The following is a 57,671-nucleotide window of genomic DNA, read 5'->3' as shown; positions in this document are numbered from 1 at the left end:
CATCTTACTATCATTGCTGTGGAGCTGGGGTGTTGACCGGAAAATGCCCGACACATACGACTGGATCGGCACCATCATCTGCCTTGTGGGAGTGGGGGTTATTCTGTTTGCCCCTCGCGCATAAGGAAGTTGATCAACCGTTGAATAAAGGTCTATATCGCCTCTACAGCGAATGGAATACCTATAAATGTAAACGGAGGTGCTGAATGATGTATGGATTGTATGGAAAGCTGACAGCGTATGAAGGAAAGCGGGATGAGCTGGCGGCTGTATTATTAGAAGCCGCTCAATCAATGGAAGCTGTGGATCATTGTTTTCTGTACGTCGTGAACGTCTCAGAAACAGAACCGGATGCTGTCTTCATTTATGAAGTCTGGCGCGACCAAAGCGCTCACCAAGCATCGCTTCAGTTGGATTCCGTGAAGACGCTCATCCAGAACGGCAAGCCGCTAATCGCCGGGATGGAGCGAATGAGCATCTTGAATCCGATTGGCGGCAAAGGGCTAAGCAAATAAAAACCGGGGTCCGGTACACTTTTTCCAAAAACAGCGAAGTGGTGCATGCTGATGGAAAAAGGTACCGGACCCCGACTATGTTTACTGCGTTGCAGCCGTAGGAATTCCTGTTTCAACAGCTTCGATTGCATCGTTTAGTATGCTGATCAATTCGTTCATCTCTTCGCTGTTAATGACGAGCGGCGGTGCGAAGACGAGTGTGTCTTGCCCGTCAAACACGACAGAACGGCAGATAAGACCTCGTTTCGCCGCTTCTGCTACCACTTTTGGCGCGAACGGCTCTGCAAAGCGCTCTTTCGTCTCTTTATTTTTCACGATTTCCACTGCACCCATTAGTCCGAGGCCTCTAACATCTCCAACAATGCTGCGCAGTGACTGAATCTTTTGGAAGCCTTTGAGCATTTCCTCGCCCATCACACGCGCGTTATTGATCAAATTTTCACGTTCGAGGATCTCGAGGTTTTTCAGCGCGACTGCACACGCCGTCGGATGGCCGCTGTACGTGTAGCCATGCAGCAGCGTGCCTTCAGACAGCTGCTTAAAATCGTTGTGCATGTTCTCTGAAATCATCACTCCGCCAAGCTGCGCGTACCCGCTCGATACGCCTTTGGCAAAGCACATCATATCAGGCGCCACACCATAATGGTCCACGCCGAAATATGTGCCCGTTCTGCCAAAACCGGTGATTACTTCGTCCGTGATAAAAAGGATGCCATACTCATCACAGATGCTGCGGATTTCTTTAAAATAGCCATCTGGCGCGATGTGAAGCCCGCCTGCACCTTGAACCGGTTCTGCGATATACGCCGCAACCGTCTCCGGTCCTTCCCGCTCGATCATTTGGCGAAGCGCCTCGGGTGAGAAATGATCCACATAACAAAAGTCTGGCGCGAGTGAGTTCGTGAAATCGCGGAAGGGCTTCAACCCCGTCGCGCTCGTTGCTCCGACAGCTACGCCATGATACGACTGCGACCGCGAAATGATTTTCTTGCGCTTTGGCTGCCCTTTTAACATCCAATAATGCCGTGCTAGCTTATATGCCGTATCGTTCGATTCGGATCCTCCAGACGTGAAGAACGTCGCGCTCAGATTGCCTGGTGCGATTTCAGCGAGCTTCGCGGCAAGCTGAATTGCCGGTTCATTGCTGAATGTGGCAAAACACGAGCTGTAGCCTAGGGTCTTCATTTGTTCGTATGCGGTCTGTGCGATCTCCTCGCGGCCGTGTCCAATGTTCACGTTCCACAGTGAGCTCATACCATCGATTACGGTTCTCCCTTTTATGTCAGTAAGACGGACACCTTTCCCTTTTGTGAAAATAAAATCCGGTCCTGTTGCTTGCTGCTGTTTTATTGAAGTGGTCGGATGCAGAAAATGCTTCTGATCCAAACTTGCTAGCTGTTCATGTTGATTTTCCATTATCATCACCCTTTATCTATGAATAAGAACTCACTATGTATCTATGCAAGTATCGTGCCACTTCATAACGTATCGTTTTAAGCTGTTTTAATTCATAAATGACTCAAAACAAGATAGTTTGAGTCATTTTTGAATAATTAAATCGTTTTTGAATTAATACGGTATTTTTTAAGCCGACGCACGACAGTCGGCTGGCTCATGCCAAGATATTCAGCCATCTCATAGGTGGATCGACAATCGCGAAACGCACGGATGAGCCAGCTTTTTTCAACCGTCTCTAACGATTCTTGGAGGGTCGACATTGCCACGGTCTCATCGGTACGCTGCTTTGCTTTTTGTGTTTTTTGCATAGCAGGCAGGTCCTTCCCTTTAATCAAGGTTTCATCAACCGTTACGACCATTCGTTCAATGAGGTTTTCCAGTTCTCTGACGTTGCCTGGCCAACTGTATGCGATTAGTTCATCTACAGCGCTCACATGAAAAGATTTCCTCGTCCCATACTTGACGTTGAATTTCTCCAAAAAGTACGCAATGAAGTGCAAAATGTCTTCTTTACGCTCCCGAAGAGGGGGGAGGGTAATCGGCACAACATTTAGACGGTAATAAAGATCATCCCGAAACATCCGTTGCTTGACCATCGATTCCAAGTCTCGATTTGTTGCAGCAACTACTCGGAAATCGACTGTACGGCTCTTGCTGCCGCCCATTCTTGTCACTTTCTTCTCTTGCAGCACTTTAAGCAATTTCACCTGTATCGCCATAGGCAGTTCGCCTACTTCATCAAGAAATAAGGTTCCTTTGTCAGCCAGTTCGATCAGCCCCGGTTTTCCCTTCGTGCTTGCTCCTGTAAAGGCACCCGGCTCATACCCGAACATTTCCGATTCGAAAAGTGTTGGTGGAATTGCACCGCAATTCACTTCGATAAGCGGCCCTGTCCTTCTGCTGCCTCCGTGATGAAGTGCTCTTGCTGCTACATTTTTTCCTGTACCCGATTCTCCTTCAAGCACGACAGCAGCATCGCTGTTTGCCACCCTTTTCACCATATCCCAAACATTCTGCATGTGCTTGCTCTTGATCACGACGCCATCCTTCAACGTTTGCTGATTCCGAAGCTGCTGCATTTCTGCCTCATAACGCTTCATCTTATGCTGCAGCACTTCATACTGCATTTTCAGTTCCTCGATCTCGGTCATGTCATGAGAAAAGCTGATGACTCTTATAATTTTCCTATCTTGATCAAAAAGAGGGATGCCTTGAGTCATGATTACCTTTCCGGTGCCGGTTTGCTGCATAAACCTCACAGGCTCTTTTTTCTCCAGCACTTCTAAGGTAACAGAAGGATTAAAGATTTTCTGCTTCTCCAGCTCTTTGACGGATTTACCAACCAGGTCGGCTGATGGAATACCGTACATTTCCTCGCTGTTTTTTACAGCGCGGAGAATCACTCCACTTCCATCCGTAACGATAATGTTTTCGCTCGAAGCATTGATAATGGCTTCAATCTCGAGCTCTAATACCTCTATAGGGTTCATCCTGTTTCCCACCTCCTTACGCAATAGTCTAAATAGTATCATTATTATAACAAATCCCTGTCGGGGTCCGGTACCTTTTCCCGTCGCCCTCCGTCATTGCTGATGTTAACGAAAACGGTACCGGACCCCGGTTATGTAAACAAATAAAGGCGCCGGATCTATGTGTACTGTACATAGCCGACGCCTTATTTTAGTTCTTCATTATTCACTTATACATTTTCCCTTTCTTACTGTTGCACATGCACTTGCATTTAATTAACTGACTAGCATTTAATCATTTGCCTTGCACTCTACAGTTTATTATCCTTTTTCCAGTCCCCGCATGCACACATGCTGCGAAAATAGTTTTCACCAGCTATTTTCCTCTGCAACACGATCATTAGCATGCTTCGCTTACACAAGTCATTGGAATCATCTCCCTTATAAAATATAAGTTTAATGACACTATCGCGTGTTTCCCCGCATACCCACACATCTCGTAATCGGCTGTCACGGACCGTCTACTAACTGGATGTGATGTTAGTATGCTTCGCTTGCCTGTTTCACTGGAATCACGCCTTTCTTGTTAAGAATGGGTGGTAGTTTCGTTAACGTTATATTAACTGAAAGTAAATATTATTAAAATATTCAGAATAATCAATTTATAGCCGCATGAGGTGATTTGGGCAGGATATCTCTATCATTCTTTCTTTTTCCTACAATTTCATGCTTTTTCTTCTTATTTCAACATTTTAATTATTTATCATTAAGTGTTTTTTAGAATTCTAAGAAGTAGTCGATTTCCGTTTCAGGCGCACGCTTTCCGCGGGGGGATGGCGAAAAGCGCGGGTGGGCTCGTCCAGCCCCGACAAGCAAATGAGAAAGGGACCGAGAAGATCGCTTTTTGACTTATTGGGAACTGGCTCATTTGACTTCGAGGGGCTAGCCACCGCAGCTGGACAAACCGAAAAGCGGAGGCGGCTCGTTTAGTCCCGACCAGCAGAAGGTGAAGGGGCAAGTAAGGCGCTCTTTGCCTTCCTGGACCATTCATCCTTCTGACTCGAGGGACTAGCCGCCGTAGCTGGACAAACCGAAATGTGGAGGCGGCTCGTTCAGTCCCGACCAGCAGAAGGTGAAGGGGCAAGTAAGGCGCTCTTTGCCTTACTGGACCATTCATCCTTCTGACTCGAGGGACTAGCCGCCGCAGCTGGACAAGGTGAGCCCCTACGCTTTCCAAGCGCCTTTGGAAGGTCTCACCTGTCTCACTCCCACTCGCTGGAGTCGGCGCCTTACACTACACTCAACTTAGTCTAAGAAGTATTCACAGTGTTAAAGAGTTAAAGAATTAAGATGGCATAGTTGTTGAGGTACTTTTTGATAATACATTTGGGGTCCGGTACGTTTTCTTGTATTTCCTAAAGTGGTGCATGGTTGCGTAAACCGGTACCGGACCCCGGTTTATAGGTTTTTTATTCCCGCCGGCAAAAAGTAGGAGAGGTTGTCGGTGATGCGGCTGCCGACTCGGAAGCCGAATGCGCTGGCTTTTCCGTTGATCAGGAATATACCGGACATGAGGTGTCCTTCTTTTTCGCCTTGTTCTGTCATAAATGTGGTTTTGGGCAGCTCGGCATATTTTTGGTACACATATAAATAGTCTTTGTAGCTTTTATTTTTATCTTCTTCTACTAGCGTACCGGACCCGTCAAATATTTCCACTGTATCTCCTTCGCGGCCGAAGACGGGCTTCTTCACGTAGCTTTCGCCGTTTGCTATCAAAATGTCGGGTTCGAGGTAGGTCGGCAGGAAGCATTGGCCAATCCATTCGTGCTCTTCTTCTGTAAAGAACGGCGAGTGTTCTTCGTGCAGTCCCCAGATGACGGCCATGACGGCTTTACTTTGCAAAAGAAAGGCCGATGGCGGGTTGATGACAGCGAGCTTTCCGTCAATGACGAGCTGCATGAGCTGCAAGCCGACGTTCTCCCCTGTGTCCGGGTCGACATCTTTTATGAGTGACTCGACCGGAAACGTTTGGCGGTACAGAACATCGATTTTACGGCCAGCACTGTCGAACAGCCCGACGCCGGCAACAATCCGAAGATCCTTTAATGCCACGTATTCAGACGGCATTCCAGCAAGAGATTTCAAGTACAGCACGGTGTTGCGGTCTTCTTCATTATCTTCATGCGACGTAAATACAATGTACGGTGCATGACTCGTCCCGAGGCTGCGGTAGGCGTTCAAGACAGCGGAACGAACGGCTTTTTTCAACACCGCCTCTTCCCCTTCATTCGGATCCGACACACCAAATTCATCACACATTTTTCCAGTTACAGAAAAGCATTCATAAATGAACGTCGGGGTGTCGCTGTTGAGCTCCATCACTTTAGGCGCACCATCTACTTCTACGGCATCCAGTCTGCCGATGACTGTTTTCGGCAACAGACTTTTACAGCGTATGTATGGCAGTGTTTCGCTTGGAAATCCGAGCTGCAGCAGTGTTTCATCTGCCACAAGATCGGATGACAGCAACTCATGCGTTTTGAAAAAAATGGCACCGGCACGATCGCCGAACTCTTGCAAGCTTGCAGCATATTCCTCTGTTATCTGGTGCACGCCGTAAAGCGAATACTCCTGGCCGTACATGTTCGCCCAATAATTGGGCAGCTGATTAAAAAAGGCTTCACGTTTTACTTTATATTCCACATTGGACCCTCCGCACTGGTATGATAGATACAGTATACCTCAGGGAGGACAGGACATTGAAATTAACGTATTACATTCAGCGCGGTGAAAATTTTGAAGGCTTCTTAACGTACTCCGTTCCGGAAAACCTGCACGAGGACGAAATGTACGCGCGGCAGCTGTGCCATTATTTTGTCGTGAAAGGCAAAGAATATATGCTGAAGGCGAATGAAATGGCGGGCAATGAAGAGGTGCTCGTGCTTGAGGAAAAAGGAGAAGCGCGCCGTTTCTCTGATGAAAAGAATTACAAAGGAAAAGGCGTGCACATCGAGTTTCGTGAATACCGCGAAAACGGTGATATGCGGCTTATCCGCACACTCCCGCTCGCCACGCATTGGGAAGCGATCCGCTACCTTTTAAAAGATGTGATCGACATCCCGAGCATTGGACAGTTTTTGCGGGACTCAACAGAAATTGATGAAGACCGCGGCGTTTATGTGATTTATCTTGGAAAGATGGTGCTGTAAACAACCTGTTGAAAAGGAGCAGTGGCTATGAACTTTAATCTGAAAGAAGCCATAGAAGTTTTAAAACGCACACCGCAAACGCTTGATTATTTCCTTTCCGGTTTGTCAGACAGCTGGCTGCAGGCGGACGAAGGCGAGGGAACGTGGAACGCGGCTGAGGTAATCGACCATTTAATTGAATGCGAGAAAACGAACTTTATTCCTAGAATAGAAGCTATCTTGCAGGAAGGCGGACCGCACCGCTTTCCGCCATTCGACCGATTTGCTCATATCACGAACAAAACAGATGAACCTTTTCATATCAGGGTCTTGGAATTCAAAAACCTGCGCGCCGCCAACCTTGAAAAGCTTCAAAGTCTGGTAGATTCCGAGGATCATTTTGAACGGACCGGTATTCACCCTGAATTTGGTGAAGTGAAACTTAGAGAGCTGCTTTCCACATGGGTCGTTCACGATTTGACGCACATTTCACAGATTACGAGGATCATGGCGAAGCATTACGAACAGGACATCGGGCATTGGCGACAGTACATCCGTTTTTTTAACAACTAACACATGAGAAAAGCTGTGTAAGGGAGCTCGTTCCCCATACGCAGCTTTTATTCCGGATACGTCGCGCGCAAGAAGGCAATAGATTCATTAATGAGTGTTTTCAAAACATCTGCATCAATATCCGCCACTTTGTTGATATACACACACGCTTTTCCTGTCGTATGCTTGCCGAAGCTTTTCAGCAGATCCTCACGCTTCGTTTCACCCGGCGCAAAATATAAGCTAATCTTCGCTTTGCGCGGAGAGAAGCCGACGAGCGGCGCATCGCCCTCGTGGCCTGAATCGTACTTGTAATGATACGACCCGAAGCCAATAATGCTTGGTCCCCACATTTTCGCCTCAAATCCAGTGGTCTCGGTAAAAATATCGAGCAGCTTGTAGGCGTCCTCACGTTTCTTTTCGCTGTCCACCTGTTCAATGAACTCAATGACGCTTGCATCGGTTTGTTTTGTTTTTAATTCATATGCCATTATGAAACTCCTAACTTTTCGGAAGAACTCCGTTAGTCACTTTTTTTAATAGATAAGGCAAAATATATCCGTAGAAAATCAAAGTAAAACCTATTGCAACAAATTGAACGATTGCCTTTAGAAGTTCATGAGAAATAAACCTTGAAATCCAATTCCCGGCGTCATAGAGGCAAAAAACTCCCAGCAGGAACGCACTAAGATAACAAGCACATGTGCCTAACAGCTGAGCTACCGTCAGTTGTTTCAAAAGGTCTCTGTTTTTCACGATATGGTAGATGACAACGAGGACAAGCAGTGTTAAGAAGACAAGATCATCCGCCACCGTCACTCACTCCTTAATTTGCTGCTTCAGCTTCCCTAAATGCTTTCTGTGTGCCCATGAACGCGAGCACCGTCGTAACTTCCTTTTCCTCCTGGTCTTTGCAGCTTTCTAAATACACCGCGCCACCTCTGATCATCATATACTCACACGTAAACGTACCTTTAGCAGAACCTCTGTATCCATCATAGTTATTGTTGAATGTAATCACTTTACCATCATAATTCAAGGTGTTTTTAGCTAACTCCTCTTTTTTATTGTTTAAAATGGTGATGGTTACAGGTTCCGTCTGTTCTTTGGCTTCCACCTTCTTTTCCAGCTGGACAAGTTTGTCCAGATTATGCAACTGGACTCTTCCTTTCGCCACTTCTTCAAACGTATTACCTAGATGCACAGCCACTACATGACCGTCTTTAATCGCCTTCGTTTCAACAGCCTTTTCGCTTCCTTTTCCCACTTCCTCTGAGCAAGCTGCGGTACTCATTAAAGCGAAAGCCAGCAAACCGATTTTGAAAAGTCTCTTCATTTTTCTTGTCCCCCTTCTCTTTTTATTTAATTTCCGTATTCTTTTTAAATTTCCTTTTTTTAACAAATAAAACTCACAGACATTTCGTCTATGAGTTCGTTTGGCTGTTTAGTACGTCAAGCACTGCGCGATGACCCAGCCGACTGAAAGGCTGAGAAGAAGCAGGATGACGCCGACTGCCGTGTTGTTTTCTTCGACCGCGCGAGAGATCTTAATGCGGAGGATGAGCACTTCGGCAATGTAGAATGCGATAACCTGTGCCACGATGCCGATTGCGCCCCAGATGAGCATGTCGACGATGTTCACCGAGTTTGCGATCGATGATCCGATTACGAAAGCAAGACCGAACAAGCGGCCGCCGATGGAAAGTGCTGCGGCTGTGTTGCCTTGGCTGATCAGCTTCAGCTCTTTTACTTTGGTCGTCATTTCAAACATGACGAATCCGACCATCAAGAGTCCGAGACCTGTTGCAGCATATAATAAGAAATTAAGAATGAGTTCCATTTTTTATACCACCCTTTTTAAAAGATTATCCGCCAAAACTGCCGCTGCTGCTGCCAAGGCCTTTTCCGCCCAGGAAGCTGGAACTGCTTTTGTATTTCTTGTACTTCGAGCTTTTGTGAAGGCTGTTTGTATCTTGATAATATTGTCCGCCATAAAAGAACCAGCCAAAATACCGTGAGTTCGTATCGTCGCACTCGTAAACACCTTCACTGTCATCCCAGTCCCAGTCGCTGCATTCGCTGTCTGTCGGCTCAGGCGGAAGTTCTTCATCCGAGCAACCGGCAAGACCCGCCGCAAGCGAGATCGAGGACAGCCCAGCAATAAGCTTTTTCGTCTTATTCATGTTTTCACCCCTCAGCTATTTATTATATAGTAAATCGAAAAGCATAGAACCATTTTTTTACACAACCGATGACCACTTTCTACATACGGACCATAGGTGAAAAAAGATTCAGCCGGACATTATTTTAACTCCAGCTTTTCCAGCCGCTCTCTTACCGTTTTCTTCAGCAGGTTGTAGGACTGCCACGTTTCCTGCTCACCCGCAACCATTGCCTTTTTCTCCATCAGCAGCTGTTTGATCTGATTATTTTTCGGATCTTTTTCATAGAGCGTGATGAGGGCGTTCGTTCCTGTATACGAAAGCGCGCCGATATGCTGAATGTCAATCTTGCCAGTCTCTTCATAACGCTTCATGTTCTGATCGACAACAAACTGCTCCACGTTCACACTGTTCAATGCCGTGTAATACGCGAGACACGATATGAAATAAAAGCGGACGAGCGACAGCCTTTCGATCCACACTTTTATCAGGGTGAAAATAAAGATAACGGCGAGCAGCAGCATAAAGGAATGCGGCAGCACACGGTCCATCGTGAAACCATAGACACTTTCGTACAACGACAGCCGAGTAAACGCAGACGTGAGCATCACGCCGCTCGCGGTAATCAGCACGGTCAGCAGTATCTGTACTCCTCTTTTGAAGGCGTTGTTTATTGTATCTGTAAAAGTGATCACGCCATTCAGCAGGGAAAGGTTAATCAAGCTCACGGCGATCAGCTCAAAAAATCCTCTGCGCGCATATTCGGCGAACGTGAAGCCGCCCTGCAGCGTACCGCTGAACAAATAGTGAAACTGCAAATAGGCAAACAGCACATATACAGCGTTAACCATGAATAGTATGGTGCAGATGATGACTGGGTCTAAAAATCGACTGATGTGGATGATTGGTGCATCGATTTCTTTTCTTGCGTACAGCACTTGCATATATCCGAACAAAATTGCGGAAAAAAACACGACCACGAGTAGGCGGAATATATACTCTCCCACACTGACATCTGATAACAGATGCGGCAGATTTCCAACGATTCGGCTAAATTGTTCGTCTGCAGAAGACAGCAGCATGATGACAATAAAAAGCAGCGGAATGGACAACAGCAGGCCAATGGCCACTTTTGCCGCCGTCTGCATGGAGCGGTTCGCTGTGAGCGGCTTACGTTCATTTTGCAACAACTGAAGGATCGTCTTCACATAGGGAATGGTGCTGAAGAGACGGTGCAATGTGTAAAAGATAAAGGCAATCCGGTTCCATTTCACGGCTTTGTGTCCGGTGATGAGGCTCAAGTGCAAGACGACCAATGCGGGGATCACCAGCTGATTTAACACATAGAACAGCATATTGTCGTAAAGAAAAAAGTTCGCCGACAGCATCCAGATCGAGAACAAAACGAAGAAGCCAATACGCCTGTTGGTAAAGGGAAAGTGCTTAAAACGATAGAAAAACACCCAGTATAGTGCGGCGATAAACACTAAATACGAGATCCCAATCGTTCCGTGAAAAAACGACTGCTCTGCTAATATACCTAGAAGCGTGCATAAGATTAAGAAAATGACATCATTACGTTTCCATTCCATGTTCATTTTACCATCTCCCTTTATATCGTTATTCTATATACTTAGTAATTCTATATAGTAAGGCAAAAAAAATTAGACAGACTGCTTCTTTCCCCACTTGTAGCCTGCATAGCAGACGGGATACAGCAGGAATGACGCACCGACGCAGAGCGCGATAAACGTTTCCGAAAGCAGCGGCGCGAACCATTCGTGCGGCACAATATTAAAGAGCACGAGCAGCATAAGGCCAAAGTTCGGAATGATGGAGAACGCGAACGTCTTTTTCATAAGCACCCTGCCACGAGCACCAAAGCTTTTTCCGATTTCGTATCCGAGCAGCGCCCAAAAGCCGAGGTAAACTAGCATGATGATGATCGGAATGGACGTGAGCGCAGCCCACACATGCCGTACCCATGCTGTCTCGCTTTGAAAGTGAACAGCGGTCAGTAGTGCGCCTGCCGCAAAGAACGCGGCGTTCAGCAGCAAAAACAGGTAGAACGTTTTGTTCGGCGTAACCGATAATTCCTCCTGCCAGGCGAGCGCTACCTCTTTCGGATGACCGATCCGCTCATGCATCATCTGCTCCCACTCGTCGAACGTGCTGATTTTCTCTCTCTGTTCCTCGACGAGCTCACTTAAATGCAGCTCATAATCGCGAAGAATATCGCGTTTTTTCGGATGTTTCTTCAACTCTTTGCTGAGCTTCTTCAAATAGGAAGATGTTACTTCAAGATGGATCATGCTCCGGACTCCCCATCACTTTGTTGATGACCTGCACGAACTGCTGCCACTCTTCTGTCTTTTCCTTCAGCATCTCAATGCCTTCCGCTGTGATGCGGTAATACTTACGCGCCGGGCCCTTCGTCTGCTCCTGCCAATAGCAATCAATATACTCCTGCTTCTCAAGCTTATGAAGCGCCGGATAAAGCGTGCCCTCTTTCACTTGAAGATGCTGATCGCTTCGCTTTTCCAGCTCCTTCACCAGCTCATAGCCGTACATATCCCGCTCCGCTAACAGCTGCAGCACGACAAGCGACGTGCTTCCTTTCAACAATTCACGATTAAACAACGTTAACTTCACCTACCTAGAATAAAAAGGTACCTGCATTTAATGTATCATGATTGGGAAAATTTATGCAAGATTTTTTGACCGCTGTATATAGATAAATGGTAATATTTAGCTGAACGGAGGTTTGGACAATGATCGTTCTCATCCTTGCACTGTTATGCTCTATTATTCTATTTAATACGCAGATAAAATGGTATGTTAAAGCCAGTGCGGCTGCTTATTACGCTGTGCTGACGTATTTCTTTACAACTGGGTCAAACGAGATCGAAAGAAAGTACCATCATAATGGCCCCATTGAAGTATTTTGGGACAAAAATTCGGATTATGTAGATATGTATTTCGGTTTTTTCGCCCTTCCATTCCTCGTGCTGCTCATCTACTCGTATTATTTGTGGCTGAAGCAATGTAAGACCAAATTAAGAAAGCTGCCGGTTGTACTGAGCATCATTCCAGTCGGTCTTCTGTATATTTGGCTTACGATTATGTTCAGTATGCTGGGGTATCAGCCTTGATAAGAAGACACTAACGCGCGTTTATTTGCAAATTTCGGGGTCTTATTTGCAATCCGAGGAATTTATTTGCGAATTTTAAAGACTTATTTGCAACTTTAAACATTTATTTATTTCTGGAAAATAACTGGAATTACTTATTTGCACAGTCTCCATTTTCTTAACACAATCACGTCTTTATTTGCAGACCACACTTAAAGAGAGGTGTTAGCGAATGAACCTTATCGCATTGTTTTCCAAGTTTCCTCTTCTTCGTTCTGACATGCTGGAGCTGAAGAATATTACCGTTGATGACCTGGACGAAGTGTTTGCGATATACAGCAACGAGCGTGTTTTCACTCATTGCGGCATACTGCCGAAGACCAATAAAGCAACCGTTCAGAACATGATTGGCCACTTTGACCGTGATTTTCATAAGCAAACGAGATTAAAATGGGGTATTTATGTGGAAGGCAGACTCACTGGCATCATTGAAGCGTTTGACTTCAGCAAAAAAGTGGAGATGGTGACAATCGGTTATTTCCTTGCTGAGCATCATTGGGGCAAAGGAATCGCCACAGAAGCGGTACGGCTTGTAACCGAGTTCCTGTTTGAGCAAGCGGAGTTCAATCGAATTCAAGCAGAAGTGATGCCAGAAAATGAAGCGTCCAAACAGATACTTCTTAAAAACGGCTTCATGTTAGAAGGCACGCTCCGCCAAGCCACACTTTGGGTGGGCAAAGGCATCGTAGACTTGGAGATTTATTCAATGTTGAGAAGTGAGTATGCGATTTTTAAAAATAAACGATTAGATGAGGTGAGTGCATGAAGAAATTTGGTGTTGTATCGGTAGGCATTTTTCTAATGTCAGCTGTCATTTACACACTCTCCCTTTTCTGGAACATAGGAGCTTCTATTCCTGGATCTGTAATGATTGCGCTAGTTATGATTTTGCCTGTCATAGGTTTGATCACTGCATTTTTAAGTAACAAAGGAGCCACCCGAACAATTGGACTCATCGGAAACATCATCGTATTGTTTTTCACCGTCATTCTCCCCGCTTCATCTATGCTGTTTTGGAATCAGCCATAAAGCAGAAAAGAGTGCTACCCGCAGATGGGGAGCACTCTTTTCTGTTTAATTAATAAGATCTGTATAATCCCTCTTCGGCACAATACCTTCTTCAGCCGCCCGGTTCAGCAGAGAGGTAATCGCTTCAAACCCTTTTTCTCCAAGGTCACGGGTGAACTCGTTCACGTACAAATCAATATGTGACTGTGCAACTTCTGGCGACAGCTCGTCTGCGTGCTGCATGACATATTCATGCGACTGGTCAGGGTTCTCCCACGCCTGTTCAACCGACTGGCGAATCCAGCCGGCGATTGCATCAAGGTCAAGGCTCTTTTTCGCAATAATGGCCCCAAGCGGAATTGGCAGTCCCGTATCGCGCTCCCACCATTCCCCCATATCCGCGAGCAGCGTCAGTCCAAAATTCTGATACGTGAAGCGCGCCTCATGAATGACGAGCCCTGCATCAATGGTGCCGTCTTTCACAGCAGGCATGATTTCGTTGAACGGCATCACTATGATCTCGCCTACACCGCCCGGCACGTTTTGGGCCGCCCATAAGCGGAACAGCATATAAGCGGTAGAGCGCTCGCTCGGCACGGCAACCTTCGCACTAGACAGCGCGCCAGGCTCTACCTTCTTCGGATCGTTCACGAGCACGAGCGGACCGCAGCCGCGTCCGAGTGCCCCGCCGCATGGCAGAAGGGCGTACTCATCACGGATAAACGGCAGTGCGGCAAATGAAATTTTCAAAATATCGAGCTCGTTTGATTCAGCAGCGAGCTCGTTTGTGATGTTAATATCAGCATAGGTGACGTCAAATTCAGGCGCGCCTGGAACAAGTCCGTGTGTGAGCGCATGAAAGACGAACGTGTCGTTCGGGCAAGGTGAAAACGCAATACTTAGCTTCTTGTTCATTTAGAAAACCTCCGTTATGACTTGACTTGCTGATTCGAGTGCTGCTAGCGCATCTTTTATGCGCCATGCGGAACGGTCGCGCGGACCGATCGGGTTGGAGATGGCGCGAAGTTCAAGAACCGGCACACCGAACTCAAGTGCTGCAGACGCCACGCCGTACCCTTCCATTGCTTCAGCTATCGCCTCCGGTTCACGCTGCGTGAGTGCTGCAGTTGTTTCAGCCGTTCCAGTCACTGTAGAAAGTGTGAGTACCGGACCCCGGATAGTCGTTATATTTCCAGCGGCTTCAATAGCCGAGCTGAGTGCTGACACGAGGTGCTCTTCCGGTACGATGCGTGTGGAGGATCCGAACCCGAGATCATCGAGCGGAATGAAGCCGTCTGGTGATTCCGCGCCTAAATCAGCCGATACGATTTCCGTCGCCACTGCAATGGTGCCGATTTCCGCTTTTTCCGTAAATCCTCCGGCAATGCCGGCACAGATGACAAGGCTGTACGTTTCTTTTTGCAATGCTTTGGTTGTTTGAATAGCGGCTGACACTGGCCCCACTCCGGCCAGCAGAACATCCACTCTTTCATTGTCGCCTACGCCTCGCAGCACCGCATCGCGTTCGGCTTCCACCGAGGTCATGATGAGTATTCTTCCCTCACTGCTCTCTATCATTTTTCATCCCCACACTTCCCATTATTCTAGTACTAGCATACCTAATGAGCGGTTTGTCTGTAAAATATTGCGGGTACAATTCAGCGAGGTGATTGGGATGAAAATCACGTATAAAACGCATATAATGGCTTGGCTGATACTCTGTTTAGTAATGTTCCCTTTTTTCCCCTTCAAAGAATGGAGCTATGCGAGTCTCCTGTTGCTGGGCTTTGTTCTGCTTCAGTTGTTTTTCTATGCTGTTTTAAAGAAAAAATGGCTTGCCTTTTGTTTGTCATTTGCAGCCGCACTGCTGACCGTCTATTGCATCAATACAGCACTAGACGGAACGGTACCGTATACAACCGTTATAGTTATTGGCCTTCTAAATGCTTATAAAGCTCACAAGGAAGGTTTTTTTAAATAAATGCAGAACCTGTTTTGAAAAGGGGGATTTTTATGACTTTTGATACGTATGTCAAAAATGCCGATCAGCATTTCAGCGGCTGGGACTTTTCATATCTTTCAGAAACAGGGCGCATGCAGTCTGAACTGCTGCCATGGTCATACGGCAGCATGACCGTCAGCCTTGTCCAACAATGTGAGAGCTTGCTGGACATGGGGACAGGCGGAGGCGAATTCTTGTCGATGCTGCAGCCGTTTCCTGAGTCAGTGTTCGCAACGGAAGCGTATGCTCCAAACGTGCCGATTGCGGCTAATCGACTTGAACCGCTTGGCGTCACGGTGAAACAAGTATACGATGACAGCACGCTGCCGTTTGACGACCATCAGTTTGATGTGATCATTAACCGCCACGAATCGTATGCTCCGGATGAAGTAAGGCGTATTCTCAAGAACGGCGGCGTTTTTTTAACGCAGCAAGTGGGAGGAACTGACTGTGCGGAGATTAATGAGGCACTCGGTGTTCCTGCGAATCAAGAGTTCGCGCACTGGAACTTGGACTTTGCCGTTGAAGAGCTGGAGCGTTCACGGTTCAAGGTTACATACAGCCGCGAATCGTTCCCAGCGCAGCGCTTTTACGACATTGGCGCTATTATCTATTATTTAAAAGCCATTCCGTGGCAGATTGAGAACTTCAGCGTGGAAAAATACAATGATCACCTGCAGAAGATTCATCAGCACATACAAAAAAACGGATATTTTGATGTTAAGCAGCATCGTTTTATTTTGAGGGCTGAAGCGATATGAACGGTTGAAAAACTCCAATCTCTCTGTGCTGCTGAGAGATTGGAGTTTTCGTTTAATCGTATATGACAGCTTTTCCTTCTTCACGCAGTTTCTTCAATGAGGAGAGCATATGCTGAATCTGTTCTTCTGTATGGCGCTCCCACTTGCCTAATTCCGCTATGATTTTCAAAGGCAGCTTCGAGCGGTACGACCGCGTCGGATTACCAGGAAACTTCTTGTCCGTTAAGTTTGGGTCATTTTCAAAATTCCCCAATGGTTCAACGAGATAAATTCTTTCCTTCGACTTCCCTGCGGCCAACTCCGCACCCCATTTTGCAGCCTCTAATGTGGCGGTAAAGTAGATATGGTTCGATTTCTTGTCTTGATAATTGGATTGGCGCTCTGGCTCTAATAGATCGCCTAATCTCAGTTCTGCTTTCGTTCCGTGGAAAAAAGGACCTTGATCTAAGACATGTTTTATGTCATCCATACACTGCACCCCTTTTTTGATTGGTGTAGTACAGTATAGTATGAATGTGACAAAAATAGCAGTCTGTAAATATTTTGAAAACGATGATATAATTAAGGTAGAGATATTATACGAAACGGAAAGAAAAGACCGATGCATCCCGCATCGGTCTTATTCATCTTATCCCTTTTTTACAAAAACAACTTTAAGATAGTTGCCTTCCTTAAACTCTCGGTGGTATTTAAAGTCTGTCGGCAGCTTGAATTCTTCTAAGATTTTGTATGGACTGCCTGCGTTTTTGAACGCCTTGTCGATAAAGTCTTTGAATTTGGTCATGCCGAATGTGGCACAGTTGCTTGATGCGACGATCACACCATTTTTCTCTGTTATCGCAATCGCCTGCTCAAGCAGTCCTGTGTAATCTTTTTCAGCGCTAAACGTGTGTTTCTTAGAACGCGCGAAGCTTGGCGGATCGAGAATGACCATATCAAACGACAGTTCTTTGCGGACCGCGTACTTGAAATAGTTGAACACATCTTCCACGATAATGTCGTGCTCGCTGTAATCGATGCCATTCACGCTGAACTGTTCCTGCGTTTTCGCACGGCTTCGGTTGGCAAGATCCACACTCGTCGTTTTCACCGCTCCGCCAAGTGCCGCTGCGACCGAAAATGCACCGGTGTATGAGAACGTGTTAAGGACCGTCTTGCCGCTCGCATATTTGTCGCGGATCTTTTTGCGCACGTCGCGCTGATCCAGGAACACGCCGACCATCGCCCCATCATTCAAATAAACGGCGAAGTGAATGCCGTTTTCTCTGACGAGCAGCGGTTCAGGCGCCTTTTCGCCTTCCACAAAATCATCGCCTTCGATATATGTGCCTTTACCGGCAAAGCGCTTTTTCTCATAAATGCCCTTCACTTTCGGTACGTTATTCTTCAGTGCCGCAATGATGTCATTTTTAAAAGCATAAGCTCCCTCGCTGTACCACGTAATCACATAATAGTGGTTATAATGGTCGATCGTGATGCCGCCGATTCCGTCTCCCTCTCCGTTAAACACGCGAAAAGCCGTTGTCTCGTAATCGTTGAAAAGAGCTTCGCGGTGAGCAGCAGCATTTTTCAGTTTTTCATGAAAGAACGATTCATTGATTACTTCCTGCGGGTCGCGTGTTAAGATCCAGCCGCGCCCTTTATTTTGCTTGCCATAATAGCCTTTGCCTAAAAATGTGTTCTTTTCATCAAAAAGCTCAACAATCGTTCCTTCATCCTTGATCTCGTGCAGATTCAGGATAGCGTCCTCCGAAATTAACGGATACCCCGCTTTTAAGCTCTTCACATAAGAAGGCTTTACTTTTAAACGTGCTGTTTTCTTCATAACATCACTCTATTCTTCTTGTATTTTATCGGGCTAAATTTTGCGCGCGGATTTTTAGACTTTTCGAGCTTTTCCGCGCCAATTTAAGCAAATGCAAGCGGGTTTCCTAAGGAGTCGCGCCGGTTTGATTTGCTGATGGACCAATATTGAGTCACATCTCAAATCCAGATGGTTTGCGCGCCAGCTTTTTAATTTGCAAGCCACACTTAATATTTCCGCGCGGCTCATGAGTTTTGCGCGCCAGCCAGAGCTTCAGTCGCGCCGGTTTGTTGTTGCAGGCGGTTATAGACAACTTGCTGGCGGGTTTTTCATACTACCCTAAATTTTCGCGCCGCTTCTTACAGCTTGCGCGCCAGCCCTCTGCTGCCTCAAGCAACTAGCCACAACTGCTTCGAAAAGGCTATAATCCTACACTACTAAACGCGGCTTTTTTGCTGTGATTGCAAATACACCTTAATCATAAAATAACTCACTTCATCCGGCACAAGCTCTTTGATCGGCTTCAGCTTGTCGCCGCCGGCTTCACGCACGGCCCTTTCGATGTCGCGAATATACTCTTCTGGAATGACATCTTCCATATCGATATCCATCCCGTCCTGCATGCATTGGATTAGATGGTTCTCGACGGTCGTCACACTGAGCTCTCGTTTTGCAGCGATTTCTTCTATATCAAGCTCGTCTTTATACAGCTTGTACGTTTCCAAATGAGAGTTGGCGGTCGGCTTTTTCGGCGTACGGACCGGAGCAGATGGTGTCTCCGCACTCACCGCGGCTTGATATTCAGGGTTCTCAATCAAATAATCCTCGATCGCTGCCATAAAGCGTTCACCGTACTTATCCAACTTATTTTGGCCGACTCCAGTAACGCCCAGGAACTGTTCACTCGAACGCGGCTGTTTAGCGCACATGTCTTTAAGCGCGGTATCGGCAAAAATAACGAACGGCGGCACGCCTTCTTGCTCGGCGATTTCTTTTCGCACTTGACGAAGCACTTCGAACAGCGGATCATCCATAGACACCTGCTTCGTACGAACAGCCTCTTTACGCTGTACAGCCAATTTTCCAGTAAGCACATCGCGGCCTTTTTCTTTCACATAAAGTGTCGGAAACGAACCATGCTCGACCGCAATCAGCTCCTGTGAGATGAGAAACTCGATCAAGTCGGTCACATCTTTCGCACTTTGATCCTTCAGCAGGCCGTATGTCGGCAGCCGGTCAAAGCCGAGCTCCATCACTTTTTTGTTGCGTGATGCGGTGAGTACCTGGGCGATGATCGTCTTGCCGAACCGGCTCTGACCCATGCGCACGATGCATGACAGCACAATCTGCGCCTCGCGCGTCACGTCCATCGTCTCGCGTGTATCCGTACAATTGCCGCAGCGTCCGCACGGCGGAGGCTCTTCTTCGCTGAAATAGTGTACAATCTTGCTTTGCAGGCAGCTTTCGGTATGGCAATAGTCCACCATCTGCTGCAGCTTCTCCAGCTCAGACGACATGCGGTGCTGCTCACTAGACTGATCAATCAAGAATCGCTGCACCTGTACGTCCTGAGAGGAATACAGCAGGATACATTCGCTCGGCAAACCGTCGCGCCCGGCACGGCCCGCTTCCTGATAATAGCTCTCCATATTTTTCGTCAGCTGAAAATGGATGACATAGCGAATATTGGACTTGTCGATTCCCATCCCGAACGCGGATGTCGCGACCATCACCGCCGTACGGTCTTGCAGGAACTCCTCCTGCTGCTGCATGCGCTCCACATCGTTCATGCCCGCGTGATAGCGCGATACAGCAATTCCGCTTTTTTGCAGATGCTCGTAAAGCTGATCGACCGTTTTCCTGGTTGCGGCATAGATAATGCCCGCTTCTTTTTCATTCTTTTTCAAGAAGTCCTTAAGAAAACGAAGCCTGTCCTGACCACGGATGACGGAGAAAGAGAGATTCTCGCGCTCAAATCCGGTCAGGACGGTGTTCTGTTCGTCTATGTTTAATGACTCACAAATGTCGTAGCGTACTCGTGGGGTCGCCGTCGCTGTTAATGCAATCACGATCGGCTTTTGCGGCAAAGTTTGCACTAGCCGCTGAATGCGCTGATAGCTTGGCCTAAAATCGTGGCCCCATTGCGAGATACAATGTGCCTCATCAACGGCCACGAGCGGAATGTCGAGTCCTTTTAAATGCTCCATAAAATCATAGGATTCCAAGCGCTCCGGTGCGATATAGAGCAGCTTATACTCGCCGCGCTTCGCTTTTTGAATGCGGTCGCGCGCTTCCGTCCCAGTGATGGACGAGTTGATGTATGCCGCGGGTATGCCGACCTGAAGCAGTGCGTCAACCTGGTCTTTCATGAGTGAAATGAGAGGCGAGATCACGATGGTCGTACCTTCGAAAACGAGGGCAGGAATCTGATAACAGATTGATTTCCCGCCGCCCGTTGGCATGACCGTGAGCGTATCATTGCCTGAAAGAACCGACTGTATCGCCTGTTCTTGTCCGTTCCTGAACACTGAATAGCCATAATACTGCTGCAGCAGCTTTTGAGCCTGTTCAAGCATGGCTGGAGATTCCTCCTTTTAAAAAATGAAGAGGACTGGCAAGCCAGTCCGTCTGAGTAGATAACGTATGTTGATTCTTATTATAAAGGTTCTTAACGCTTTCGGCAAAAGCTCTCAAGGATTTTCATAGCGCAAATGCGTATAGTGCTTATCCTCATTAATTCTTAAACCAATCGGACTCTTTGAGCCGTTTATCAAATGTATTTCTTGCCCAGTGATATAACTTCATATCACTCAGGTTGTTTCGTCTAATCTGTTCAATGGTGTATGGATTAATAAATTCTTTTTTTGGTTTTTGTGGATTTTCGTTAATTCTTGAATATTGGATGTTTGCAAACCCCAAATTATCTTCCAATAAATACAAGGATTCTGTGAATAGTTCCGTGATTCCAAAGAATGCGAATGTTTTTAAGTGTTGAATGGCCAGCTCAAAATCTATCACCCCGCCTGTAAGATATTGTGTTTGCAGGTTAGCTGCCCAAATGGATCGAGAGAACTCCTCCAAGCTCACGTGTTTAGCTAAATTGTCCTCAAGTACAACGTGTTTCAGATAATAATAATGCGATATGACGCGATCAATCGGATTACGTAGCATCGTTATATATAGTAATGGACCTAAACCATGATAACGGCCAAAACGGTTATGGCCGATGATGATCTTTGTTCCCGGGCTCGGAAACGATCCGTTGTCATTTTCCGTAAACACTTCATGTGGTTGATAATAGGGCATGATTGCCGTTGTTAGAGACGAACCTGCTGTCTTGGGTATGTGGACAAGTACCAGAACTTTGTCTTTGTTCATCGAGTCACCTTCTTCCTTATCTATTATAAATATATGAAGAGATGGACAAGGTGTAACGTTGTCTACCTATCTTTGCGAAATATTCCTTGTGACTGCTGGAAAGAAAATCTCTGTTGACATCATCGCTGTTCTTCTGTACTGTAGGAAAGTATGTTTTTAAAGGAGGACAACATGAACAATCAAAATAATACAACAGTAAAAATGACAGCTGCTGACCCATCTGCACTCGGTCTTTTCGGCCTCGCCATGGTTACGCTTGTCGCATCATCTCAAAAACTCGGCCTTACTGACGGCGTCGCTTTCATCCTGCCGTGGGCCTTCTTCTTAGGCGGAATCGCTCAGCTGTTCGCGGCTGTTCAAGATTCCAAGCATAACAACATTTTCGGTACAACAGCGTTCGGCGCGTTCGGCCTTTTCTGGTTCGGTGTCGGCATGTCTTGGCTCATCCAGCTCGGCGCATTCGGTGAAAAGCTTGCGGCAGACGTCGATTCTCACCAGCTTGGCGTAGCCTTTGTCGGCTACTTGATTTTCAGCCTCTTCATGACAGTCGGCGCGATGGAAACACACAAAGTTCTGTTTTCCATTTTCGTCTGCATCGACTTTTTGTTCATCGGGCTATCGTTAAGCTCGTTTGACATTGCGCACGAACAAACACATATGCTAGCAGCTGTAGCTGAGCTCATGATTTCGCTATTGTCGTTCTACGGCTCAGCAGCAATTGTATTGAATACCCACTTCGGCCGCGTCGTCCTTCCGATCGGCAAACCGTTTGGAGTGTTCAAGAAGTAGGACAAAAAGTATTAGTAGGGGTCCGGTACGCCAGATGGACATTTCACTGCTATTTTCCACTTCAGGTGGACATGATCATTTGACGCCCGCTAAATGAGAACAAAAGAAGCCAGAGAATAACCTAAATCGGTTATTCTCTGGCTTCTTTTATGAAGAAAACTAGCTTTTCGTCAAGGTAGAATCGGCTTATAAAGTGAATAAGGGCGAGAATTCATTATTTGCGGGCGAAAAATACGTTTTTTCGGCCGAGAACAGTTAGGTTTCAGGCGAGAAGTCACTTTTTTCGGTCGGACAAGATCATAAGGATAAACCTATTGCCGAACTTAACTATTCTGCAGCGCCTCCCGCTCCACAGTATCCATAAAATCACTGACAACCTTCTCGTTGCTTCTCTCACCAAGCTTGAGCAGCACACGTCCTAAAAAGTTAAGACCTTTATTCTTACCTTCATAAATAAACAACGTTCGGTTATCGTCCACTTTGCGCAGCTTAAACGCAAATGTGATGTAAAACGCTTTGCCAAGCACAAATCCCCACTTTAGCAGCTTTTCCTCAGGCTCATTTTTATAATCTAAAACCGTTACCGTATACGTCTCCACTCGCTTACCTTCCTTATAGCTTTGCTTATAAGTGGTTCCTGTAACGCCAGGCTTGGACTCTATCACTTCGTGTTCCACCACATTACGCAGTATGCGCTGTATCCGATCGTCATCAAACAGACTCCAAGCTGCCTCAATGGAAACAGCCAATTCTCGCTCACTATGCCACGTAATCACTCTCATTCCTCCTTATTTCCCATTTTCAAGAACTCGTCCATATCCTGCACTTTATTCTGCAAACAACGGATCTGGCCTTCTATTTTCTGCTTCTTCATACGAAGCAGGTTTTCAAGATTAGCAAACGATTCGTCCTCCATCACTGACTTCATCTCCTGAATCGTGAAATTGAATCGGCGCAGCTGAACGAGCAGCATCGCGACAAGATAAGAGCCATTATCATAATACTGATACTGATTGTCCGGGTTCACGTAAACGGGTTCAAGCAGCTTCACTTCTCTGTAATAGCGAAGCGCTTCCCGGCTTAATCCTGTCATCTTAGAGAACTCCCCCACTTTATACAGCAATGCGGATCACCTCCAACTACCTTATCTTTATCATAAACCGTGTGGCGCACCACGAAGTCAACAATAACAAACGGGGGTCCGGTACGCCAAAGCGTCAAGCCGCGCGCAGCAAGGCTTGACCCGAAGGCGTACCGGACCCCGACTAATTTATACAGTCAAATCCCGCTTACGATATGAACTGATCGCATAACATAGAAGCACAAATGATAGCACGATGGAAAGGGCCATAAACGGTAGCATCGTACCACCGCTGCCAAACAACACTTCATTCGCATCTATATAACGAAATGGCGTGACAAATTTTAAAAACGCCAAATTTTCGTTCAATGCTATCACGATTGATAGCAGGTAGGATGCCAAAATAATGCTTGCTGTAATCCCCACTGCCTGCTTCGGCTTTTTTAATACTGACGCAATCATAGCACCGATGCTTAAAAACAAAAGCTGGAACCCGTACAATAGCATGTACAAAAAAGCAATTTGGTTACCGGCATCCTCTCCGCTGCCATAATAGCTCAACGAAACATCAGAAACCAAGAGCATAACGCTGTTGATAATCACAATCAGCACAAGCGATGCCGCAAGCTTAGCTAGGAGCACCTCGGTGCGTGATACAGGCTTTGAGAACAGAAACTCGGCTGTTTTGTCACGTTCTTCTTTTGCCACAATCCCAGCACCAAGAAGGCCGGCATGAATCGCAGCGATCAGCAGTATATACGAAAAGATGACCACATAATACCCTGGCGCGCTTGAGACATCAACAGAGCTGACACCGAATAGTGCCTGCAGTGACTTTGGCATCGCCGCCATCATGTCGTTCATCGACTGTCCTGACCCTGCTAGGCTGCCATACTTACTCATTCCGCCTGCAACGAGCGCGATTATGCCTGCTATCCAGAACAGCGTCGATTTTACCGAAGACTTCAGTTCTCTTTTTAAGATATTCATTTTCTCTCCTCCTCACACGGAGTGCACATCTTTTTTAGAAAACACATAAAAGCTGGCTACTAGCATCGTGCAGAAAAAGACAGCTTCTACAACTAAATAACCCCATTCATACGAAGCATGCTGTATTACATACACGAAATCAAAATATTGAAACGGCGTCACATACCGAACAGCATCTTCTCCCAAAACCGAACCAATCATTGATAGGAGAAAGAATGCCATCACTGTACTCAAAGACAGCGTGAGAACAGATTTTATCCGATTCATACTGACTGCAAGGAAAAATCCGAGTACAGCGAAGAAAAGCTGAACAAACACATTCGACAAAGACATAAGCAGAAACACCTTCACATCGAGTTTCTCCGCTACGGCTAATGCCATTAAATAAGCGGCACTAACAAACACCATGTTCGTTACTGCGATTGACAGAACAACCGCCCGCCACTTGGCACGCAAAATATCAAAACGGCTGACCGGCTTTGACAGAAGAAATTCAGATGTCTTTCCGCTCACTTCCTTTGCCACGATCCCTGCACCCAAATTCATCGCTTGAATCGCACCGATCAGCATGACATATGTGAACATATACGAATAAAATCCTAAAAATGATGTAATCATCTCGAGCTGAAGTCCGAAAGCTTGAAGCACTTCTTTCGGATAGCCCGACAGCAATCGCTGAAACGCCTCTGCATCACGTGATATGGAAGGAAACATTGATAAAAACAGGATCGTAACAGCCACGAGTGCTGCGCTCCAAATCGCCGTTGATTTCCTGATCGACCGCCATTCGTGAAAAAACATGTTCACGTTTACTCAAGCCTCCTTTTCGTAATAATGCAAAAAGATTTCCTCAAGATCGGGTTCTTCTATCCATACGTTCGCTAAGTTCATACCGGCAAGCTTGTTCAGCAGCACGTTAATGTCACCGCTGTACAAGAAATGAATCACATTCTCTTCTACCGTTACATTTGCCACTCCACTCAACTGAAACTCGCCCGCTTCTACCGGCATTAACGTTTCAACTCTCACCTTTTTATGGTTGTTCTCCTGCAATGTGCTGATTTTTTCCACCGCTATAATGCGTCCTTCTTTAATAATGGCTACACGATCACACATTTTTTGAACCTCACTTAAAATGTGCGAAGAGAAAAGAATGGTTGCGCCTTTTTCGTTTTCTTCTTTCAAAAGATCAAAAAACGTTTGCTGCATAAGCGGATCAAGTCCGCCCGTCGGTTCATCCAAAATAATCAGCTTCGGCTCGTGAAGCAGTCCTTGCACAATGCCTACCTTTTTGCGATTTCCGTATGATAGATCGTCAATTTTTTTGTTCAGATCAAGATTCATTCTCTCAGCCAGCTGCTGAATTCTCTCCCGGCAGCCCTTTTTATAAAAGCTCGCGGAATAGTGAAGAAGATCTTTCACACGCATATTGTCGTAATAAAACACTTCAGAAGGCAGATATCCAATTTGTTTCTTAATCTCAGCCGATTGCTTCACCGCATCCATGCCAAAAATAGAAACACTGCCGCTCGTGGGGTAAATAATAGACAGCATACTGCGCAAAGTAGTCGATTTCCCTGCGCCGTTCGGACCGATGAAACCGAAGATCTCTCCTTGCTCAACAGAAAAGCTCACATCCTCAATTCCCCTGCTGCTGCCGTACGTTTTCGTCAGGTTTCTGATTTCAATGACGTTCATCCTCTGGCCCCCCTATTTATAGAAACAGCGTTTAAACATCTCGATATAAGCGTCAGCCTCTTTATAAGCAGCCTCGTAATCTGGTTGGTCAAGCTGCATGGCCTTTGCTCTGCCCAGCACCTCCGCACTGAATCCTTCGAACGTCCACAACACACTTTTGATAGCCTTTTGGATGTCGAGACCATTCTTAAATTTGGATGTGTCCAAATGAGCGAACAGCTGATCCGTATTGCTCTCGCTGAATTTCTTCAATCTTTCCTGAAACTCCGGTCTGATTTCTGAAGACATTTCAAGATACGCACTCTCTAAAAAACGAAAAAGATCGGGATACCGGTTCAGTAATTCCATCTTTACTAGATTAATATGACGCATTCGTTCAAAAAAATCCGGTTCCTGCATGTCTACTTTTTCATAAAAATCGGTCACCACAAGGCCCATACAATAATCAAACACATAGAGATAAAGCGTTTTTTTGTTTTGAAAATAATGAAACAGAAGTCCTTTTGAAATTCCCGCCTCTTTCACGATTTCATTCGTAGATGCCAGATCATAGCCTTTTTGGACATACACCTTGATTGCAGCGTTCAATATTCGCTGCTGTTTGTTCTCATCCAAGCTGTGAAACTTCAAAAACATCATAAACCACTCTCCAACCTCACATTGACCAATGCGGTCAATAATAATATACTGCGCACTGACCATATTGGTCAATACTTATACTTTCCCCTCTAGGTCAGCAGGATACTTTTTACATACAGGAAGAAAGCACCTCGACCTTTGACACGTTTTTATGGTAAAAGGGGTTTAGATAACAAAAGTTACGGGAAATAACGGCTAGAATATATTTCCATGTATACTTTAAAAAGGCGGGTGCATAGCAAGATGAAAACTCTGGATTCGGCTGCGCTTTTAACCGGTATAGAAGAAATTAGAAATAAGATTGAGCAGCAGAAACAACAGATGAAACAAATAGAGGATTCGGTAAGAGAGCTTACTAATCTTGAAGATTCACTTAAAGGGAAAGGCGGGCAGGCGATTCGTTCGTTTTATGAGGATTGCCACATTCCGTTTTTGTCCTATTATCAGATGATGATGGCGGACTATAATCAAGCGCTTCATGAGATTAAACAAACACTGAAATCCATTGAACCAGCTGAAAATGCCTTTATTAGAGAAAGCTTTCTCACAAACGAAATCGAGAATGGGCTTCAGAAAGCCAAAAGCGTAACCGAGCAGCTGACGAACGATGCCAATTCAATTATATCGCGTGTACAGGACATCGTATCACTGCCCGAGCTTGATGACAGCCAAGTGGTCGATCAGTTCTCAACGGCAAAAAGAGACAAAGACCTTACCTTAGAGCTTCTACACACGTTTGATTCCCAACAGGAAACCCGTCTGGATTCTGTTACGAATAATGTTCTAACAATGAACAACTATGTTAGCCAGATTGATTCAATGTTTCAATCCAAGGACCTTTCGATCAGCACTTACAAAACTGGCTTGCTGTATGAAGCATTAGCGAAGAATCCAAGCTCGGTCAGCGGCACACCAGGCTCTAGCGTAAATAATCCTGAAGCAACAACCGCTCAGTCCGCAGTCGGAGTCCTTAATGCATTTAAGCTCAGTCAGGATCTTGAGCTGAGCAATAATACAGCCGAAGAAAGTGATGTAGCAGGCTTCATGCAGGCGTTTGGAAAAGGCGCTCTTGACTCCCTCCTGCCTCTCGGAGTCATCGCACTTTCACAAAAAACCGGGCTATTGCGCATTGAATACACGAAAAAGAAGAACCATTATACGTTTAAGTACAACCAAAAAGTATTAAACTTCCTTAAAGGAAAAACCGGTCCCAAGGCGGTCCGGCACCTTATTCAGCAACTGAATCGTGAGTCTAAGAAGAACGCTCAAATTGAAAAAATGCTGAAGGATAAAAACAGCAACATTAAAAAAGCAAGGTATGTAGATAATAGAAGTTTTGCTGAAAAATCAAAAGCATTTGCAGTAAAAGCAGCAACAGGCAACAAACCTGTTCATGAAACCTTAAAGAAAAATATATTTAAGAATACAGATCGTAACATGCTTATCGACAGAAAAAAATTCCCAATGCTTGCAGGGAGATTAGCCGGCACAGGAGCAATTGTTGCAGGCGCTGTTAATACCGGTACTACAATCCGTAACCGCATTAAGGAAATCGATAATAAAAGCGGTAAGGAATTTTACGAAGCCGGCGGTCGTATTATAGGTGAAGAAGTAAACAAACTTGCCGGAAGCGCTACAGGAGCAGCAGTAGGGACTTATGTTGGCGCCGCGATTGGAGGCGCTCTGTCAGGTCCTTTTGCTCCCTTTGGAGCTGCAGCTGGAGCTGTAATCGGTGGAGCTATCGGAGCAAGTGTAGGAGAATGGGGTTCTAAGTATACGAGTAAATGGATGGGAGACGCAGGTGCTGCCATTGGGAAGGCTAGTCATGATGTAAAAGAAAAGGCGAGCAAGGCTTTGGACAGTGCCAAGGATGCGCTTGATGATGCAAAAGATAAGGTATTTGGATGGCTATAATTCCCCTATCATCGTCTCAATTTAAGTAAAGGATGTTTTCTAAATGGAGTTTATTGGTACCCTCAGTGGGATTTTAATTTTTTTTGTTGTAACTAATTTATTATTTTGTCTACTGTATCTCTTAAGTTATACCGCAGGAAACGGTTTTTACAAGTGGCTTACAATGAATAACAGTCTAATGGATTTACTGGCTTTTCCGTTGCTTGGACCGACAAAATACACAGGTGATAAGCTGTTTAACAAATTCAACGGGCTTATAGCAAGACTGTGGCTGATTGGCTATGCTATTTTGTTAATTATATTAATTATTTTGTTGGGCTATGTATTTGGCGCAACGTTATAAGGATGATATGAGATGCACTTTCTAGGTACAGTCATCATCTTCTTCATGATATGTTCTGTAAGCAACCTGCTATACAGCTCACTATTTATTCTTAGCAACTCTCTCGGCAAAGCACCCTATCAATGGATTATGAAAGAAATTCCTGCTTTGGAAATGTTCATCATTCCATTTTTCGGGGTTACGTATCATTTTAGCAATGCGGTTTCCAGACGGTTTGGATGGCTTACCTTCAGAATATTTATTATGTTGTATGACGCTGCACTAATTCTCGTTATTGTATTATCCGCTTATTTATATCGTTCAATAAGATAACGAATGCTCTTCTTAAAGTTGTTGTAATCATTTAAGATCGACTAATCCGCATACTTTGCGGTAAAGAATTTATTATTTAAAAAGGAGCTTGATCATGTCTTATTCTCTTTCAGCCGAAGAATACATACTTTCTCTCATCCTTGTCGGTGGAGAATCTGCCGCGTATGGCATCAAGGAGGAAGTTTTCGGAAACGTGTCTGACGATGAACTGGAAACACGTATGGACAGTGCTTTGTACGGGCTACTATCGAAAGGTCTGCTGTATTTTGAAAACAATGAAGAGATGATTGAACCGGCGTTTCAATCCTTTCTGCTCAGCCTGACAAATGTTCCGCGTGTGATTCGCTGTCAAACTGCACAAGGGAATGAACTTGTCACGACGTCTCTTTTTTTTGCTGAAGATCTAACTGTCCAGCAGTCACGATATCAAAACCGTGTGTATCAGCTTTACCGTGAAAATGATGAAAATCAAATCAGTGCCCAACTTGGCATCAGCACTCTTCTTCAGCCAGGAGAGCCTGTCTATATTGAAGACACCCAGTTTGAGAGAATGATTGATCAACTGATGCAGCAGCAAGAGCTGGATGAACTGACAGCCTCGCTTCTCCCAGACGATGTGATGCACGTGCTAAAAGACAATGGCGGAAAGCTGAACATGTTCTATGATTACCGTTTCACACCTGAAGGAACGTCGTTGCATTCATTCCTTTACGCTACCTCCCATAATAGAACCTACAAAATGGAAGAAAAAAATGGAAAAATTAAAATCGAACCATTTTCGTCACAGACCTTTTTTCAGACTGTTTAACGAAGAAACACCTGCGATTGACTATGTGCAGGTGTTTCTTTATTGATGTTCCTTCCTTCATCAAACAACATGGCTATTAGCATATAAGGGTACATTGACAGGAATCTTACGCCTGAATCGCCGAGCATTTGCAGTGACATGAGCGTGTTCAAGACGGCCTCAGTTATAGCAGTAAGACGAGGCGTTTCTATTAAGCATGTTATTGATTTGTGAACATGGAATACCCATAATAATACATTCAAAAAGGTGGTTCTCTGATGGATAAACGAGTACAGTTTGATTTTGAAATTGATTTTACAAATGGCGGCGGTATACAAGGTCAGGAATTTCGCCTTGATCTTCATGGAGATGATATCTCGGATGAGGAGTTGGCGAAATATATCGTTGAGGATATGAGGCTGCTGATGGTCGGTGAAGTGAGAATATTGAACAAAAAAATAATCATGGAGAAACATAAACGAAAGCCTGCAGATGAGAAGCCAGAATAAATGACCGGGGTCCGGTACGCGTCACTAAAATGCGTACCGGACCCCGATTATGTTAACTATATTGCTCCAGTACCGTAAAGAACTGCTTCACAAACTCATAGAAATCTCGTTCGGCTGGCGACAGCTGGCGCACCCTAGGTTTTATGATGCCGACCGTCCGAATGACGCGCGGTGCTTCAATGGATCTTTTCACCGTAAAGCCATGCCTCGTTTCGTTGAACGAGCTATCCGGCAGCAATGTCACACCCATCCCTGCAATCACGAGCCCCTTGAGCGCATCCAGATCCTCCCCCTCTGACGCGACCTTTGGCGTGAACCCCGCTTCACGGCACGCATCGGCCACCACTTTCCTCAGCACATACCCTTCTGGAAACAACACAAAGCTTTCGTTCCTTAAGTCACCTAAATACAAGCTGCGTTTTTCGGCTAAGTGATGATCAGACGGCAGCAACACCGATAGGTTTTCTGTAAATAAAATGTGGCCTTCTACATCAGGGTGATCAACCGGTACTGGTCCAAGCAGCGCTAGGTCTATTTCCCCATTTTTTACCGCGTCGATTAAATAGTTGTACGAACCTTGACGCAAATAAAACGCCACGTTTGGATGCTCTTTTTTAAACGCTGAAATCACGGTCGGCATGAGATGGCTCGCCAGACTAGTCGGAAATCCGATCTTTACCGTCCCTTTTTCAGGGTCCAAATACTCTTCAATCTGCTTTTTGGCGAACTCGATTGCTTTCATTGCTGTCTTCGCGTGTGTCAGAAACAGCTTTCCTACAGCAGAAAGCTTCACGTTACGGCCTTCCCGTTCAAAAAGGGTCACGCCAAGCTCTGCTTCTAGATTCGCGATCTGCCGGCTGACCGCGGACTGCGCTACATGCAAGTGTTGTGCTGCTTCTGAGACATGCTCCCGTTCTGCCACTTCAATAAAATACTGCAATTGTCGCAGTTCCATAGCCTTACAACTCCGATCGTTCTCAATTTGAGATCATTCTTATCTATATTATATATTGTTTGCATTAATCAGAAAACATACACTATTAACAAAGTATTCGGAAAAAAGGAGGGCATGTCCATGACTTACAATCAGATGCCTCAAGCACAAGGACTTTACCAGCCACAATTTGAACACGACGCATGCGGAATCGGTGTATACGCCCACTTAAAAGGGAAAGCGACACACGATATCGTCAAAAAAGGCCTAAGTATGCTGTGCAGACTCGATCACCGCGCGGGACAGGGAGCAGACGCTTCAACCGGAGACGGTGCCGGGCTTATGGTACAGATTCCAGACGCATTTTTCAGAGAAAAGTGCCCGGAGTTGCATTTGCCAGAAAAAGGCCGTTATGGTGTGGGCATGCTCTTCTTTTCAAAAAACAGCGAAGAACAGCAACAGATCGAGACACACATTAACTCCCTCATTGAATTAGAAGGCCAAAAACTCATCGGGTGGAGAACAGTACCTGTGAACCCGCAGCACATCGGACCTGCGGCAAAAGAAACGTGCCCTGTCATCCGCCAGGTGTTTATTGCTGCAAACCCTGACATAAAGGACGAAACTTCCTTCGAGCGCAAGCTGTATATCATCCGCAAACAGGCGGAGAACTGGGCGAAGAAACAGAATCTGCGCTTTTATTTCACCGGCTTATCGACGAGAACACTTGTTTATAAAGGGTTGTTGACACCTGAGCAGGTTGACGCGTTTTACCTTGATCTGCAAGACCCTTCTTTCGTGTCGGCATTCGCTTTAGTGCATTCCCGTTTTAGTACAAACACGTTCCCAAGCTGGGAACGCGCGCATCCGAACCGCTATATCATCCATAACGGCGAGATCAACACATTGCGCGGCAACATGAACTGGATGAAAGCCCGAGAGCAGCAATTCGTATCCGAAGCGTTCGGTCAGGACCTGGAAAAAGTGCTGCCTATCCTTGACAGTGAAGGCAGCGACTCTTCCATTTTAGATAACGCGTTTGAATTTCTCGTGCTCGCCGGCCGTAAGCCTGCGCATGCTGCGATGATGCTCATTCCAGAGCCGTGGAGCGAGAACCCGCACATGTCACCGGAAAAACGCGCGTTTTATGAATACCACAGCTGTCTAATGGAGCCTTGGGACGGACCGACGAGCATTTCGTTCACAGACGGACGCCAGATCGGTGCCATTCTTGACCGCAACGGCCTGCGCCCTGCCCGTTATTATGTGACGAAAGACGACCATATTATCTATTCATCAGAGGTCGGTGTCATTCCGGTCAGCGAAGAGGACATTGTGTACAAAGACCGTTTGAGCCCTGGCAAAATGCTTCTGATTGATATCGAGGAAGGTCGTATTTTATCCGATCAAGAGATTAAAAGTGAGATGGCGAGCCAGCAGCCTTATCAACAGTGGCTGACGCAAAACCTTTCTGTCATAAATGATGCGGAGAGCCCCCCTAAAGAACAGGTGGCCGATCTGGTAACGATGCAAAAGGCGTTTGGCTACACGTACGAAGACATTAACAAATACCTGCTCGCTATCGTGACAGAAGGCAAAGATCCAATCGGCTCGATGGGGAACGATACGCCGCTGGCTGTCCTGTCTGACCGCCCGCAATCGCTGTTTAACTACTTTAAGCAGCATTTTGCGCAGGTGACGAACCCGCCGATCGACGCGATTCGTGAGCAGTTGGTCACGTCATCCATGACACTTCTTGGCGCAGAAGGCAACCTCCTGCATCCAAACGAAGAAAACTGCCGCCGTTTGCAGCTGGACTCTCCTGTTCTAACGCCAGGACAGATGAAACAGATTAAGAAAAAAGCGTTCAGCGGCTATCGAATTGCCGTTTTAGACACACTGTTCACAAACGATTTGGAAGCAGCAGTTGTTAAGTTGTTAGAGCAAGCGGAGCAGTCTGTACATGATGGGGCCAGCATACTCGTTCTGTCAGACCGCAGCATGAACGAACACGAGGCAGCTATCCCTGCTCTGCTCGCCGCGAGCGCTGTTCATCACCACCTTGTGCATAAAGGGCTCCGTACGAAAGCGAGCTTGATCATGGAGTCAGGTGAAACGCGTGAGGTTCACCATTTTGCGGCTCTGATCGGATATGGTGCTGACGCTGTCTATCCTTATCTTGCTTATGCTACCTACGCGCAGGCAGCCGAGGAAGGCAGCCTGACGGCGACTTATGATGAGGCGGTAAAAACGTATAAAATCGGTGTAACGGAAGGCATCGTGAAAGTAATGTCTAAAATGGGCATCTCAACGGTTCAAAGCTACCGTGGTGCGCAAATCTTTGAAGCGGTCGGCATCGGCAAGAAAACCATTGAACGCTATTTTCCTGGCACAGCTTCTCAGCTAGACGGGATCAATCTCGACATTATTGCCCGGGAAACACTTGTTCGCCATCAAGAAGGATTCGCTCAAAATGCGGACAGCACGCTTGATTCTGGCAGTGATTTTCAATGGCGTGCGAACGGCGAGCACCATGCGTTCAATCCGAAAACGATTCATACCCTTCAGTGGGCGTGCCGCAAAAATGACTATTCGCTTTTTAAGCAATTTTCAGAAGCAGCTAATGAGGAACGCCTTGGTTTTTTAAGAAACTTATTTGCGTTTAAGGATAACCGATCCATTCCGCTTGATGAAGTCGAGTCTGTTGATTCGATCGTCAAACGGTTTAAAACAGGCGCGATGTCTTTCGGCTCATTAAGTCAGGAAGCACATGAAGCTTTGGCAATCGCCATGAACCGTCTTGGCGGAAAAAGCAACAGCGGTGAGGGCGGAGAGCATCCTTCCCGTTACACACCGGACGAAAACGGCGACAGCCGCCGCAGCGCGATCAAGCAGATCGCATCAGGTCGTTTCGGCGTGAACAGCCACTATTTGGTGAATGCCGATGAACTGCAGATCAAGATGGCACAAGGCGCAAAGCCGGGTGAAGGCGGACAGCTTCCTGGAAACAAAGTGTACCCGTGGGTCGCTGAAGTCCGCGGCTCTACGCCTGGAGTCGGGCTTATCTCCCCTCCTCCGCATCACGATATTTACTCGATCGAGGATCTTTCACAGCTGATCCACGATCTGAAGAACGCGAACCGCGATGCTCGAATTTCGGTGAAACTCGTAGCAAAAGCGGGTGTTGGCACAATTGCATCCGGCGTCGCAAAGGGTGCGGCGGACGTAATCGTAATCAGCGGCTATGACGGCGGAACAGGTGCCTCGCCCAAAACGAGCATCAAGCATACCGGCCTGCCGTGGGAGCTTGGTCTTGCTGAAACGCATCAGACACTGATGCTGAACAAACTGCGTGACCGCGTTGTGCTTGAAACAGACGGCAAGCTGATGACCGGTAAAGATGTGGTTATGGCCGCCCTTCTTGGCGCGGAAGAGTTCGGATTCGCGACAGCACCGCTTGTTGTTCTCGGCTGCGTGATGATGCGCGTTTGCCACATGGACACATGCCCTGTCGGAGTGGCGACGCAAAACCCAGAGCTGCGCGACAAATTTGCAGGCAACCCGGATCATGTGGTGAATTATATGAGATTCGTAGCAGAAGAAGTGCGCGAATTGATGGCTGAACTTGGCTTCCGTACACTCGATGAGATGATCGGACGGACCGATGTGCTCGAAGTGAGCGAACGGGCGAAACAGCATTGGAAAGCACGTTACCTTGATTTAACGAACCTTTTGTATCAAGTAGACGGCGCGCGTACGTTCCGGAAACCGCAAAATCACAAAATACATGAATCACTTGATGTTGTTGAAATTCTGCCTGCTGTGGAGCATGCAATCATGACCGGCCAGCATGTTGATGCAAGTTTTCAAATTGAGAATATCAACCGTGTGGCTGGAACGATTGTCGGCAGTGAGATCTCGAAACAATACGGCGCAGAAGGATTGCCTAGCGATACAATCAACCTTCGCTTTACCGGTTCTGCCGGCCAAAGCTTTGGCGCATTCGCTCCCCGCGGCTTGACGATGCACTTAAATGGAGACGCCAACGATTATGTCGGAAAAGGCTTGTCTGGCGGAAAGATTACTGTTACCGCACCTGACGCGTTCCGTTATATGGCTGACTCGAACGTCATTATTGGAAATGTCGCCTTCTACGGCGCATCTGGCGGCGAGGCGTACGTGAACGGCATGGCTGGTGAGCGATTCGCTGTCCGCAACAGCGGCGCAAATGTTGTTGTCGAAGGAATCGGCGACCACGGCTGCGAGTATATGACAGGCGGAAAAGTCGTGGTTTTAGGTGAAACGGGCAAGAACTTCGGCGCGGGCATGTCTGGCGGAATCGCCTATATCCTCGCCCCGGATGCCAATGAGTTCAAATCGCTATGCAATATAGAGAGCATTGAATTTGAAAATTTATCTAATGTAGAAGAGCTGGCTGCGGTTTATGACATGATTGCAGCTCACCATAATGCGACAGGCAGTGAAAAAGCGGCATATATCCTGCAAAACTGGCAAACTGTTGGAACACAATTTGTTAAAGTGATTCCGAAAGATTACAAGCAAATGATGGACCGTATCCGTGAAGAGCAGGAAGCTGGTTTTTCCGAAGAAACCGCCGTTATGAACGCGTTTAGAAGCGTAGCTGGCGGAAAGGAATCCGCACCAGTCCCAAAGGCACGAAAAAATAAGCTGAATCGAGTAGCACGGGTGTAGCTCGAAGTGAGATTTTATGTTTTTCAGGTCTTTTTTGAAAATTGCGGGTCAAACTGTTGCTTCTTCAGGTCGAAATTAAAATTTGCGGGTCAAAGCTGATCATTATCGGGTCTAGCCACAAATGACATCTTAAACCAAACAAGAAAGGCGGGAGCACAATGGGAAAACCTACTGGATTTTTGGACTATAAACGAGAAGACATCCTAGAGCGCGATCCAAAAAAGAGAGTGAAGGATTGGAACGAGTACACGCTGCCTGCGCCTGACAGCCTCATGCAGCGGCAAGGCGCACGCTGCATGGACTGCGCGACGCCGTTCTGCCATATCGGCATGGAGATCAGCGGCACGACATCCGGATGCCCGATCCATAACCTCATTCCGGAGTGGAATGACCTTGTGTACCGCGGCCGCTGGAAGGAAGCACTGGATCGCCTGCTGAAGACTAATAATTTTCCAGAGTTCACTGGCCGCGTCTGTCCTGCCCCGTGCGAAGGTTCTTGTACGGTTGAGATTTCAGAACCTGCTGTGACGATCAAGAACATTGAGCGCGCGATCATTGATAAAGGATTCGAAAAAGGCTGGATCACGCCCCGCATCCCGCGCTCGCGGTCGGGCAAAAAAATTGCTATCGTCGGTTCAGGTCCTGCAGGTCTCGCGGCTGCGGATCAGCTGAACCAATCCGGCCATACGGTCACCGTTTACGAGCGAGCTGACCGTGCCGGCGGACTGCTCGTGTATGGCATTCCGAACATGAAGCTCGACAAGCGTATTGTCGAGCGCCGCATCAACCTACTACGTCAGGAAGGTATCGAGTTCATCTTAAATACAGAGATCGGACGCGACATTTCGGCTGAACAGCTAAGATCAGAATACGACGCGGTCATCCTCTGTACTGGTGCACAAAAACAGCGTGATCTGGAGCTTGAAGGCCGTGATGCCGCGGGTGTGCATTTTGCGATGGATTACTTGACTGGGGCTTCACAGCGTCTTCTCGGCTCACATGTGCATGAGGAAAAATATATTGATGCTGAAGGAAAAGATGTAATTGTCATCGGAGGCGGTGATACGGGCGCTGACTGCGTCGCCACGGCACTGCGCCAAAAATGCCGCAGCGTCGTTCAGTTTGGCAAGTATCCGAAGCTGCCGGGTGCACGTACGCCTGACAACATGTGGCCCGAGCTGCCGAACGTGTTCACACTGGACTACGCGTACGAAGAGGCGGCCGCAGTTCATGGCGACGATCCTCGCCAGTATTCGGTTCAGACAAAGAAACTGGTGGCCGATCAGAACGGCTCCTTAAAAGAGCTTCACACGGTCCAGATGGAACGCGTTCAAGACGAGAATGGTGTGTGGATCATGCAGGAGGTGCCAGGCACCGAACGCGTATGGCCGGCACAGCTCGTGTTTATCGCGATCGGGTTTGAAGGTCCAGAACATCCGGTGTTGTCTGCTTTTGGCGTTGAGACTGTTCAAAACCGGCGTGTAGCAACAATTGCGCCGAAAAGCTACCAAACAAACGTAGACGGAGTGTTCGCAGCAGGCGACGCCCGCCGGGGACAGAGCTTGATCGTGTGGGCGATACGAGAAGGGCGTGAGGTCGCCGCTGAAGTGGAAGCATACTTGAAGCTAGCTGCAGCTGCCGTATAGTTAACATAATAGGGGTCCGGTACTCTTACATGAGTACCGGACCCCTATTCATGTCCTCCTTTTAAAGTGGTATAATTAACCAAAAGTAAAAAGGGGTGACATTATGGCTGGACCTTTTGTGTTTTCTTTCATCATTGTTTACATAGCACCTGTTATATTTGTTGTTTGGTTTTTATTGAAATTTTTAAAACTGCAGCAAGAAAGAAATAGAATTCTTTTATCCATCTATGACAAGATGGATCGCGAAACGAAGAACAAATAATGAGGGTCCGGTACTTCCCTCCTTCCAATGCCTTTACGACTGGACTTAAAAAGGAAAGTACCGGACCCCAACTATTCTATAAAGCTAATAATTTCCCTTTTCCTTTCATCCCAATCAAATGCGCTGTTGTTTAATACAAGGCTTTCGATCGGCAGAACATTCAGCAATTCTTTCTCAAGCTGCTTTCGTTCGTGCAAAAATGCGAAAAAGCCGCTCTCTCCCTTCACACCACCACGTGCTTGACCGTATGCCTGCTCGGTATAATACCAGATGATAAACTCCAGCCATTCCTTGGAGCGCTCCTTAATCACTCGCCCCACACTTTCCTCTACGTTATCCTGTTCAAAGTAAAGGACGGCTGGATTGAGCTCGCTAATAATCACGCTAATGTCCTTTATATAAGCAGCGATCTGCTTCTTATCACAATTATGCTTAGCCAGTAAAAACGTAATCGGATTTTGCAGGAAACAGCATTCCAGTACGTAAACCGTATCCTCGTTAACCGCCTGCTCCACGAATTCTTTCCATTTTTGCAGCGAAACCTGGATGAATTCATTGACTGGTAATTCATAGACATCATACGCCTTTAACGCCTTGCGTAAATGAGAGGATGAATCTGGCAGTTTGCGGTATTGAATAAAATACCTAGTTTCCTTCTTTTGAGCATAATGCCTTATTTCCGTAAAGTCTTTTTCTAATCCAAGAAGCTGATCTTCTGTCAGACACGCCGTAGATTCATAGTCTGCCGGATGATCCACATTCCCCTCTAAAAACAACCGTACATCCCGACCTTTATCACGAAGGACATCCTTCAGCCACTGAGCCGTCGTCGTCTTTCCTGAACCTGGTATGCCTTCTACTATGTAAACTTTTCTCATCCTGTTTCTCCTTTATGTCCTCTAGTTGCGAATATCCCTAATGAGAATATACCTAAACGGATGGAAAAAATGAACAAAAAAAGTGATGGGGTCCGGTACTTTGGTACCGGACCCCATCACTTTTTATTTAAACCCCAGGAAACCAGCCAGGAGTATTCACGATCGCGTTCCATAATGGATCTGGAACGACGAGTTCTTTCTGTTTGTCTTTATCTATCACGGTAACGATTTCGTCTTCACGGCCTTCTTGTATCTTCTGCACCCAATCTGGATCGATGATCAGTTCTCGCCCGAGTGCGATCAGCGGCACGCCAGACTCCATCGCTTTTGCTGCGTCATCGGCTGTATAGATGGATCCGACACCGATTACCGGCATTTTGCTGCCGACACGCTCTTTAATTAGCTGAATGCGTGGTTTCTTCTCATCCACTCCGCGGCGCGCTTCTGACCAGAATTCCATCAATGAAACGTGCAGGTAATCCAGATTTTTTTCGCTTAACGCATCAACTAGTGCCAATGTGTCACCCATCGTGATGCCTGGCGTTTCTGGCTCTTCCGGTGAGAAGCGGTAGCCTACGATAAAGGATTCATCACCATGCTCTGCCACGGCTTTTTGAACGGAATCCACCACAGCTAGAGGAAATGCCATTCGCTTCTCTAAGCTTCCGCCCCACTTGTCTTCGCGGCGGTTGGAGTGCGGTGAAAAGAACTGCTGAATCAGGTAGCCGTTCGCACCATGAATTTCTACACCGTCATAGCCGGCTTCGATCGCACGTCTTGTGGCTTCGCCAAAATCACGGATGATTCCGTCAATCTCTTCAGACGATAGTTCACGCGGAACCGCTCTACCCTCCCGTTCAGACGGAATGTTGCTGGCACTTACTACATCGCCATCAACCTGCTCTGGCGGGCACTCGCGTCCGCCGTGGAAAATTTGCAGAATCGCTTTAGCGCCTTGCCCCTGAATGGCTGATGCCAAACGTCGAAGACTTGGAATCATGTCATCATTGTGTGCAGCGAACTCTCCAGGAAATCCTTTTCCGTTCGGTGTAGCATACGTACAAGCTGTAATGGCCATGCCAACTCCGCTAGAACGCTTTTCATAATAAGCCACTTCATCATCAGACACCGTGCCGTCTTGATTGGAAGAGAAATTTGTCATCGGTGCAAGGACCACTCGGTTTTTAAGTTCAACACCATTACCAAACGTAAACGATTGAAACAGCGGTTCGTATTTTTGCTTCATCATGCTGATTGTGCCACCTTTCAAGAATAACTATTTTTTCAGAAGTTACTTGTATTTTAGCGACCTCAACATCAAATAGCAAAGAATATAACTTAAAGACAGGGGTCCGGTACATTTACCATTCTTCGCAGACATATCAGCGTAGAACACGTAAACGTACCGGACCCCATCATTTCAGCGGTACTCCATCAGCCAGCAATCGCGATACTCGCCTTCATGAAGCTCGTTTTTAGGCAGAAGCATCACTTTCTGAAAGCCGCATTTCTCGTAGCATCGTATAGCCCGCACGTTCCATACTTGCGGATCCATCACCACACGGTCTGCTCGCTCCACTTCTCTTAAATACTTCACCATCCCCTGAACAAGCAACGTTCCAACACCTTTGTTCCAGAGAGTAGTCTCCCCAATGAATTGATCCATGCCATAAATCATTTCAGTCTCATCATCATACCCAAACCGCTTTCGATCTTCATCACTCACTTGATAATACTGAATATTTCCGGCAGGTGTGCCGTTATAATCGACCAGGCATAGCACGCCATCTTCATCCGGATCGTAAAATTCTTTCTCTACCCTCTTTAAGTTAAAAGGGTTATCTCGCCCTTCATAAAACATTAGCACATTCGGATTGGAAAGCCATTTAGCTAAATGATGCGCATCCTCTTTTTGCAGCTTCCTCACAAGCAGCTGTTCGTTTTGAAATAACATAAAGTCCTCCACCCATTATTTTAATAAGGTGTAATTCGCTTTATAAGAAATTAATCCTTTAGCAAATTGCGCGCCGTTTCGATCAGCTTGCGAGCGGAATTTTACTAGTCAGCTAAACTTCCGCGCCAACACCCACTAACAGAAAAAGGCCAGATGAACATTTCTTCATCTGACCTCCACTTCATACAAATTTAATTTTTCGTCACACTCACATTATCAATATAAACATTCGTCGCAGCATTCCGCCTTCTATGTTCCCCAGCTCAAACACAAGCTTTCCATCGTTATACGTTTCCTCATTCATCACAAAGGTAAAGCTGTGTCGTTTCATCTCACCCGTCAAATCAAAGGTTTTCACAGAAACATACGGTATAAACCACGGATCTGAACTAAGTTCCTTGCCAATGTTCACGTTCATCTTCCTCGCCACATCCGCTCGTGCATCGAATTCAACTGTATACGATGCGCCATTTTCAAACAGCAAATCTTTTTGGTAGATTTGCGGCGCGTAGGAAGCTCCTCCCACCTTACTAATCACGGCCTTCAGCTCTCCGTTCTCGCTCGAAAGGGTTCCTTCTCCAAAACCGCTCCACTGGTCGCCCCACCAAGCCGTCCAATTATCAGCCGTCGCTGCAAATGTCCCGTTATCGATGCCTGGTGTGGATACCGGCTCCGGCTCTTCAGGAGCGTCTTTCACCTTCAGCACCACATTATCGATGTAAACATCATGGCTGCCGACAGGCGATTTTGCATTTTTACCAAGAAGCAGCTTGAGAGAGGCCACGTCATCGGCCGTCATTTCTAATTCATAGGTAAACTTCTGCGTGTTCTCGTTTAACGACACCTTCTCGTTAAAATAGCGGTTATATTGCGCGTTTTCTACTGTAACCTCAATGTCCCTAGCCTTAGTCGAGCGGGCTTCAAACGACAGTTCATATGTTACACCCTTCGCAAGGTTCATTTTGTTGCTCTCCAATAAAACACTCCATGCCTCGTTTCCTTCATTCCCGATCGCTGCATGAGCCTCGCCGTTCGCAGCAGCAATTTGAGCTCCTGCATCATAATGGATATAGTGGCCCCACGATTCCAATCCTTTTGCGAAATCTCCATTTTTCAACGGATTGAGATCAATGTTCCCGTAATCCGGCTTGTTGGACGTTTTAATCAACATCACATCATCTAAGTAAACATCCGACCCTTGTCCTAAATAAAAGACAAGCTGCCCTGCAGAATCCGTAACGTCTTCAGGCATCGTAAATTCCAGTGTTTTCTCTTCCATACCAGAAGTAAGTTCAACCGTCTTCAGATCCGAATAGTTCACACTTCCATCACTGTTCAGAACGCCCACTTTTATCGTTCTCGGCTCATCCGAACGTGCTTTAAAGGTGAGCTTGTAGTCGTTGCCTTTCAACAAATACAATCCTTTTTGATTCAGCTCCACCTGCTCAGGCGATACTCCGCCCTCTTCAATGTCCACATGGAGCTCGCGAGCCGCTTCACTTACAGATGCTCTAGCTGAAGCTTCACCTGTTTCAAAATTCCAGTACGTCATCCGGTCCATGCTGCCCTGGTCGAACGTGCCATTATAGATATGATTGCCGTTCGGAAGAGGCTGTTTCGCACCGTTCGGGTCTTCTTTTTCTCCCGTCACGTCCTCCACACGCACGTTCCCGATCCATACCGGGTTCGTTCCGTTTGCGCCAAGGTTAAACTCCAGTCTCGCCGCAATATCCGTTTCATTCAGCATGTTAAACGTGAACTCATAACGCTGTAGGTCGCTGCTTAGTTTCACGCTTTCTTCGTTAGAGTATTTGACATATCCTCTTGAAGGGCCGCCGCCCAGCTTCACCATCATATTGCGGTCAGACGTGGATTTCGCGTCAAAGCTTACTTTGTACTTGCCGCCGCTGCCAAGTGAGACATTTTGGATTATTTGCAGGGAATATAGCTGTGAACCAGGATTGTCCACGCTGACTTTTGCAAAGTTTTCTCCGTTCACATTCTCAACAGCCACACTTCCTGCACCGCCAAAGTCAGGCAGATGCACAAAGTTCCAATACTGAGAATCCAGCGGCTTATCGCCTGTTGCCACATCTGTTATAGTCTTTTCATAATTTTCATCGTACACGTAGTTGCCGTCCGCAAGCGGCTGTTTCGCATCAGCCGGCAAGACGACCGGACCTTGCGAAGGCTCGACCGGCTCGCGGTAATCGCGTTTCTTCAAATCATACACACGCACGTAATCAACGAGCATTTCGCTAGGGAACGGTGTCGTCTCATCTGTTTCACCGTCAAACCATCCGCCGACAGCCAAGTTCATGATCAAGTAAAAGTTCTGATCAAACGGTGCAGGATACGAGAAGTTTGCTGCGTTATCCTTGCCTTTGGAGTACCAGTTATTCTGAGTTTGGTACAGTTCTCCGTCAACGAACCAGCGCAGCTCTCCCGGCTCCCACTCGAGCGCATACGTATGCCAGTGGTTGATTCCTTTACCTTTTGGAAACTCGTACTCACCGCCTGTGTATTTATTGCTCGGCCAGTTCTCCCCGTAATGAATCGTGCCCGCCACTTTATTCGGCTTGCTGCCCCACGCTTCCATGATGTCAATTTCTCCAGAAGCCGCCCATGAACCGTATTTGTCTTCTTCAGGCAGCATCCAGAATGCCGGCCAGAGGCCTTTTCCAGTCGGAAGCTTTGCTTTCATTTCGAAACGTCCAAACTTTTTACTGAACAGCCCTTTTGACTTCAGCTTCGCGGACGTATAGTCATAGCTCCCGAATTTATCGGACACTTTTTCTTTCTTAGCCTTGATGACGAGTTTCCCGTCACGAGTGAAAGCGTTTTCTTTTGAGTCCGTATAAAATTCCTTCTCGTTATTTCCCCAGCCAGGCGTTATGCCGTTACCCTCGCTGTCGACGATCCAGTTCCCTTTATCAAAGCCCCATTTGCTGCGGTCGATCTCTTTGCCGTTGAACTCATCGTTCCATACAAGAGACCACTCCGATTTATTGCGTTTCATGCTTGTTTCGTCCTCTTTTGCTTCTTTTGCCGCATACCCCGTTCCAGGCACTAAAAGCATAGTACTCATGACGACTGCCAGTGCTTTTTTCATATGATAACCTCCTCTTTTTTTAACAATGGAAAAAAACGGCCCCCTTGATTCCAATACGTTCTGAAAACCCAAAGTGGCCGCTCGCTAAGATGTTTTTTTACATAGAAATTAAAAATGTTGTAATCGAATGCTCTGGCAGCACAGCTTTCACAGCTTGTCCGCCAAGTACCACCGACAATTCTTCCGCAGTATCTCCCGCATTCATGACAACTGCCGCGATGCTGCCGTCTTCGTTTTGGAAAGAAACCGTCTGCAAGCCGTCAGATGTCAGCCCGCTCGCAATCCGCACCGCTCCAGGCTTGATGTACTTGCTGAAATGCCCGATGTAGTAGTACGAGCTGTTATAGTGAATCTCGCCTGTTTTCGTATCGACGATAATCGGCGCGTCACAATAATTGCCCACATGATTCGGTCCGCCCTGTTCATTCAGCACAAGGTTCCAGTCAATCCAGCCTTCAAGATAGTTGTTCATGTCACCTATCATATTGCGCGCGTATCGCTCGCCTGTATGCCACGCGCCGAGCTGAACACCGCCCTCAATGCAGCCTTCTGTGAAAATCAAATGCTTATCAGGAAACGCCTCGTGAATTTTGGTCAAGTTCTCAAATTCCTCCGACACGTACCAGTGAATACCCGTGCCCCATACATAGCGCGCCGCGTCAGGATCTGACAGCACCGTTGACGCACGTTCGTACGCGATATCACGGTTATGATCCCAGATGATGATCTTTTTATCGCCAAGTCCTTCTTGTTCCATGATCGGCCCAAGATGTTTTTTCACAAAATCGCGTTCTTCTTCTCCCGAGTAAATGCACGAATCCCACACTTGTGTCGCGTCTGGCTCGTTTTGCACGGTGATGCCCCAGATCGGCACCCCTTCATTTTCCATCGCCTTCACGTATTTGGCGTAATAACGCGCCCAAACATCGTTGTATTCCGGCTTCAATTTTCCGCCATTGTTCATCTCGTTGTTCGTTTTCATCCAGGCAGGTGGGCTCCAAGGAGAAGAAAGAATCGTCAGCTCTTCTCCTCTTGCCGCTACTGCATCTTTTATGAACGGAAGCACGTGTTCTTTCTCGCGCTCGATACTGAACGTAGCGAGCTCGGTATCGCCGTCTTCCACGTACGTGTAATTGCCAAGCGCAAAATCACAGCTGTGAATGTGCGTTCTGCCAAGGTTATAGCCAAGCCCATGCTCTTTATGAAAATAGCTTTCTATCACCCGCAATCTGTCTGCAGCCGGGATTTTGGAGAGCGTATAAGCCGCCGCTTCCGTAAACGCTCCTCCAAACCCCATGAAACGTTGAAACGTCTGATCTGGGAAGAGCTCAAGTGTTTGTCCTTCAACCTTTTCAACGTGCGTTGCTTCTTTTTCAGCGAATCGATCGCCGGTGTTTTGTGAAGTCTGTATCATCCTTACATTCATGGTTGCAGCCTCTTTTAGTTAGATTTAGTCAATTCGCCTGCGTGCTCTGTGTTGCGCTCTTTAATGATTTCCGCATAACGGCGGCCGCTATCTTTTAGAATTCTTTCCTGCGTTTCAAAATTGACATACGTGATTCCGAAACGCTTGTCATAGCCAAACGACCACTCAAAGTTATCAAGCAATGACCATAGGTAGTAGCCTGCAATGTTCATGCCTTCGTCGTTTAAGTCTGCAACTGCACTAATGTGCGCTTCAACGTACTCTTTACGCTCAAAGTCATGAACGCGGTTGTCCTCTGAAACGGTATCCGGGAACGCCGCTCCGTTTTCTGTGATGAAGATTGGCAGATTCGTATATTCCTTACGCAAACGGCGAATTAGATCCTTGAACTCATTCGGGCTAATATCCCAGCCCATGCCTGTTTTCGCATAGTCGCTGTGCGCATATTTGTACAGAAAATCAGATGGCGAACTGAACTCGACCAAACCGCGCGCATAATAGTTGATGCCGAAGAAATCGCACTCAGTCGAAATCTTCTCCAAATCACCGTCCTGAATGAAGCTGTAGTCATGCACATACTTAGAGAACAGGTTCATCATATCAGCCGGATAAGACCCTTTTAGAACCGGATCAAGGAACCAGCGATTGCTGTAGCCGTCCGCATTGTTCGCTGCAAGCTTGTCGTTAACAGAATCGCTTGCCGGATAGATCGGCGACAGATTCAGCGTGATGCCAATCGGTGTTTTTGATCCGAATTTCTCTTTTAAAAGTGTAACGGCTTCTCCGTGCGAAAGAAGAATATGGTGAACCGCCTTAAGAGCCTCTTCCATATTGGAATGGCCCGGTGCATGAACGCCTTGGTGGTAGCCAAGGAATCCGGCACACCATGGCTCATTGTGCGTGATCCACATGTGCACAGAATCACCGAGCTCTTCAAAGCACTTTTCTGCGAACTCAGCGAACCACTTCACAGAGTCACGGTTCGTCCAACCGCCAAGCTCATGAGCCCACATCGGCAGGTCCCAGTGATAGAGCGTAACAGACGGCTTGATGCCTTCTTCTTTCATGCGCTTGATGATTTTTTTATAAAAGTCCATACCTGCTGGATTGTACTGTCCTTGTGCCGGGAAAATACGCGGCCATGCGATCGAAAAGCGGTAAGAATCTACACCAAGCGACTTTAGCACTTCAATATCTTTTTCATATAAGTGGTAATGATCGCACGCCACATCACCATTTTCCATGTTCTCTACCTTGCCTGGAATATCGCAGAACATGTCCCAAATCGATGGTGTTCGTCCATCCTTGTCATGTGCTCCTTCAATCTGATAAGAAGATGTTGCTGTACCGAAAATAAAGTCCTTAGAAAATCTGCTCATATACGTTCACCTCTAAAATTAGTTGTTATAGACTTTGTAAGCGCAATCATTGTTTCTCACTCTTATTTTACCTTTGCGCGGTCCACAACTAGAGACAGGGAATTTTGTATATGGTTTCAATATTTTTGCTATCAAAGAAATGTCGCCAATTTCGCTGACCAAATAGTTTCCAAAAAAAGTGCGGTTTCTTTGATGCTTATGAAATGCGAGCCGTTCGATTGCCATTTTGAGGGGTTGCGCGCCATTTCTATTACGATGCGAGCGGGTTTGTTGTACTTTCGGGCCAAGCGACCTCTAAAGGTGATTTTTAACTAGTCCACTTCCCCCTCATGCTAGCTTCCGCTCCATTATTTTGATTTGCGCGCCATACTTTGATTTTTCGCGCGACATCCTGCTCATCCCCCTCATTTGCGCCCCGCTTCCAACAGCTTGCGCGCCAAGCCAAATCCACCCCAATAAGAAAAACCGGCATCCGCCGGTTCTCAACTTGTTCTTATTTCTGCCGGTATTCTTTCGGTGAGATGCCTTCGATCTCACGAAACACACGCGCAAATTGCTTTGGATTTTTATAGCCTACTTTTTCGCTGATCTCGAACACTTTATCATCGGTCTCAATCAAAAGTTTTTTCGCTTCTCCGACTCGTACTTCTTTTAAATAATCAACAAAGTTCTGGCCGGTATACTCTTTGAACATATGACTGAAATACGAGTAATTGAGCGAGATGTAATTCGATACGACGGCCAGGTTCAAATCTTTGTAATAGTTTTCCTTAATATAATCAATGGCCTTGTCCATGTACTTCTGTTCAGAGTACACCGACTTCATCTGCTTGTTATATTCATGCAGCCTCATGAGCAGCTTTTCGAGCGCCTGGCAGTACTCATGATAGTTTTCAAAGCTGTACAGATTTCCGATCTTGTTGAACAGCTTGAACGTCTCGACAGATTCTTCCCCAAGCCGAGCAAAGAAACTCTCGAATATCGTATTGTTAATTTCCTTGCTTATATCCTCCAGATAGCTGATATCGCGCTTCTCCACTAGCTCATATTCTAGAATTTCTTTGAGATACTCTTTGATTTCTTTTTCCCGATCAGTCCCGAGCATGTTATAAATTTTCTTAATGTTTTCAAGCGGAAGCTCGGGCACCTGTTCTTTATCTGCCACTTCATCATACGCAATCTTCGTGCTGCGAGGATAAATAAACCGATATTTTAGCGCTTTATCAGCCTGTTCATAAGCCCGTTTGATATCCTTGATCTCTTCTGTATGACCGCTTATTCCAATCGAGAACGAGGAATGCCGGTCACGTTTTAGGTATTCATTCAGCTTGTCAAATATGTCGCGGTCTGCCACAACGATGACATTCCGTCCCTCACTGTCACGAAAGGACAATATCTTGCCTGATAAGCCTTCATTCTTTAGCCACTGATTGATTCCTCTTTCCTCAGTCACGGCAATGCCCACATAATAGCCGTGCACAAAAGGCTCAATCTGCATGTTTTCGTAAAAATGCTCCAGTCCGTCTGTTTCGGAATTTGGATTCAGCAGCATATAGTTCAGCTGACTCGTACGGTAACCGTCCAAAAATTGATCCGCTTCCTCTTCGGCTGTTTCTAGTTCATGCATAATGTTATTCAGCGTCTGGAAAAGCTCGCTGCGGTTGACCGGCTTCAGCAGGTAATCTTTCACATTCGCTTTGATCGCCTCTTTTGTGTAAACAAAATCGTCATAGCCGCTTAAAATTACGAGTGCAGGTGCTTTTTCTTCCCGCTGCTGAATTGCTTGTATGAGTTCTATGCCGCTCATGCGCGGCATCTTAATATCGGTGATCACGATGTGCGGCGTCACTTGTTCCATAAGGTCGAGCACTTCCTGACCGTCGCTCGCCACAACGGTTTCAAACGTGTCTGGAAACTCTCGATTGATCATCGCCTGTATGCCAAGCCTGATGTTCTTTTCGTCGTCCGCGATAATCATCTTATACATGCTTACTGCCTCCTTTCAAAAATTTAGACGGGATATGGATGGTCACTGCCGTCCATTCACCATTCTCACTTGCCACAGTAAGTCCGTACTCTGCCCCATAATGAAGCTGGATGCGCTCATGAACGTTGCGCAGCCCGATTCCGTTGCCGCTGCTGATGGATGTATACGGTTCATCCTGTTCCGATGTGATGCTGCCATTCAGTTTTTCACACTGTTCAGGAGCCATTCCTTCACCGTTATCCTTGATTTCAATATAACAAGAATTCTCTTCCCTCCACGCCCGCACCTCAATGACACCCGGCCTTGTGAATAAAACAGGGCTGATTCCGTGCTTGACCGCATTTTCGACGACTGGCTGAAGGGACATTTTTAATACTTCTTGGTCGGCCATATTTTTCGGCACATCCACATTCAGTGTCAGCTTATTGTCCAGACGCAAATTCATGATATCTACATAATTGCGGATATGATGCAGCTCTTCTTCCATCACAATAAAATCATTTTTCCAGCGAAGATTATAGCGCATCATCTCGCCAAGAGACGTTACCGCATCCGATATATCATACTGCCCTTCAATTTCCGCCATCATCTTAATGTTTTCAAGCGTGTTATAAAGAAAATGAGAATCGATTTGTGTCTTTAACGCTTTCAGCTCGGTTTCCTTTACGGCGGCTTGTTTGTTGACAGCATCGGCTATGAGACTGTTAATCTTTCGTACCATACGCTTAAAATGGGCAGCGAGCTCACTAATCTCATCATGTCCGCTAATGTCTGCCTCGAATTCAAAGTCACCCTTCTCCACCCGCTTGATGGAATCACGTAAAAGATACATTTTCTTCAGCAGCAGGGAAATCAGAATATATGTGAACATGGATAGAACAATCACCAGAAACACAATTCCGGCTAAAATGATGCTGATCGTCTTGTCCGCACCCTCGTTCAGCTTTTCAAGCGAAATCACGTTCAGCATGTAGCTGTCGAGGTCATCAATATACGAATAAATCACAAGATAAGGCGTCTCTTTATTCACAAATTGAAAGCTGCCCGTCTTCTTTTTCTTATGCTGCGCGAACGTTTCTTTCAAGGTTTTACTCTTAATTCCTTCATCCCTTAAAAACGTATCATGGTAATTCCGAATCATTTTGCCTTGCCGGTCGAGCACCACATAAACTGAGCTTCTGTCATTGACCGTACCAAACATTTTCGGAAAAAAGTTCTTCAGCAGCATGTTGATCTCAATAATGCCCAAATGCTCGTCTTTCGGATAATCGAGCTCACGCAGTAAAGAAATCTTCGACGTGTTTTGAGACGGAAGCCGGTTCAGAACATCCTCTGTCTGCTGATCAAACTGCCACATCTCCATGCCATTTCGACTCACAACCTCCTGCCGCCACGGCTTTTTCATGATTCGGTCCTCACTGAACAGAATCGGCCACATTTCCGTGACGTACGGATTGGACGTATAAAGGCGAATGTTTTCAATGGCCGGATTGTTCACCTGCAGCCTCGACACATTCGAAAACGCATTCATTTTAAAATGAATCAATTCATCCACATTGGCTTCGTTTCTCGACCGCACGAAATCAATAAATTCCATGTCCGACACGACCATCTGCGCCGTTCTTCTCATCGTTTCAATATTGTTCTTAATGATGACCTTCTCAATCTCCATCGCATTTTCATTCTCTTTGCGAATATCATAAATCGCCCGGTCATACACGTCGTTCGTATAATAAAACGTAAAAATACTAATCGGAATAATAATAATCACAACATACAAAGCAATCAGCTTCTCCTGAAGCGAAAGCCGATCCAGCCTGCTGCTAATAAAATGCCACACCCACATAACCTCACACCCGCTGATTTACAATCTACCTAAAGTATAAAGGAATTGGTTTAGTAATAAAGCTTAATTTTAAGTTTTCTAATATTTAGTATTGAGATTTTAATAATTCTAGAGGATTAAGCATTCAACGTAGTAGTTGATCTGCGTTTCGGACGCACGCTTTCCGCGGGGCGGGAGGTGAGCCCCTTCGTCGCAAGCGCCATTGAAGGGGCTCACCTTCCCACTCGTCCCGCAGGATAAGTAAGACTACTAGAGCAAGACATCGCACGAAGAAAATGTGCCCTGTCATTTTCGAGGAGTCGGCGTCCTACACTCCGATCAACTTATTCAAAGAAGGAATCAAGTAGCCTAAATGAACATCGGAGAGTTACTGCATGATATTCATTCATCTAGAGATACTATTGAAAACATGTACAGGAGACTTTGAAGAATGGTAGAAAAGCTTCTGGAGTTAAGAATCCTGCAGTTGGCCCAAACGGTAATCTATCTAGCATTCTTTTAGTCTTCTTTAGAATTCATCACTGCCTAGTTGATTGAAGTGAAAGGTGCCGACTCCAGCGGGATGAGTGAGACAGGTGAGAGCTTCCAATGGCGCTTGCGGCGGATAGCTCACCTTGTCCAGCAGAAAGGGCTAGCCCCTCGAGGTCAAATGAGAAAGTGCCCAATAAGTCAAAAGGCGACTTACCGGTCCCATTCTCATTTGCTTGTCGGGGCTGGACAAGCCCTTTCTGCTTTTCGCCATCACCCCGCGGAAAGCGTGCACCTGTAACGGAGATCAACCTCTTCTTCGTGCTTTCAATTCTGCAAAGAATGAAACTAACAATACAAAAAAGCATCTTTAGATGAGTTACTCTAAAGATGCCTTTTTGGTTTGTGATTATTTCGAAGCTGAATCCAGCTTCTTTTTGTTATCTTCGTATGTCTTCTGCTGATACTTTTCTACTTTCTCATATCCGTAAGAATCACGCTTTTTCTTGAATTCTTTGAAGATCTTGTTGAACTCTTTGTCTGACTTCGCTAGAAGAAGCTTCGGAAGGGTCTTGCCCCATTCTTGTGCGATTTTGCTCGCTGCCACACCTTCTGCAGATGTTCCAGTCGGGTTAATGCCATCGAACTCAGCAAAGCTTACTGTCTTGCCTTTCGTCCAATCTTCCATTTGTTTGAATGGCTCAGATGAAGGCGGAAGCCACTTCAGGTTCATGTTCGTGTCCATCAGCATCCAGTACTTATAAGAAGCACCATACTTTTGGTCGAACGCTGCACGGTCTTTATTTAACAGATCAAGAACTTCAGGCTTGAATTCAGGCTTTCCGTTGTTTTCAGTATACGTTTCGCCTTCCTTACCAAGGTAAAGATCCTTCTGTCCTTCTTCACTGATCATGTACGTCAAGAACTGAATCGCGCGTTCTTTGTCTTTCACATCTTTAGAAATGAGTGTAACGGTCCAGCCAGAAATGCTGTCGCCTGCTAGAGTCGGTGCATCGCCTTTCGAGTTTGCTGGTCCGTCAACTGCAATGTATACAGAGTTTGGATCTTTTTGGTATAGTGCGTGCTGCTGTGCAGCAAGGTCACTGCGCTGGTACAGCATCGCGAAGTAACGGCCTTGTGCAATCTTTTCTTCCATTTGTGGACGCTTGTCGATAAAGATATCCTTTGCCAATAATCCATCTTCGTTCGCTTGACGGAATGTCTTCAACCAGTCAAGGTATTCTTTATCTTGCGAGCGGTCGTACACCTTGCCGTCTTTTTCCATAGGAATGGCAAGGAAGTTTTGCAAGTATAATTCAAGAGATGTGTTACCTACATCCGTGAACTCGTTCATACCGAATGGAATAAGCGGTGCACCGTTCACTTCTGGGAACTTTTCTTTTGCTGCTTTAAGTGCGCCTAAGAATCCTTCCGGCGTGCTCATGTCTGGGCTGCCGATTGCTTCGTACATATCTTTTCTTACTAGGAACGTCTGGTTAGACGGCTTAAGCTCTTTGTACTTGTCAAAGTCTTTTGGTGAAGACGAAGCGTTCGGATAGCCGTACGTATTGCCGTCTTCTTGTTTGTACCATTCAACTTTTGCATCGTCTGTTACTTTATAGAAATACGGGTCGTATTGATCAGCTAACTCGTTTAATGGAAGAACAAGCTCACCTTCAACCATCTTTTTCACAGCATCTTCCCACCAGCCAATTGTGATGAAATCTGGAAGCTTGCCTGATGCGATCATGGTGTTCATCTTTTCTGCTTCGTTTCCAGCAGGTGAAATGAAGTTAACCGAAACACCCGTCTTATCTGTTACATACTTAGAGACAGCATCGTCTCCCCATTTGTGTGCGAACCACGAGAAGTTCACGTACCAATCGAACGTGATTGGATCCTTATTCGTTTTCCAGCCTGGCTCGTTTGCTGTTGCTTTTGATTTCTTTTCACCGGAAGCGCTTTCATCTTTATCACTAGAACAGCCGGCGAAAAGTCCGACAAACAATGACAAAACAAGAAGCAATGAAAAGCTTTTGAATAATGATTTTTTCATCTTCTTATCCCTCTCTTTTTATAAAGTATAGAATGAATCAAATATATTGGGAAGGCCGCTTGTGCCTTCCCTGTTAAAAGGGGGATCATCCCTTCATAACCAAAGCTTTAAATGGTAATCAGCCTTTTACAGAGCCGATCAGCATTCCTTTTACAAAATACTTCTGCAAGAACGGGTACACAAGCACGATTGGCAATGTGGTGACAACCATCGTGGCAAGCTTAATGGATTGCGAGGTGACCGTTTTGGTCGCGATTGTTCCTGCTGCATTCATCATCATCTGGTTCGAGCTTGATTCAGCGACAACCTTATACAAATACGTCTGGATCGGCTGAAGCGATGGATCGTTGACGAAGATCACACCTGCGAAATAGTCGTTCCATTGATACACACCTTGGAAAAGAGCGATTGTCGCGATAACCGGCATGGAAAGCGGAATGATCACTTTAATAAAAATGGTGAAATCGTTCGCTCCGTCCATCTTAGCTGCTTCCTCCAGTGAAGCGGGAAGCTCTCTGAAGAACGAAACAAAGATAATCAGGTGGAAAAAGTTAAACATCGTCGGAATGATATACACTAAGAAGTTATCGAAAAGCCCGAGATCTCTTATCAAAAGGAAGTAAGGAATCAAACCTCCACTGAAAAACATGGTTACAATACCAATCATCATGTACAGCTTGCGGCCGTAAAGGTCTTTACGTGAAATCGCATATGCGACCATCGCTGTAAAGAACACGTGGATGACCGTTCCGATAACTGTCTTGGCAACCGTCACCCCAAAGGATTGCAGAATACCTGGGTTGTTGAATACAGCTTTATAGTTCTCGAGGGAGAACTCTCTCGGCCACCAATAGATGGAGCCGCCCTTCATAGCATCCATGCCATCATTGAGCGAGTTCACGATAACGTACCAAATCGGGTAAAGTGTGATCGCACAGATGGCGAGCATGATCAGGATATTAATATTATCAAAGATATACTCACTTGTTGTTCTCCTGTTGCGTTTGAAAAGTTTAAACAAGAATTCTCACCTCCTAGAATAACGACGTACCGTTAATTTTCTTCATGATTTTGTTCGCGGATAGAAGAAGGATGAACGCGATAATGGCTTTCATTAATCCTACTGCTGTTGCATACGAGTATCTCGCATTTTGGATACCAAGCTGATACACATACGTATCGATAACGTTACTTGCGCTTTCGTTTAATGAGTTCTTCAAAATTAAGATCTGATCAAAGTTTGAGTTCAGAACGCCGCTCACGGCAAGAATGAACAAAATGGCGATTGTCGGCATGATTGCCGGCAATGTTACATGCCACATCTTCTGGAAGCGATTCGCCCCGTCAATCGTTGCTGCTTCATACAGCTCTGTCGATACACCGGCAATGGCAGCCAAGTAAATGATTGCTGACCAGCCAAGCTCTTTCCAAATATCTGATAAAATGACGATCGCCCAGAAGTTATCAGGCTCTGCCAGGAAATTCGTTCGTTCGTCGATCATACCAAGACTTAGTAACACATCATTGATGACACCTATATCCGCAAGCCATGTTGTCAAAATTCCGCCAAGAACAACCCACGAGATAAAGTGTGGCAAATAGGAAATCGTCTGTACCGCTTTCTTCAGCTTTAGCGACGTCAGCTCGTTAAGCAGAAGGGCGAATATAATCGGTAGCGGAAAGGCGATCAAGAGCTTGATCAAGCTCATACCGAGCGTATTTTTCAAGACAATCAAGAAATTCTCGTCCTGTAAGAATTCCTTAAACTGCATCAGACCTACCCATGGTGCTTCAGAAATGGATTGAATGATGTTAAATTCTTTAAACGCAATAATGAGTCCATACATCGGGATGTAATTGAAGATGAACATCCATACGACACCAAGAAGGGCCATGATTTGCAAATACTTTTGATTATTGATTCGCTTGGCCGTCTTTTTATATCGTTTACTCTTTGCCCCTTGTTTTACGAGAGGGTCTATTAGCTGCTGTTCTGGTTGCTGGATTTTCACGTCCATACACTCACCGCCCTAAATCACTCTGTATTTCTACTACCTTCATAGTAAGAAAACCCTTACATTTTTATAAGCTATGGAATTTTGCTTAAGGTAGCAGTTTTTTGGATTTAGAATCACACACCAAAAATCCAGCACCTATCACGTTGTTAGCGGTTACAATTTTATACAATTAACATCAGGCGATCTAAAGCAAATCCTGGACGTTAACCATTAAGTCAGCCTTAGTTGCTTTTATCGTGAAAAGGCGCAAAAAAAGTGGCCCGATGCATGGATGAACCTTTCGAGGCAATGCCTGTGAAAGATTGTAAATGCATCGAACCACCATTCCCTTTCAAAATGGTCATCTTAAACCTGGAAAGAATCTGCTTTCACGGAAAGCTCCTGAGCCAAGTGGGTTAAGTGTTTCATGTCCCCAGAAATCTGGCTGAGCAATGCGGTTTGTTCCTGGGCAGATGCGGCCACTTCTTCGGAGGATGCAGAAGATTCTTCAGAGATTGCGGTGATTTCTTCAACCATACCTTGCACACTTGCTGCGTTCTGGCGAATCGTCTGAAGTCCTTCCATTAAGTCTTGAATTTGCGTTTCTGTTCCTTGTACGTTTTCAACAATAACATCGAGTGATTGCCCACTTTCTAAAAATACACGCTCTTGTTCAGAGAATTGAAGAAGATTCTGCTCAATATAAGAAAGCGACGTTTTCGTATCCTTCTGTGTGTCTTGAATAAGCGTGGTAATCCGGCTTGTCGCCTCTTTCGTTTCTTCCGCAAGCTTTCTCACCTCACTCGCCACTACGGCGAAGCCTTTACCATGTTCCCCTGCGCGAGCAGCCTCAATCGTAGCATTTAAGGCCAGCAAATTCGTCTGATCGGATATATTATGGATTAATTCGCTGATCCCCCCAATTTCATTGGCTTTGTTCTCAAGATTACGAATGGTGGCGGTCGTTTTTTCTAAGTCTTTTACAGTCTCCTGAAATAAATAGATGCCGTCTAAAATTTTTGTTTTTCCGTCCATTGCTGCATTGGTCGATTCAACAGCACTTCGTATCGTTTTTTCTGCAGCCTCGTGTCCTGTATTCACGCTGCCGTTTATGCCTTGTATGGCTTCTAGTATAGATGACGCTTGAATGGACTGATGCTCTACACCGCTTGCCACTTCCGTAATGGCATCGGCAATATGAGTAGAAGCCTGTCCCGATTGATTGACACCGGATTGTATGGAAAAAGAGGTAGTATTCATCTCCTTCGACTGCTGCTGTATAGATTGAACAAGCGATTTAAGCTGCTGGCGCATTTCCTCGAATGACTGTGACAGCATGCCTATTTCATCTTTGGATAATACATCTACTGGGATGGAGAGGTTTCCTTGAGCAATAAGATTTGCCTTTTCTTGGAGGAGTTTTAAGTGATTAGCAATTCTAGAGGAAATGAAATGACTAATGGTTGCCGTTACGATTAAACCCACGATCATTAAGATAAGTGTAAGTTTCGTCATATACTCCATATCCTTTTTAAACGCTTCAGTGTCTTTTTGTGATTCAGCAATGGATTCGTCGATATATCGGTCTACTCTTTCGTTAATGTCGCTTGCAGCCTGGTCAAACTCTTTCATCATGACATTCCCTTTTTCAGGACCGCCGTCTATATAGGACTGAGCCATCTTCTTTCCTGAAAGATAATAGTCATTGAAGGAAATCTGAAGGTACTGAAGCTCCTCATTATTTCTTCCTTGCTTCAATGTTTTTAACGTCTTATCAAAATCTTTTGCGTACTCTTCTGCCACAACAAAGCCATCATCTAGCCCTGGCGCTGCCCTCGTTGCACTAATATCCGTCAGCCACTGCTGAACTTGCACAACATCAAGCTTTAATTGGTCAGCTAACCGAAGGCGCTGTAATTGTTCACGTTCAAACTGCTCTGTTCTTTCACTAGCCAGCATATTTTCATAAATTGAAAACGTCAAAATCCCGCCCAAAATAAGACAAGCAAGAAAGATAATCAAAAATAACTTTTTGCGAATCGCCATCGTCTCCACTCCTTCATATAAGCTATTTATCATAAAGATAGTTCTTTAGACTTATCTAGCTTTTCTTATATATCGTTTACAAAGGTATTTTGTTAAGCATTTGTCGAATTATTGTATAATTATATTTATATACCATCTTGTAACGCGGTAGTGGATTAACGTAAAGAAAACTTGGCTGACGCCCTGCCTTTAAGTCAGCCTTAGTTGCCCTTATACTTTTTTCCTAAACTTTTTGACTGCGTCGAATTTCTTCCCTGCTAAAAAGTTATAATTTTAAAGTGTAAAGAAAACTTGGCTGACGCCCTGCCTTTAAGTCAGCCTTAGTTGCCCTTATACTGATATGAACGAAGCTGTCAATTTGGCCAGCTTCAATAGAGGGAGCGTTTATAGCTTCCTCTATTGTTGTATTTAAGGTTG

At 46.0% G+C, this 57,671-nt stretch carries 53 protein-coding genes (1 of these 53 running past the window's edge); 17 read left to right on the top strand and 36 right to left on the bottom strand.

Going from position 1 to position 57,671, the window contains the following annotated elements:
• Positions 1-124, top strand: partial view of a YnfA family protein gene (locus ACFQPF_RS17595; RefSeq protein ID WP_379751415.1) — the final stretch only. It extends 200 nt beyond the left edge of the window; 124 of the gene's 324 nt are visible here — the last part of the coding sequence; its start codon lies beyond the left edge, outside the window; its stop codon occupies positions 122-124.
• 82 nt (positions 125-206) lie between these two features.
• Entirely contained in the window at positions 207-515 is a 309-nt protein-coding gene (locus tag ACFQPF_RS17590) for a putative quinol monooxygenase (RefSeq protein WP_379751412.1), read from the top strand.
• A gap of 81 nt (positions 516-596) precedes the next feature.
• Here the strand turns inward: ACFQPF_RS17590 and ACFQPF_RS17585 are convergent, their stop codons facing one another.
• From ACFQPF_RS17585 to ACFQPF_RS17575, 3 genes are all read right to left on the bottom strand, one after another.
• On the bottom strand, positions 597-1,931 hold the full coding sequence (locus tag ACFQPF_RS17585) for an aminotransferase family protein (RefSeq protein WP_379751410.1): 1,335 nt from the start codon (positions 1,929-1,931) through the stop codon (positions 597-599).
• Between the two features lie 137 nt (positions 1,932-2,068).
• Entirely contained in the window at positions 2,069-3,463 is a 1,395-nt protein-coding gene (locus tag ACFQPF_RS17580) for a sigma-54 interaction domain-containing protein (protein WP_379751408.1), read from the bottom strand.
• A 1,437-nt stretch (positions 3,464-4,900) separates the two neighbouring features.
• The gene (locus tag ACFQPF_RS17575) at positions 4,901-6,145 is read right to left on the bottom strand and encodes a glutathionylspermidine synthase family protein (RefSeq protein WP_379751406.1); all 1,245 of its coding nucleotides are present in this window, start codon (positions 6,143-6,145) and stop codon (positions 4,901-4,903) included.
• A 56-nt stretch (positions 6,146-6,201) separates the two neighbouring features.
• On the opposite strand from ACFQPF_RS17575, the gene ACFQPF_RS17570 reads away from it, so the two are divergent.
• Both ACFQPF_RS17570 and ACFQPF_RS17565 read left to right on the top strand, forming a co-directional pair.
• A complete protein-coding gene (locus ACFQPF_RS17570; RefSeq protein ID WP_379751404.1) occupies positions 6,202-6,651 on the top strand; it encodes an RNA helicase in 450 nt (149 codons plus the stop codon).
• 27 nt (positions 6,652-6,678) lie between these two features.
• Complete coding sequence (locus ACFQPF_RS17565; RefSeq protein WP_379751402.1) at positions 6,679-7,203, top strand: DinB family protein; 525 nt, start codon at positions 6,679-6,681, stop codon at positions 7,201-7,203.
• 47 nt (positions 7,204-7,250) lie between these two features.
• Here the strand turns inward: ACFQPF_RS17565 and ACFQPF_RS17560 are convergent, their stop codons facing one another.
• From ACFQPF_RS17560 to ACFQPF_RS17525, 8 genes are all read right to left on the bottom strand, one after another.
• Complete coding sequence (locus tag ACFQPF_RS17560) at positions 7,251-7,673, bottom strand: DUF1801 domain-containing protein (protein WP_379751400.1); 423 nt, start codon at positions 7,671-7,673, stop codon at positions 7,251-7,253.
• A gap of 10 nt (positions 7,674-7,683) precedes the next feature.
• Positions 7,684-7,995 carry a hypothetical protein gene (locus ACFQPF_RS17555; RefSeq protein WP_379751398.1) on the bottom strand — a complete coding sequence of 104 codons (312 nt, stop codon included), beginning with the start codon at positions 7,993-7,995 and terminating at the stop codon, positions 7,684-7,686.
• Positions 7,996-8,008: 13 nt separating this feature from the next.
• Positions 8,009-8,518 (bottom strand): hypothetical protein, encoded by a 510-nt coding sequence (locus ACFQPF_RS17550; RefSeq protein ID WP_379751396.1) that lies wholly within the window; start codon positions 8,516-8,518, stop codon positions 8,009-8,011.
• 108 nt (positions 8,519-8,626) lie between these two features.
• Positions 8,627-9,013: a DUF350 domain-containing protein gene (locus ACFQPF_RS17545; protein WP_379751761.1), complete on the bottom strand. Its 387-nt coding sequence runs from the start codon at positions 9,011-9,013 to the stop codon at positions 8,627-8,629.
• 34 nt (positions 9,014-9,047) lie between these two features.
• On the bottom strand, positions 9,048-9,365 hold the full coding sequence (locus ACFQPF_RS17540) for an aminotransferase yhxA (RefSeq protein ID WP_379751394.1): 318 nt from the start codon (positions 9,363-9,365) through the stop codon (positions 9,048-9,050).
• Between the two features lie 119 nt (positions 9,366-9,484).
• Entirely contained in the window at positions 9,485-10,942 is a 1,458-nt protein-coding gene (locus ACFQPF_RS17535) for a DUF4153 domain-containing protein (protein WP_379751392.1), read from the bottom strand.
• A gap of 66 nt (positions 10,943-11,008) precedes the next feature.
• Positions 11,009-11,656, bottom strand: coding sequence for an HAAS signaling domain-containing protein (locus ACFQPF_RS17530; RefSeq protein ID WP_379751390.1), 648 nt, complete (start codon positions 11,654-11,656; stop codon positions 11,009-11,011).
• Entirely contained in the window at positions 11,643-11,984 is a 342-nt protein-coding gene (locus ACFQPF_RS17525; protein ID WP_379751388.1) for a PadR family transcriptional regulator, read from the bottom strand. The genes ACFQPF_RS17530 and ACFQPF_RS17525 overlap by 14 nt, the downstream gene beginning before the upstream one ends.
• Positions 11,985-12,115: 131 nt before the next feature.
• On the opposite strand from ACFQPF_RS17525, the gene ACFQPF_RS17520 reads away from it, so the two are divergent.
• The 3 genes from ACFQPF_RS17520 to ACFQPF_RS17510 all read left to right on the top strand — a co-directional run bounded on the left by ACFQPF_RS17520 (position 12,116) and on the right by ACFQPF_RS17510 (position 13,564).
• Positions 12,116-12,496, top strand: a complete 381-nt coding sequence (locus tag ACFQPF_RS17520; protein WP_379751386.1) for a hypothetical protein — start codon at positions 12,116-12,118, stop codon at positions 12,494-12,496.
• A gap of 211 nt (positions 12,497-12,707) precedes the next feature.
• On the top strand, positions 12,708-13,301 hold the full coding sequence (locus ACFQPF_RS17515; RefSeq protein WP_379751384.1) for a GNAT family N-acetyltransferase: 594 nt from the start codon (positions 12,708-12,710) through the stop codon (positions 13,299-13,301).
• The gene (locus tag ACFQPF_RS17510; RefSeq protein ID WP_379751382.1) at positions 13,298-13,564 is read left to right on the top strand and encodes a hypothetical protein; all 267 of its coding nucleotides are present in this window, start codon (positions 13,298-13,300) and stop codon (positions 13,562-13,564) included. The genes ACFQPF_RS17515 and ACFQPF_RS17510 overlap by 4 nt, the downstream gene beginning before the upstream one ends.
• Before the next feature lie 45 nt (positions 13,565-13,609).
• Here the strand turns inward: ACFQPF_RS17510 and ACFQPF_RS17505 are convergent, their stop codons facing one another.
• Both ACFQPF_RS17505 and ACFQPF_RS17500 read right to left on the bottom strand, forming a co-directional pair.
• A complete protein-coding gene (locus ACFQPF_RS17505; RefSeq protein ID WP_379751380.1) occupies positions 13,610-14,458 on the bottom strand; it encodes a 1,4-dihydroxy-6-naphtoate synthase in 849 nt (282 codons plus the stop codon).
• Positions 14,459-15,121, bottom strand: a complete 663-nt coding sequence (locus ACFQPF_RS17500) for a futalosine hydrolase (RefSeq protein ID WP_379751378.1) — start codon at positions 15,119-15,121, stop codon at positions 14,459-14,461. It lies immediately after the preceding gene.
• A gap of 97 nt (positions 15,122-15,218) precedes the next feature.
• On the opposite strand from ACFQPF_RS17500, the gene ACFQPF_RS17495 reads away from it, so the two are divergent.
• Both ACFQPF_RS17495 and ACFQPF_RS17490 read left to right on the top strand, forming a co-directional pair.
• Complete coding sequence (locus ACFQPF_RS17495) at positions 15,219-15,524, top strand: hypothetical protein (RefSeq protein WP_379751376.1); 306 nt, start codon at positions 15,219-15,221, stop codon at positions 15,522-15,524.
• Between the two features lie 32 nt (positions 15,525-15,556).
• Positions 15,557-16,306 (top strand): class I SAM-dependent methyltransferase, encoded by a 750-nt coding sequence (locus tag ACFQPF_RS17490; RefSeq protein WP_379751374.1) that lies wholly within the window; start codon positions 15,557-15,559, stop codon positions 16,304-16,306.
• A 52-nt stretch (positions 16,307-16,358) separates the two neighbouring features.
• Here the strand turns inward: ACFQPF_RS17490 and arr are convergent, their stop codons facing one another.
• The 4 genes from arr to ACFQPF_RS17470 form a co-directional block, all read right to left on the bottom strand.
• Positions 16,359-16,775 carry an NAD(+)--rifampin ADP-ribosyltransferase gene (arr, locus tag ACFQPF_RS17485; RefSeq protein WP_379751372.1) on the bottom strand — a complete coding sequence of 139 codons (417 nt, stop codon included), beginning with the start codon at positions 16,773-16,775 and terminating at the stop codon, positions 16,359-16,361.
• A gap of 159 nt (positions 16,776-16,934) precedes the next feature.
• On the bottom strand, positions 16,935-18,131 hold the full coding sequence (locus ACFQPF_RS17480; RefSeq protein WP_379751370.1) for a class I SAM-dependent rRNA methyltransferase: 1,197 nt from the start codon (positions 18,129-18,131) through the stop codon (positions 16,935-16,937).
• 416 nt (positions 18,132-18,547) lie between these two features.
• Positions 18,548-20,686 (bottom strand): DNA helicase RecQ, encoded by a 2,139-nt coding sequence (gene recQ, locus ACFQPF_RS17475; protein ID WP_379751368.1) that lies wholly within the window; start codon positions 20,684-20,686, stop codon positions 18,548-18,550.
• Between the two features lie 157 nt (positions 20,687-20,843).
• Positions 20,844-21,488 carry a sulfotransferase family 2 domain-containing protein gene (locus ACFQPF_RS17470; protein WP_379751366.1) on the bottom strand — a complete coding sequence of 215 codons (645 nt, stop codon included), beginning with the start codon at positions 21,486-21,488 and terminating at the stop codon, positions 20,844-20,846.
• 171 nt (positions 21,489-21,659) lie between these two features.
• Here ACFQPF_RS17470 and ACFQPF_RS17465 point away from each other — a divergent pair, with 171 nt between their 5' ends.
• Complete coding sequence (locus ACFQPF_RS17465; protein ID WP_379751364.1) at positions 21,660-22,277, top strand: acetate uptake transporter; 618 nt, start codon at positions 21,660-21,662, stop codon at positions 22,275-22,277.
• A 323-nt stretch (positions 22,278-22,600) separates the two neighbouring features.
• Here ACFQPF_RS17465 and ACFQPF_RS17460 read toward each other — a convergent pair whose 3' ends face one another.
• The 6 genes from ACFQPF_RS17460 to ACFQPF_RS17435 form a co-directional block, all read right to left on the bottom strand.
• A complete protein-coding gene (locus ACFQPF_RS17460) occupies positions 22,601-23,053 on the bottom strand; it encodes an SRPBCC family protein (RefSeq protein WP_379751362.1) in 453 nt (150 codons plus the stop codon).
• 2 nt (positions 23,054-23,055) lie between these two features.
• On the bottom strand, positions 23,056-23,400 hold the full coding sequence (locus ACFQPF_RS17455; protein WP_379751360.1) for a MerR family transcriptional regulator: 345 nt from the start codon (positions 23,398-23,400) through the stop codon (positions 23,056-23,058).
• 147 nt (positions 23,401-23,547) lie between these two features.
• Positions 23,548-24,348 (bottom strand): ABC transporter permease subunit, encoded by an 801-nt coding sequence (locus tag ACFQPF_RS17450; protein WP_379751358.1) that lies wholly within the window; start codon positions 24,346-24,348, stop codon positions 23,548-23,550.
• 12 nt (positions 24,349-24,360) lie between these two features.
• Entirely contained in the window at positions 24,361-25,149 is a 789-nt protein-coding gene (locus ACFQPF_RS17445; protein WP_379751759.1) for an ABC transporter permease subunit, read from the bottom strand.
• Positions 25,150-25,161: 12 nt separating this feature from the next.
• Entirely contained in the window at positions 25,162-26,046 is an 885-nt protein-coding gene (locus ACFQPF_RS17440) for an ABC transporter ATP-binding protein (RefSeq protein ID WP_379751356.1), read from the bottom strand.
• Positions 26,047-26,058: 12 nt separating this feature from the next.
• Positions 26,059-26,685 carry a TetR/AcrR family transcriptional regulator gene (locus ACFQPF_RS17435; protein WP_379751354.1) on the bottom strand — a complete coding sequence of 209 codons (627 nt, stop codon included), beginning with the start codon at positions 26,683-26,685 and terminating at the stop codon, positions 26,059-26,061.
• A 243-nt stretch (positions 26,686-26,928) separates the two neighbouring features.
• On the opposite strand from ACFQPF_RS17435, the gene ACFQPF_RS17430 reads away from it, so the two are divergent.
• The 5 genes from ACFQPF_RS17430 to ACFQPF_RS17410 all read left to right on the top strand — a co-directional run bounded on the left by ACFQPF_RS17430 (position 26,929) and on the right by ACFQPF_RS17410 (position 30,550).
• Positions 26,929-28,599, top strand: coding sequence for an LXG domain-containing protein (locus ACFQPF_RS17430; RefSeq protein WP_379751352.1), 1,671 nt, complete (start codon positions 26,929-26,931; stop codon positions 28,597-28,599).
• 43 nt (positions 28,600-28,642) lie between these two features.
• A complete protein-coding gene (locus ACFQPF_RS17425) occupies positions 28,643-28,942 on the top strand; it encodes a hypothetical protein (RefSeq protein WP_379751350.1) in 300 nt (99 codons plus the stop codon).
• Between the two features lie 12 nt (positions 28,943-28,954).
• Positions 28,955-29,254 (top strand): hypothetical protein, encoded by a 300-nt coding sequence (locus tag ACFQPF_RS17420; RefSeq protein ID WP_379751348.1) that lies wholly within the window; start codon positions 28,955-28,957, stop codon positions 29,252-29,254.
• Between the two features lie 94 nt (positions 29,255-29,348).
• Positions 29,349-30,062 (top strand): hypothetical protein, encoded by a 714-nt coding sequence (locus ACFQPF_RS17415; protein ID WP_379751346.1) that lies wholly within the window; start codon positions 29,349-29,351, stop codon positions 30,060-30,062.
• Positions 30,063-30,319: 257 nt separating this feature from the next.
• Positions 30,320-30,550, top strand: coding sequence for a cyclase (locus ACFQPF_RS17410; protein ID WP_379751344.1), 231 nt, complete (start codon positions 30,320-30,322; stop codon positions 30,548-30,550).
• 52 nt (positions 30,551-30,602) lie between these two features.
• Here ACFQPF_RS17410 and gltC read toward each other — a convergent pair whose 3' ends face one another.
• A complete protein-coding gene (gene gltC, locus ACFQPF_RS17405; RefSeq protein WP_379751342.1) occupies positions 30,603-31,505 on the bottom strand; it encodes a glutamate biosynthesis transcriptional regulator GltC in 903 nt (300 codons plus the stop codon).
• 120 nt (positions 31,506-31,625) lie between these two features.
• Between gltC and gltB the strand changes: the two genes are divergently transcribed.
• Positions 31,626-36,197: a glutamate synthase large subunit gene (gltB, locus tag ACFQPF_RS17400; RefSeq protein WP_379751340.1), complete on the top strand. Its 4,572-nt coding sequence runs from the start codon at positions 31,626-31,628 to the stop codon at positions 36,195-36,197.
• Positions 36,198-36,355: 158 nt separating this feature from the next.
• Complete coding sequence (locus ACFQPF_RS17395; protein WP_379751338.1) at positions 36,356-37,843, top strand: glutamate synthase subunit beta; 1,488 nt, start codon at positions 36,356-36,358, stop codon at positions 37,841-37,843.
• A 333-nt stretch (positions 37,844-38,176) separates the two neighbouring features.
• On the opposite strand, the gene ACFQPF_RS17390 is transcribed toward ACFQPF_RS17395, so the two are convergent.
• From ACFQPF_RS17390 to ACFQPF_RS17335, 12 genes are all read right to left on the bottom strand, one after another.
• Positions 38,177-38,983, bottom strand: coding sequence for a P-loop NTPase family protein (locus ACFQPF_RS17390; RefSeq protein WP_379751336.1), 807 nt, complete (start codon positions 38,981-38,983; stop codon positions 38,177-38,179).
• Positions 38,984-39,110: 127 nt separating this feature from the next.
• Entirely contained in the window at positions 39,111-40,232 is a 1,122-nt protein-coding gene (locus tag ACFQPF_RS17385; protein WP_379751334.1) for an NADH-dependent flavin oxidoreductase, read from the bottom strand.
• 171 nt (positions 40,233-40,403) lie between these two features.
• Positions 40,404-40,937 (bottom strand): GNAT family N-acetyltransferase, encoded by a 534-nt coding sequence (locus ACFQPF_RS17380; RefSeq protein WP_379751332.1) that lies wholly within the window; start codon positions 40,935-40,937, stop codon positions 40,404-40,406.
• A 208-nt stretch (positions 40,938-41,145) separates the two neighbouring features.
• Complete coding sequence (locus ACFQPF_RS17375) at positions 41,146-44,049, bottom strand: carbohydrate binding domain-containing protein (protein ID WP_379751330.1); 2,904 nt, start codon at positions 44,047-44,049, stop codon at positions 41,146-41,148.
• A 97-nt stretch (positions 44,050-44,146) separates the two neighbouring features.
• Positions 44,147-45,475, bottom strand: a complete 1,329-nt coding sequence (locus ACFQPF_RS17370) for a glycoside hydrolase family 30 protein (RefSeq protein ID WP_379751328.1) — start codon at positions 45,473-45,475, stop codon at positions 44,147-44,149.
• 14 nt (positions 45,476-45,489) lie between these two features.
• A complete protein-coding gene (locus tag ACFQPF_RS17365; RefSeq protein WP_379751326.1) occupies positions 45,490-46,854 on the bottom strand; it encodes a GH1 family beta-glucosidase in 1,365 nt (454 codons plus the stop codon).
• 493 nt (positions 46,855-47,347) lie between these two features.
• Complete coding sequence (locus tag ACFQPF_RS17360; protein ID WP_379751324.1) at positions 47,348-48,841, bottom strand: response regulator; 1,494 nt, start codon at positions 48,839-48,841, stop codon at positions 47,348-47,350.
• Positions 48,834-50,687, bottom strand: coding sequence for a sensor histidine kinase (locus ACFQPF_RS17355; protein WP_379751322.1), 1,854 nt, complete (start codon positions 50,685-50,687; stop codon positions 48,834-48,836). The genes ACFQPF_RS17360 and ACFQPF_RS17355 overlap by 8 nt, the downstream gene beginning before the upstream one ends.
• An 877-nt stretch (positions 50,688-51,564) precedes the next feature.
• Positions 51,565-53,211: a type 2 periplasmic-binding domain-containing protein gene (locus ACFQPF_RS17350; protein WP_379751320.1), complete on the bottom strand. Its 1,647-nt coding sequence runs from the start codon at positions 53,209-53,211 to the stop codon at positions 51,565-51,567.
• 118 nt (positions 53,212-53,329) lie between these two features.
• Positions 53,330-54,232, bottom strand: a complete 903-nt coding sequence (locus tag ACFQPF_RS17345) for a carbohydrate ABC transporter permease (protein WP_379751318.1) — start codon at positions 54,230-54,232, stop codon at positions 53,330-53,332.
• Positions 54,233-54,245: 13 nt separating this feature from the next.
• Positions 54,246-55,229 carry an ABC transporter permease gene (locus ACFQPF_RS17340; RefSeq protein WP_379751316.1) on the bottom strand — a complete coding sequence of 328 codons (984 nt, stop codon included), beginning with the start codon at positions 55,227-55,229 and terminating at the stop codon, positions 54,246-54,248.
• A gap of 345 nt (positions 55,230-55,574) precedes the next feature.
• Positions 55,575-57,254, bottom strand: a complete 1,680-nt coding sequence (locus tag ACFQPF_RS17335) for a methyl-accepting chemotaxis protein (protein WP_379751314.1) — start codon at positions 57,252-57,254, stop codon at positions 55,575-55,577.
• Positions 57,255-57,671: the final 417 nt, after the last annotated feature.

Origin of the sequence: Fictibacillus iocasae (genome assembly GCF_042665465.1) — a bacterium.
Classification (GTDB): Bacteria; Bacillota; Bacilli; order Bacillales; family Fictibacillaceae; genus Fictibacillus; species Fictibacillus iocasae.
This window is presented reverse-complemented; position numbering and strand designations above follow the sequence as displayed.

Bases quoted from the DNA above. Each gene is read 5' to 3' on its own strand.
- ACFQPF_RS17590 (WP_379751412.1), top strand. From the start codon at position 207: ATGATGTATGGATTGTATGGAAAGCTGACAGCGTATGAAGGAAAGCGG.
- ACFQPF_RS17585 (WP_379751410.1), bottom strand. From the start codon at position 1,931: ATGGAAAATCAACATGAACAGCTAGCAAGTTTGGATCAGAAGCATTTT.
- ACFQPF_RS17580 (WP_379751408.1), bottom strand. From the start codon at position 3,463: ATGAACCCTATAGAGGTATTAGAGCTCGAGATTGAAGCCATTATCAAT.
- ACFQPF_RS17565 (WP_379751402.1), top strand. From the start codon at position 6,679: ATGAACTTTAATCTGAAAGAAGCCATAGAAGTTTTAAAACGCACACCG.
- ACFQPF_RS17560 (WP_379751400.1), bottom strand. From the start codon at position 7,673: ATGGCATATGAATTAAAAACAAAACAAACCGATGCAAGCGTCATTGAG.
- ACFQPF_RS17550 (WP_379751396.1), bottom strand. From the start codon at position 8,518: ATGAAGAGACTTTTCAAAATCGGTTTGCTGGCTTTCGCTTTAATGAGT.
- ACFQPF_RS17540 (WP_379751394.1), bottom strand. From the start codon at position 9,365: ATGAATAAGACGAAAAAGCTTATTGCTGGGCTGTCCTCGATCTCGCTT.
- ACFQPF_RS17535 (WP_379751392.1), bottom strand. From the start codon at position 10,942: ATGAACATGGAATGGAAACGTAATGATGTCATTTTCTTAATCTTATGC.
- ACFQPF_RS17530 (WP_379751390.1), bottom strand. From the start codon at position 11,656: ATGATCCATCTTGAAGTAACATCTTCCTATTTGAAGAAGCTCAGCAAA.
- ACFQPF_RS17520 (WP_379751386.1), top strand. From the start codon at position 12,116: ATGATCGTTCTCATCCTTGCACTGTTATGCTCTATTATTCTATTTAAT.
- ACFQPF_RS17515 (WP_379751384.1), top strand. From the start codon at position 12,708: ATGAACCTTATCGCATTGTTTTCCAAGTTTCCTCTTCTTCGTTCTGAC.
- ACFQPF_RS17510 (WP_379751382.1), top strand. From the start codon at position 13,298: ATGAAGAAATTTGGTGTTGTATCGGTAGGCATTTTTCTAATGTCAGCT.
- ACFQPF_RS17505 (WP_379751380.1), bottom strand. From the start codon at position 14,458: ATGAACAAGAAGCTAAGTATTGCGTTTTCACCTTGCCCGAACGACACG.
- ACFQPF_RS17500 (WP_379751378.1), bottom strand. From the start codon at position 15,121: ATGATAGAGAGCAGTGAGGGAAGAATACTCATCATGACCTCGGTGGAA.
- ACFQPF_RS17495 (WP_379751376.1), top strand. From the start codon at position 15,219: ATGAAAATCACGTATAAAACGCATATAATGGCTTGGCTGATACTCTGT.
- ACFQPF_RS17490 (WP_379751374.1), top strand. From the start codon at position 15,557: ATGACTTTTGATACGTATGTCAAAAATGCCGATCAGCATTTCAGCGGC.
- arr (WP_379751372.1), bottom strand. From the start codon at position 16,775: ATGGATGACATAAAACATGTCTTAGATCAAGGTCCTTTTTTCCACGGA.
- ACFQPF_RS17480 (WP_379751370.1), bottom strand. From the start codon at position 18,131: ATGAAGAAAACAGCACGTTTAAAAGTAAAGCCTTCTTATGTGAAGAGC.
- recQ (WP_379751368.1), bottom strand. From the start codon at position 20,686: ATGCTTGAACAGGCTCAAAAGCTGCTGCAGCAGTATTATGGCTATTCA.
- ACFQPF_RS17470 (WP_379751366.1), bottom strand. From the start codon at position 21,488: ATGAACAAAGACAAAGTTCTGGTACTTGTCCACATACCCAAGACAGCA.
- ACFQPF_RS17465 (WP_379751364.1), top strand. From the start codon at position 21,660: ATGAACAATCAAAATAATACAACAGTAAAAATGACAGCTGCTGACCCA.
- ACFQPF_RS17450 (WP_379751358.1), bottom strand. From the start codon at position 24,348: ATGAATATCTTAAAAAGAGAACTGAAGTCTTCGGTAAAATCGACGCTG.
- ACFQPF_RS17445 (WP_379751759.1), bottom strand. From the start codon at position 25,149: ATGTTTTTTCACGAATGGCGGTCGATCAGGAAATCAACGGCGATTTGG.
- ACFQPF_RS17440 (WP_379751356.1), bottom strand. From the start codon at position 26,046: ATGAACGTCATTGAAATCAGAAACCTGACGAAAACGTACGGCAGCAGC.
- ACFQPF_RS17435 (WP_379751354.1), bottom strand. From the start codon at position 26,685: ATGATGTTTTTGAAGTTTCACAGCTTGGATGAGAACAAACAGCAGCGA.
- ACFQPF_RS17430 (WP_379751352.1), top strand. From the start codon at position 26,929: ATGAAAACTCTGGATTCGGCTGCGCTTTTAACCGGTATAGAAGAAATT.
- ACFQPF_RS17425 (WP_379751350.1), top strand. From the start codon at position 28,643: ATGGAGTTTATTGGTACCCTCAGTGGGATTTTAATTTTTTTTGTTGTA.
- ACFQPF_RS17420 (WP_379751348.1), top strand. From the start codon at position 28,955: ATGCACTTTCTAGGTACAGTCATCATCTTCTTCATGATATGTTCTGTA.
- ACFQPF_RS17415 (WP_379751346.1), top strand. From the start codon at position 29,349: ATGTCTTATTCTCTTTCAGCCGAAGAATACATACTTTCTCTCATCCTT.
- ACFQPF_RS17410 (WP_379751344.1), top strand. From the start codon at position 30,320: ATGGATAAACGAGTACAGTTTGATTTTGAAATTGATTTTACAAATGGC.
- gltC (WP_379751342.1), bottom strand. From the start codon at position 31,505: ATGGAACTGCGACAATTGCAGTATTTTATTGAAGTGGCAGAACGGGAG.
- gltB (WP_379751340.1), top strand. From the start codon at position 31,626: ATGACTTACAATCAGATGCCTCAAGCACAAGGACTTTACCAGCCACAA.
- ACFQPF_RS17395 (WP_379751338.1), top strand. From the start codon at position 36,356: ATGGGAAAACCTACTGGATTTTTGGACTATAAACGAGAAGACATCCTA.
- ACFQPF_RS17390 (WP_379751336.1), bottom strand. From the start codon at position 38,983: ATGAGAAAAGTTTACATAGTAGAAGGCATACCAGGTTCAGGAAAGACG.
- ACFQPF_RS17385 (WP_379751334.1), bottom strand. From the start codon at position 40,232: ATGATGAAGCAAAAATACGAACCGCTGTTTCAATCGTTTACGTTTGGT.
- ACFQPF_RS17380 (WP_379751332.1), bottom strand. From the start codon at position 40,937: ATGTTATTTCAAAACGAACAGCTGCTTGTGAGGAAGCTGCAAAAAGAG.
- ACFQPF_RS17375 (WP_379751330.1), bottom strand. From the start codon at position 44,049: ATGAAAAAAGCACTGGCAGTCGTCATGAGTACTATGCTTTTAGTGCCT.
- ACFQPF_RS17370 (WP_379751328.1), bottom strand. From the start codon at position 45,475: ATGAATGTAAGGATGATACAGACTTCACAAAACACCGGCGATCGATTC.
- ACFQPF_RS17365 (WP_379751326.1), bottom strand. From the start codon at position 46,854: ATGAGCAGATTTTCTAAGGACTTTATTTTCGGTACAGCAACATCTTCT.
- ACFQPF_RS17360 (WP_379751324.1), bottom strand. From the start codon at position 48,841: ATGTATAAGATGATTATCGCGGACGACGAAAAGAACATCAGGCTTGGC.
- ACFQPF_RS17355 (WP_379751322.1), bottom strand. From the start codon at position 50,687: ATGTGGGTGTGGCATTTTATTAGCAGCAGGCTGGATCGGCTTTCGCTT.
- ACFQPF_RS17350 (WP_379751320.1), bottom strand. From the start codon at position 53,211: ATGAAAAAATCATTATTCAAAAGCTTTTCATTGCTTCTTGTTTTGTCA.
- ACFQPF_RS17340 (WP_379751316.1), bottom strand. From the start codon at position 55,229: ATGGACGTGAAAATCCAGCAACCAGAACAGCAGCTAATAGACCCTCTC.
- ACFQPF_RS17335 (WP_379751314.1), bottom strand. From the start codon at position 57,254: ATGGCGATTCGCAAAAAGTTATTTTTGATTATCTTTCTTGCTTGTCTT.